This window comes from Streptomyces sp. NPDC006602 (genome assembly GCF_042870385.1).
Lineage (GTDB): Bacteria > Actinomycetota > Actinomycetes > Streptomycetales > Streptomycetaceae > Streptomyces.
In genome coordinates this window covers 226185-282396 of record NZ_JBIAHG010000005.1, presented here as the reverse complement: position 1 = coordinate 282396, position 56212 = coordinate 226185, and the positions used below count along the sequence as shown (strand labels likewise).

Annotated in this window: 54 protein-coding genes, 3 tRNA genes and 1 pseudogene (2 of these 58 only partly in view); 34 read left to right on the top strand and 24 right to left on the bottom strand. The window is 69.7% G+C overall.

Annotated features, from left to right (window positions below; translation table 11 throughout):
- The 7 genes from gnd to ACFYO2_RS16360 form a co-directional block, all read left to right on the top strand.
- Positions 1–282: the 3' end of a phosphogluconate dehydrogenase (NAD(+)-dependent, decarboxylating) gene (gnd, locus tag ACFYO2_RS16390; protein ID WP_388349089.1), read on the top strand. The gene continues 594 nt to the left of window position 1, outside the view; the window shows 282 of its 876 coding nt (coding positions 595–876); its start codon lies beyond the left edge, outside the window; it ends in the stop codon at positions 280–282.
- A gap of 64 nt (positions 283–346) precedes the next feature.
- Positions 347–1468, top strand: coding sequence for a DNA replication/repair protein RecF (gene recF, locus ACFYO2_RS16385; protein ID WP_388349087.1), 1122 nt, complete (start codon positions 347–349; stop codon positions 1466–1468).
- Positions 1465–2001 carry a DUF721 domain-containing protein gene (locus ACFYO2_RS16380; RefSeq protein WP_388349085.1) on the top strand — a complete coding sequence of 179 codons (537 nt, stop codon included), beginning with the start codon at positions 1465–1467 and terminating at the stop codon, positions 1999–2001. Before recF ends, ACFYO2_RS16380 begins: the two co-directional genes overlap by 4 nt.
- A gap of 410 nt (positions 2002–2411) precedes the next feature.
- Positions 2412–4487: a DNA topoisomerase (ATP-hydrolyzing) subunit B gene (gene gyrB / locus ACFYO2_RS16375; protein WP_388349083.1), complete on the top strand. Its 2076-nt coding sequence runs from the start codon at positions 2412–2414 to the stop codon at positions 4485–4487.
- Between the two features lie 42 nt (positions 4488–4529).
- Positions 4530–7124 (top strand): DNA gyrase subunit A, encoded by a 2595-nt coding sequence (gene gyrA / locus ACFYO2_RS16370; RefSeq protein WP_388349081.1) that lies wholly within the window; start codon positions 4530–4532, stop codon positions 7122–7124.
- A gap of 18 nt (positions 7125–7142) precedes the next feature.
- Positions 7143–7973, top strand: coding sequence for a DUF3566 domain-containing protein (locus ACFYO2_RS16365; RefSeq protein WP_388349079.1), 831 nt, complete (start codon positions 7143–7145; stop codon positions 7971–7973).
- Between the two features lie 107 nt (positions 7974–8080).
- Positions 8081–8157, top strand: a tRNA-Ile gene (locus ACFYO2_RS16360).
- A gap of 55 nt (positions 8158–8212) precedes the next feature.
- On the opposite strand, the pseudogene ACFYO2_RS16355 reads toward ACFYO2_RS16360, so the two are convergent.
- Positions 8213–8449 (bottom strand): annotated as a pseudogene (locus ACFYO2_RS16355) (hypothetical protein); the annotation flags it as partial.
- Positions 8450–8539: 90 nt separating this feature from the next.
- On the opposite strand from ACFYO2_RS16355, the gene ACFYO2_RS16350 reads away from it, so the two are divergent.
- Positions 8540–9340 carry a maleylpyruvate isomerase N-terminal domain-containing protein gene (locus tag ACFYO2_RS16350; protein ID WP_388349077.1) on the top strand — a complete coding sequence of 267 codons (801 nt, stop codon included), beginning with the start codon at positions 8540–8542 and terminating at the stop codon, positions 9338–9340.
- Positions 9341–9743: 403 nt separating this feature from the next.
- Here the strand turns inward: ACFYO2_RS16350 and ACFYO2_RS16345 are convergent, their stop codons facing one another.
- Positions 9744–10109 (bottom strand): DUF6344 domain-containing protein, encoded by a 366-nt coding sequence (locus ACFYO2_RS16345; RefSeq protein WP_388349075.1) that lies wholly within the window; start codon positions 10107–10109, stop codon positions 9744–9746.
- Between the two features lie 338 nt (positions 10110–10447).
- Here ACFYO2_RS16345 and ACFYO2_RS16340 point away from each other — a divergent pair, with 338 nt between their 5' ends.
- On the top strand, positions 10448–10576 hold the full coding sequence (locus ACFYO2_RS16340; RefSeq protein ID WP_003999697.1) for a DLW-39 family protein: 129 nt from the start codon (positions 10448–10450) through the stop codon (positions 10574–10576).
- Between the two features lie 141 nt (positions 10577–10717).
- On the top strand, positions 10718–12112 hold the full coding sequence (locus ACFYO2_RS16335; RefSeq protein ID WP_388349072.1) for a hypothetical protein: 1395 nt from the start codon (positions 10718–10720) through the stop codon (positions 12110–12112).
- Between the two features lie 125 nt (positions 12113–12237).
- On the opposite strand, the gene ACFYO2_RS16330 is transcribed toward ACFYO2_RS16335, so the two are convergent.
- Together ACFYO2_RS16330 and ACFYO2_RS16325 are read right to left on the bottom strand one after the other, a co-directional pair.
- A complete protein-coding gene (locus ACFYO2_RS16330) occupies positions 12238–14388 on the bottom strand; it encodes a protein kinase (protein ID WP_388349070.1) in 2151 nt (716 codons plus the stop codon).
- 210 nt (positions 14389–14598) lie between these two features.
- Positions 14599–15147 carry a helix-turn-helix domain-containing protein gene (locus ACFYO2_RS16325; protein ID WP_388349068.1) on the bottom strand — a complete coding sequence of 183 codons (549 nt, stop codon included), beginning with the start codon at positions 15145–15147 and terminating at the stop codon, positions 14599–14601.
- A 182-nt stretch (positions 15148–15329) separates the two neighbouring features.
- Between ACFYO2_RS16325 and ACFYO2_RS16320 the strand changes: the two genes are divergently transcribed.
- A tRNA-Ala gene (locus ACFYO2_RS16320) sits at positions 15330–15402 on the top strand.
- A 227-nt stretch (positions 15403–15629) separates the two neighbouring features.
- On the opposite strand, the gene ACFYO2_RS16315 is transcribed toward ACFYO2_RS16320, so the two are convergent.
- Positions 15630–16343: a DUF5324 family protein gene (locus ACFYO2_RS16315; protein WP_388349066.1), complete on the bottom strand. Its 714-nt coding sequence runs from the start codon at positions 16341–16343 to the stop codon at positions 15630–15632.
- Between the two features lie 362 nt (positions 16344–16705).
- Between ACFYO2_RS16315 and ACFYO2_RS16310 the strand changes: the two genes are divergently transcribed.
- On the top strand, positions 16706–17239 hold the full coding sequence (locus ACFYO2_RS16310) for a peptidylprolyl isomerase (RefSeq protein ID WP_388349064.1): 534 nt from the start codon (positions 16706–16708) through the stop codon (positions 17237–17239).
- 132 nt (positions 17240–17371) lie between these two features.
- Positions 17372–18259, top strand: a complete 888-nt coding sequence (locus ACFYO2_RS16305) for a rhomboid family intramembrane serine protease (protein WP_388349063.1) — start codon at positions 17372–17374, stop codon at positions 18257–18259.
- A 242-nt stretch (positions 18260–18501) separates the two neighbouring features.
- Here ACFYO2_RS16305 and crgA read toward each other — a convergent pair whose 3' ends face one another.
- The gene (gene crgA / locus ACFYO2_RS16300) at positions 18502–18756 is read right to left on the bottom strand and encodes a cell division protein CrgA (RefSeq protein WP_388349061.1); all 255 of its coding nucleotides are present in this window, start codon (positions 18754–18756) and stop codon (positions 18502–18504) included.
- A gap of 142 nt (positions 18757–18898) precedes the next feature.
- Here crgA and ACFYO2_RS16295 point away from each other — a divergent pair, with 142 nt between their 5' ends.
- Genes ACFYO2_RS16295 through ACFYO2_RS16270 form a run of 6 tightly spaced genes read left to right on the top strand, consistent with a single transcriptional unit; the run spans position 18899 to position 23116 of the window.
- On the top strand, positions 18899–19678 hold the full coding sequence (locus ACFYO2_RS16295; protein ID WP_388349059.1) for a DUF881 domain-containing protein: 780 nt from the start codon (positions 18899–18901) through the stop codon (positions 19676–19678).
- A 30-nt stretch (positions 19679–19708) separates the two neighbouring features.
- Positions 19709–20395, top strand: coding sequence for a class E sortase (locus ACFYO2_RS16290; RefSeq protein WP_388349057.1), 687 nt, complete (start codon positions 19709–19711; stop codon positions 20393–20395).
- A 52-nt stretch (positions 20396–20447) separates the two neighbouring features.
- Positions 20448–20609 carry a hypothetical protein gene (locus ACFYO2_RS16285; protein ID WP_388349055.1) on the top strand — a complete coding sequence of 54 codons (162 nt, stop codon included), beginning with the start codon at positions 20448–20450 and terminating at the stop codon, positions 20607–20609.
- The gene (locus tag ACFYO2_RS16280) at positions 20606–21244 is read left to right on the top strand and encodes an aminodeoxychorismate/anthranilate synthase component II (protein WP_388349053.1); all 639 of its coding nucleotides are present in this window, start codon (positions 20606–20608) and stop codon (positions 21242–21244) included. The genes ACFYO2_RS16285 and ACFYO2_RS16280 overlap by 4 nt, the downstream gene beginning before the upstream one ends.
- Positions 21241–22353 (top strand): class E sortase, encoded by a 1113-nt coding sequence (locus tag ACFYO2_RS16275; protein WP_388349051.1) that lies wholly within the window; start codon positions 21241–21243, stop codon positions 22351–22353. The genes ACFYO2_RS16280 and ACFYO2_RS16275 overlap by 4 nt, the downstream gene beginning before the upstream one ends.
- A gap of 13 nt (positions 22354–22366) precedes the next feature.
- On the top strand, positions 22367–23116 hold the full coding sequence (locus ACFYO2_RS16270) for a class E sortase (RefSeq protein ID WP_388349049.1): 750 nt from the start codon (positions 22367–22369) through the stop codon (positions 23114–23116).
- A 93-nt stretch (positions 23117–23209) separates the two neighbouring features.
- On the opposite strand, the gene ACFYO2_RS16265 is transcribed toward ACFYO2_RS16270, so the two are convergent.
- The 7 genes from ACFYO2_RS16265 to ACFYO2_RS16235 form a co-directional block, all read right to left on the bottom strand.
- Complete coding sequence (locus tag ACFYO2_RS16265) at positions 23210–24196, bottom strand: restriction endonuclease (protein WP_388349047.1); 987 nt, start codon at positions 24194–24196, stop codon at positions 23210–23212.
- Positions 24197–24615: 419 nt separating this feature from the next.
- Positions 24616–26637 (bottom strand): Stk1 family PASTA domain-containing Ser/Thr kinase, encoded by a 2022-nt coding sequence (pknB, locus tag ACFYO2_RS16260; RefSeq protein WP_388349045.1) that lies wholly within the window; start codon positions 26635–26637, stop codon positions 24616–24618.
- 170 nt (positions 26638–26807) lie between these two features.
- Positions 26808–28277 (bottom strand): penicillin-binding transpeptidase domain-containing protein, encoded by a 1470-nt coding sequence (locus ACFYO2_RS16255; protein ID WP_388349043.1) that lies wholly within the window; start codon positions 28275–28277, stop codon positions 26808–26810.
- Positions 28274–29713: an FtsW/RodA/SpoVE family cell cycle protein gene (locus ACFYO2_RS16250; protein WP_388349041.1), complete on the bottom strand. Its 1440-nt coding sequence runs from the start codon at positions 29711–29713 to the stop codon at positions 28274–28276. Before ACFYO2_RS16250 ends, ACFYO2_RS16255 begins: the two co-directional genes overlap by 4 nt.
- Positions 29714–29740: 27 nt before the next feature.
- Positions 29741–31273 (bottom strand): Stp1/IreP family PP2C-type Ser/Thr phosphatase, encoded by a 1533-nt coding sequence (locus tag ACFYO2_RS16245; RefSeq protein ID WP_388349039.1) that lies wholly within the window; start codon positions 31271–31273, stop codon positions 29741–29743.
- Between the two features lie 128 nt (positions 31274–31401).
- Entirely contained in the window at positions 31402–31917 is a 516-nt protein-coding gene (locus tag ACFYO2_RS16240; RefSeq protein ID WP_388349037.1) for an FHA domain-containing protein, read from the bottom strand.
- A gap of 10 nt (positions 31918–31927) precedes the next feature.
- Positions 31928–32800 (bottom strand): FhaA domain-containing protein, encoded by an 873-nt coding sequence (locus ACFYO2_RS16235; protein WP_388349035.1) that lies wholly within the window; start codon positions 32798–32800, stop codon positions 31928–31930.
- 500 nt (positions 32801–33300) lie between these two features.
- Here ACFYO2_RS16235 and ACFYO2_RS16230 point away from each other — a divergent pair.
- A tRNA-Leu gene (locus ACFYO2_RS16230) sits at positions 33301–33384 on the top strand.
- Between the two features lie 167 nt (positions 33385–33551).
- Here the strand turns inward: ACFYO2_RS16230 and ACFYO2_RS16225 are convergent.
- From ACFYO2_RS16225 to ACFYO2_RS16215, 3 genes are all read right to left on the bottom strand, one after another.
- Entirely contained in the window at positions 33552–33746 is a 195-nt protein-coding gene (locus tag ACFYO2_RS16225; protein WP_388349033.1) for a hypothetical protein, read from the bottom strand.
- A 53-nt stretch (positions 33747–33799) separates the two neighbouring features.
- The gene (locus ACFYO2_RS16220) at positions 33800–34162 is read right to left on the bottom strand and encodes a TetR/AcrR family transcriptional regulator (RefSeq protein ID WP_388349032.1); all 363 of its coding nucleotides are present in this window, start codon (positions 34160–34162) and stop codon (positions 33800–33802) included.
- A 161-nt stretch (positions 34163–34323) separates the two neighbouring features.
- On the bottom strand, positions 34324–34977 hold the full coding sequence (locus ACFYO2_RS16215; protein ID WP_388349030.1) for an FMN-dependent NADH-azoreductase: 654 nt from the start codon (positions 34975–34977) through the stop codon (positions 34324–34326).
- A 131-nt stretch (positions 34978–35108) separates the two neighbouring features.
- On the opposite strand from ACFYO2_RS16215, the gene ACFYO2_RS16210 reads away from it, so the two are divergent.
- From ACFYO2_RS16210 to ACFYO2_RS16195, 4 genes are all read left to right on the top strand, one after another.
- A complete protein-coding gene (locus ACFYO2_RS16210; protein ID WP_388349028.1) occupies positions 35109–35471 on the top strand; it encodes a winged helix-turn-helix transcriptional regulator in 363 nt (120 codons plus the stop codon).
- 194 nt (positions 35472–35665) lie between these two features.
- Positions 35666–37126: a DUF2252 domain-containing protein gene (locus ACFYO2_RS16205; RefSeq protein WP_388349026.1), complete on the top strand. Its 1461-nt coding sequence runs from the start codon at positions 35666–35668 to the stop codon at positions 37124–37126.
- Between the two features lie 102 nt (positions 37127–37228).
- The gene (locus tag ACFYO2_RS16200; protein WP_388349024.1) at positions 37229–38071 is read left to right on the top strand and encodes a hypothetical protein; all 843 of its coding nucleotides are present in this window, start codon (positions 37229–37231) and stop codon (positions 38069–38071) included.
- An 83-nt stretch (positions 38072–38154) separates the two neighbouring features.
- A complete protein-coding gene (locus tag ACFYO2_RS16195; protein WP_388349606.1) occupies positions 38155–38484 on the top strand; it encodes a rhodanese-like domain-containing protein in 330 nt (109 codons plus the stop codon).
- Between the two features lie 80 nt (positions 38485–38564).
- On the opposite strand, the gene ACFYO2_RS16190 is transcribed toward ACFYO2_RS16195, so the two are convergent.
- The 6 genes from ACFYO2_RS16190 to paaA form a co-directional block, all read right to left on the bottom strand.
- On the bottom strand, positions 38565–39698 hold the full coding sequence (locus tag ACFYO2_RS16190; protein WP_388349022.1) for an acyl-CoA dehydrogenase family protein: 1134 nt from the start codon (positions 39696–39698) through the stop codon (positions 38565–38567).
- Positions 39699–39868: 170 nt separating this feature from the next.
- A complete protein-coding gene (locus ACFYO2_RS16185; RefSeq protein ID WP_388349020.1) occupies positions 39869–40930 on the bottom strand; it encodes a 2Fe-2S iron-sulfur cluster-binding protein in 1062 nt (353 codons plus the stop codon).
- Complete coding sequence (paaD, locus tag ACFYO2_RS16180) at positions 40930–41466, bottom strand: 1,2-phenylacetyl-CoA epoxidase subunit PaaD (protein ID WP_388349018.1); 537 nt, start codon at positions 41464–41466, stop codon at positions 40930–40932. Before paaD ends, ACFYO2_RS16185 begins: the two co-directional genes overlap by 1 nt.
- Positions 41460–42221, bottom strand: a complete 762-nt coding sequence (gene paaC / locus ACFYO2_RS16175) for a 1,2-phenylacetyl-CoA epoxidase subunit PaaC (protein WP_388349016.1) — start codon at positions 42219–42221, stop codon at positions 41460–41462. Before paaC ends, paaD begins: the two co-directional genes overlap by 7 nt.
- Complete coding sequence (gene paaB, locus ACFYO2_RS16170) at positions 42218–42505, bottom strand: 1,2-phenylacetyl-CoA epoxidase subunit PaaB (protein WP_020119451.1); 288 nt, start codon at positions 42503–42505, stop codon at positions 42218–42220. Before paaB ends, paaC begins: the two co-directional genes overlap by 4 nt.
- On the bottom strand, positions 42502–43524 hold the full coding sequence (paaA, locus tag ACFYO2_RS16165; RefSeq protein ID WP_388349013.1) for a 1,2-phenylacetyl-CoA epoxidase subunit PaaA: 1023 nt from the start codon (positions 43522–43524) through the stop codon (positions 42502–42504). The genes paaB and paaA overlap by 4 nt, the downstream gene beginning before the upstream one ends.
- 336 nt (positions 43525–43860) lie before the next feature.
- Here paaA and ACFYO2_RS16160 point away from each other — a divergent pair, with 336 nt between their 5' ends.
- From ACFYO2_RS16160 to ACFYO2_RS16150, 3 genes are read left to right on the top strand one after another with little or no spacing between them, the layout of a single operon-like run.
- A complete protein-coding gene (locus ACFYO2_RS16160) occupies positions 43861–44628 on the top strand; it encodes a DUF5819 family protein (protein WP_388349012.1) in 768 nt (255 codons plus the stop codon).
- A complete protein-coding gene (locus tag ACFYO2_RS16155; protein ID WP_388349010.1) occupies positions 44625–45947 on the top strand; it encodes an HTTM domain-containing protein in 1323 nt (440 codons plus the stop codon). Before ACFYO2_RS16160 ends, ACFYO2_RS16155 begins: the two co-directional genes overlap by 4 nt.
- Complete coding sequence (locus ACFYO2_RS16150) at positions 45944–46699, top strand: TrmH family RNA methyltransferase (RefSeq protein ID WP_388349008.1); 756 nt, start codon at positions 45944–45946, stop codon at positions 46697–46699. Before ACFYO2_RS16155 ends, ACFYO2_RS16150 begins: the two co-directional genes overlap by 4 nt.
- A 3-nt stretch (positions 46700–46702) precedes the next feature.
- Here the strand turns inward: ACFYO2_RS16150 and paaN are convergent, their stop codons facing one another.
- Positions 46703–48409: a phenylacetic acid degradation protein PaaN gene (gene paaN / locus ACFYO2_RS16145; protein WP_388349006.1), complete on the bottom strand. Its 1707-nt coding sequence runs from the start codon at positions 48407–48409 to the stop codon at positions 46703–46705.
- 159 nt (positions 48410–48568) lie between these two features.
- Between paaN and ACFYO2_RS16140 the strand changes: the two genes are divergently transcribed.
- Both ACFYO2_RS16140 and ACFYO2_RS16135 read left to right on the top strand, forming a co-directional pair.
- Positions 48569–50086, top strand: coding sequence for a 3-hydroxyacyl-CoA dehydrogenase (locus tag ACFYO2_RS16140; protein ID WP_388349004.1), 1518 nt, complete (start codon positions 48569–48571; stop codon positions 50084–50086).
- Positions 50083–50673, top strand: a complete 591-nt coding sequence (locus tag ACFYO2_RS16135; protein WP_388349002.1) for a TetR/AcrR family transcriptional regulator — start codon at positions 50083–50085, stop codon at positions 50671–50673. The genes ACFYO2_RS16140 and ACFYO2_RS16135 overlap by 4 nt, the downstream gene beginning before the upstream one ends.
- Before the next feature lie 3 nt (positions 50674–50676).
- Here ACFYO2_RS16135 and ACFYO2_RS16130 read toward each other — a convergent pair whose 3' ends face one another.
- Positions 50677–51162 (bottom strand): Lrp/AsnC family transcriptional regulator, encoded by a 486-nt coding sequence (locus ACFYO2_RS16130; RefSeq protein ID WP_388349604.1) that lies wholly within the window; start codon positions 51160–51162, stop codon positions 50677–50679.
- Positions 51163–51351: 189 nt separating this feature from the next.
- Here ACFYO2_RS16130 and pdhA point away from each other — a divergent pair, with 189 nt between their 5' ends.
- The 5 genes from pdhA to ACFYO2_RS16105 all read left to right on the top strand — a co-directional run.
- Entirely contained in the window at positions 51352–52488 is a 1137-nt protein-coding gene (gene pdhA / locus ACFYO2_RS16125) for a pyruvate dehydrogenase (acetyl-transferring) E1 component subunit alpha (RefSeq protein WP_388349000.1), read from the top strand.
- Entirely contained in the window at positions 52485–53489 is a 1005-nt protein-coding gene (locus ACFYO2_RS16120; RefSeq protein WP_388348999.1) for an alpha-ketoacid dehydrogenase subunit beta, read from the top strand. The genes pdhA and ACFYO2_RS16120 overlap by 4 nt, the downstream gene beginning before the upstream one ends.
- On the top strand, positions 53489–54856 hold the full coding sequence (locus tag ACFYO2_RS16115) for a dihydrolipoamide acetyltransferase family protein (protein WP_388348997.1): 1368 nt from the start codon (positions 53489–53491) through the stop codon (positions 54854–54856). The genes ACFYO2_RS16120 and ACFYO2_RS16115 overlap by 1 nt, the downstream gene beginning before the upstream one ends.
- Before the next feature lie 100 nt (positions 54857–54956).
- Positions 54957–55874, top strand: coding sequence for an NTP transferase domain-containing protein (locus ACFYO2_RS16110; protein ID WP_388348995.1), 918 nt, complete (start codon positions 54957–54959; stop codon positions 55872–55874).
- On the top strand, positions 55871–56212 hold the 5' portion of the coding sequence (locus tag ACFYO2_RS16105) for a molybdopterin molybdotransferase MoeA (RefSeq protein WP_388348993.1). Its footprint extends 1035 nt past the window's final position; only the first 342 of its 1377 coding nucleotides appear in the window; the start codon lies at positions 55871–55873; its stop codon lies off the right edge, out of view. The genes ACFYO2_RS16110 and ACFYO2_RS16105 overlap by 4 nt, the downstream gene beginning before the upstream one ends.

The following is a 56212-nucleotide window of genomic DNA, read 5'->3' as shown; positions in this document are numbered from 1 at the left end:
CGCTCCTGGCAGGAGGGCACGGTCATCCGCTCCTGGCTGCTCGACCTCGCGGTGAACGCCCTCGACGAGGACGAGCACCTGGACAGGCTGAAGGGTTTTGCACAGGACTCCGGCGAGGGACGCTGGACTGTGGAAGCCGCCATCGACAACGCCGTGCCGCTGCCCGCGATCACGGCCTCCCTCTTCGCGCGGTTCGCCTCGCGCCAGGAGGACTCGCCGCAGATGAAGATGGTCGCCGCGCTGCGGAACCAGTTCGGCGGCCACGCGGTCGAGAAGAAGTAATCCACAGGGCCGCACAGCGGTCCACGAGCTGCAGTCCACGAGCTGGGGGAGGTCGCGCACGACCATGCACGTCACGCATCTGTCGCTGGCCGACTTCCGCTCGTACGCCCGGGTCGAAGTTCCGCTCGACCCGGGCGTCACCGCCTTCGTCGGCCCGAACGGGCAGGGCAAGACGAATCTGGTCGAGGCGATCGGCTACCTCGCCACCCTCGGCAGTCACCGTGTCTCCTCGGACGCCCCGCTGGTCCGCATGGGCGCCGACCGAGCGGTCATCCGGGCCCAGGTCAGACAGGGCGAGCGGCAGCAGCTGGTCGAGCTGGAGCTGAACCCCGGTCGGGCCAACCGGGCCCGCGTCAACAGATCCTCGCAGGTCAGACCACGTGACGTGCTGGGGATCGTACGGACTGTGCTGTTCGCGCCCGAGGACCTCGCGCTGGTCAAGGGCGATCCCGGCGAGCGGCGCCGCTTCCTCGACGAGCTGATCACGGCACGCTCTCCGCGTATGGCCGGTGTTCGTTCCGACTACGAGCGGGTCCTCAGGCAGCGCAACACGCTGCTGAAGTCGGCCGCGCTCGCCCGTCGGCACGGCGGCCGTTCCATGGACCTGTCCACCCTCGACGTCTGGGACCAGCATCTCGCGCGCGTGGGTGCCGAAGTGCTCGCCCAGCGACTCGACCTGATCGCGGCGCTCCAGCCGCTGGCCGACAAGGCATACGAGCAACTGGCGCCCGGCGGCGGCCCGGTCGCCCTGGAGTACAAGCCGTCCGCGCCGGGTGAGGCGCACACGCGCGAGGCCCTCTACGAGCAGCTCATGGCGGCGCTGGCCGAAACCCGCAAGCAGGAGATCGAGCGGGGCGTCACGCTCGTCGGACCGCACCGGGACGAACTGCTGCTCAAGCTCGGACAGATGCCCGCCAAGGGCTATGCGTCGCACGGCGAGTCGTGGTCGTACGCGCTGGCCCTGCGTCTGGCGTCGTACGACCTCCTGAGAGCGGAGGGCAACGAGCCCGTGCTCGTCCTGGACGACGTCTTCGCCGAGTTGGACACCCGTCGCCGCGAGCGGCTGGCCGAGTTGGTCGCGCCCGGCGAGCAGGTCCTGGTGACGGCCGCGGTCGACGACGACGTACCGCATGTACTGGCGGGGACGCGGTACACCGTGTCGGACGGGACGGTGGAACGCGCATGAGTACCGAAGACGGACCGGCCCTCGAGAAGAAGCCCGAGCCCTCCGGCGTCGACCTCGCGCGCGTGGCGCTCAGGGCCGCGAAGGAGCAGGCACGCGCGCGTGGGGACGCGGTGCAGCAGAAGAAGCAGGCGCGTCGCGGCGGTCTGCGCTCCGGCGCGCGCGCCGACGGACGCGACCCCATGGCGCTGGGCGCCGCGATCAACCGGCTGATCACAGAGCGCGGTTGGGAGGCGCCGGCCGCGGTGGGCGGGGTGATGGGCCGCTGGCCGCAGATCGTCGGCGAGGACCTGGCCAAGCACTGTGAGCCGGAGAAGTACGACGAGGACGAGCGAGTCCTGGTCGTGCGCTGCGACTCCACGGCCTGGGCGACGAACCTTCGGCTGCTCGCCCCGCAGCTGATCGCACGCCTGAACGAGGACCTGGGCCACGGCACGGTGATACTGATCAAGGTGCAGGGTCCCGGTGGTCCTCCCCGCCGCTACGGGCCGCTGCGCGCCCCCGGCAGCACGGGCCCCGGCGACACCTACGGGTGACGGACGCGCCCGGGAGTGACCGGCTGCGCCCACGCATGAGCAGCCGTCGCGGGGAGTGACTGAGATCACAACCGCAGGTCTCGGGTGATCCCGTCGTGGCACTGCGCGCGGTTGCGAATCCTGACCTGACTCCCAAGTAGCCAAGGGTTGACAGCTCGAAGCGCTGAGTGCCTCCGTGAGCCTCTTTGAGCCCCGTTCCGTATATGGGGACCCGGAAGACGCCGGTTGAGGGCGGCACATGCGGACTCAGGTACCGGCAAACCCCCATCACTGTCGGCGCTACCGGTAGACTGGAAGCTAATCCCGCCCCAATCGTGGGGACCGTCCGGGAAAAGCTGAGCAACGCTGATCAAGGCTTACCAACGCAACATGCCGCAGCCGCTCCGGCAACCCGCCGACGAGCCCGGCTCGTGCTGTGCCAGAAAGGGCGCTTCGTGGCCGATTCCGGCAACCCCAACGAGAACATTCTGTCCAGCGAGGCCCCGGCCACAGGTGCCGAGGCCTCAACAGTGGCCACGGCGTACGACGCCAGCGCCATCACCGTCCTCGAGGGCCTGGACGCGGTCCGCAAGCGACCCGGTATGTACATCGGCTCGACCGGCGAGCGCGGACTTCACCACCTCGTGTACGAGGTCGTCGACAACTCGGTCGACGAGGCGCTGGCCGGCCACGCGGACACCATCGATGTGACGATCCTCGCCGACGGCGGCGTCCGGGTCGTCGACAACGGCCGCGGCATCCCGGTGGGCATCGTCGCCTCCGAGGGCAAGCCGGCCCTCGAGGTCGTGCTGACCGTGCTGCACGCGGGCGGCAAGTTCGGCGGCGGCGGCTACGCGGTCTCCGGCGGTCTGCACGGCGTGGGCGTCTCCGTGGTGAACGCCCTGTCGTCGAAGGTCGCCGTCGAGGTCAAGACCGACGGGTACCGCCACACGCAGGACTACAAGATGGGCGTCCCCACGGCGCCGTTGGTCAAGCACGAGGCCACGGAGGAGACCGGGACGTCGGTCACCTTCTGGGCCGACAGCGACATCTTCGAGACCACGGAGTACTCCTTCGAGACGCTCTCGCGGCGTTTCCAGGAGATGGCGTTCCTCAACAAGGGCTTGACGATCAAGCTCACCGATGAGCGCGAGTCGGCCAAGGCCACCTCCGGGGCGGACGAGGCCGGCGCGGACGAGACCGCCGAGGTCAAGACCGTCACGTACCACTACGAGGGCGGCATCGTCGACTTCGTGAAGTACCTCAACTCCCGCAAGGGAGATGCGGTCCACCCGACGGTGATCGACCTCGAGGCCGAGGACAAGGACAAGAGCCTCTCCCTCGAAGTCGCCATGCAGTGGAACAGTGGTTACAGCGAGGGCGTGTACTCCTTCGCGAACATCATCCACACGCATGAGGGCGGTACGCACGAAGAGGGCTTCCGCTCGGCGCTCACCAACCTGATCAACAAGTACGCGCGCGACAAGAAGCTGCTGCGCGAGAAGGACGACAACCTCACGGGTGACGACATCCGCGAGGGTCTGACGGCGATCATCTCTGTGAAGCTCAGCGAGCCGCAGTTCGAGGGCCAGACCAAGACCAAGCTGGGCAACACGGAGGCCAAGACCTTCGTCCAGAAGGCGGTCTACGAGCACCTGAACGACTGGCTGGACCGCAACCCGGTCGAGGCGGCGGACATCGTCCGCAAGGGCATCCAGGCGGCCACCGCGCGCGTGGCGGCCCGCAAGGCGCGCGACCTGACCCGCCGCAAGGGCCTCCTGGAGACCGCATCCCTGCCGGGCAAGCTCTCCGACTGCCAGTCGAACGACCCCATCAAGTGCGAGATCTTCATCGTCGAGGGTGACTCCGCCGGCGGCTCGGCCAAGTCCGGCCGTAATCCGGAGTACCAGGCGATCCTCCCGATCCGCGGCAAGATCCTCAACGTGGAGAAGGCCAGGATCGACAAGATCCTGCAGAACCAGGAGATCCAGGCGCTGATCTCGGCCTTCGGTACCGGAGTCCACGAGGACTTCGACATCGAGAAGCTGCGCTATCACAAGATCATCCTGATGGCGGACGCCGACGTCGACGGTCAGCACATCAGCACCCTGCTGCTCACCTTCCTGTTCCGCTTCATGCGGCCGCTGGTCGAGGCCGGGCATGTGTACCTCTCCCGTCCTCCGCTGTACAAGATCAAGTGGGGCCGGGACGACATCGAGTACGCGTATTCGGACCGCGAGCGCGACGCACTGATCGAGATGGGTCGCCAGCGCGGCAAGCGCATCCGCGAGGACTCGATCCAGCGCTTCAAGGGTCTCGGCGAGATGAACGCCGAGGAACTGCGCATCACGACCATGGACCAGGAGCACCGGGTCCTCGGCCAGGTCACCCTCGACGACGCAGCCCAGGCCGACGACCTGTTCTCGGTCCTCATGGGCGAGGACGTCGAGGCGCGCCGCCAGTTCATCCAGCGCAACGCCAAGGACGTCCGTTTCCTCGACATCTGAGTCGGTCTCAGCTGACCGCATCAGAAAGGATCTTCACCAGCAATGGCCGACGACATCACCCCCCTCACGCCCGAAGCGGGCGGCGAGATCGCCCAGCGTGTCGAGCCCGTCGGGCTCGAGACGGAGATGCAGCGCTCGTACCTCGACTACGCGATGTCCGTCATCGTCTCGCGTGCGCTGCCCGACGTCCGGGACGGTCTCAAGCCCGTCCACCGCCGCGTTCTGTACGCCATGTACGACGGCGGCTACCGCCCCGAGCGAGGCTTCTACAAGTGCGCGCGTGTCGTCGGCGACGTCATGGGCAACTACCACCCGCACGGTGACTCCTCGATCTACGATGCGTTGGTCCGCCTCGCGCAGTCGTGGTCGATGCGGATGCCGCTTGTGGACTCCAACGGCAACTTCGGCTCTCCGGGCAACGACCCCGCGGCGGCCATGCGCTACACCGAGTGCAAGATGGCGCCGCTGTCGATGGAGATGGTCCGTGACATCGACGAGGAGACCGTCGACTTCACGGACAACTACGACGGCCGCTCCCAGGAGCCGACCGTCCTGCCGGCCCGCTTCCCGAACCTGCTGATCAACGGGTCGGCCGGTATCGCGGTCGGCATGGCGACCAACATCCCGCCGCACAACCTGCGTGAGGTCGCGGCCGGCGCCCAGTGGTACCTGGAGAACTCGGAAGCCTCGCACGAGGAGCTCCTTGATGCGCTCATGGAGCGCATCAAGGGCCCCGACTTCCCGACCGGCGCCCTCGTGGTGGGCCGCAAGGGCATCGAGGAGGCGTACCGCACGGGCCGCGGCTCGATCACCATGCGCGCGGTCGTCGAGGTCGAGGAGATCCAGAACCGCCAGTGCCTGGTGGTCACGGAGCTGCCGTACCAGGTGAACCCGGACAACCTCGCGCAGAAGATCGCCGACCTGGTGAAGGACGGCAAGATCGGCGGCATCGCGGACGTCCGGGACGAGACGTCGTCGCGTACCGGTCAGCGCCTGGTCGTCGTCCTGAAGAGGGACGCGGTCGCCAAGGTCGTACTGAACAACCTGTACAAGCACACCGACCTGCAGACGAACTTCGGCGCCAACATGCTGGCGCTGGTGGACGGGGTCCCGCGCACGCTGTCCCTCGACGCGTTCATCCGCCACTGGGTGACGCACCAGATCGAGGTCATCGTCCGGCGTACGAAGTTCCGGCTGCGCAAGGCCGAGGAGCGGGCACACATCCTGCGCGGCCTGCTGAAGGCCCTGGACGCCATCGACGAGGTCATCGCGCTGATCCGGCGCAGCGACACCGTCGACATCGCGCGCACGGGCCTGATGCAGCTCCTGGAGATCGACGAGATCCAGGCGAACGCGATCCTGGAGATGCAGCTGCGGCGACTGGCCGCCCTGGAGCGCCAGAAGATCGTCCAGGAGCACGACGAACTCCAGGCGAAGATCAGGCTCTACAACGAGATCCTCGCCTCCCCGGTCCGCCAGCGCGGCATCGTCAGCGAGGAACTCGCCGCGATCGTCGAGAAGTACGGCGACGACCGCAAGACCATGCTGGTGCCCTACGACGGCGACATGTCCATGGAGGACCTGATCGCCGAGGAGGACATCGTCGTCACGGTCACGCGCGGCGGCTACGTCAAGCGCACCAAGACCGACGACTACCGCGCCCAGAAGCGCGGCGGCAAGGGCGTGCGCGGCGCGAAGCTCAAGGAAGACGACATCGTCGACCACTTCTTCGTGTCCACCACGCACCACTGGCTGCTGTTCTTCACCAACAAGGGCCGTGTCTACCGGGCGAAGGCGTACGAGCTTCCCGACGCCGGACGTGACGCGCGTGGACAGCACGTGGCCAACCTGCTGGCCTTCCAGCCGGACGAGGCCATCGCCGAGATCCTCGCGATCCGCACCTACGAGGTGGCGCCGTACCTGGTGCTGGCCACCAAGGGCGGTCTGGTCAAGAAGACACCTCTGAAGGATTACGATTCGCCGCGTGCTGGTGGTGTCATCGCGATCAACCTCCGTGAGACGGACGACGGTTCGGACGACGAACTGATCGGAGCCGAACTCGTTTCGGCCGAGGATGATCTGCTTCTGATCAGCAAGAAGGCCCAGTCGATCAGGTTCACCGCCACGGACGAAGCTCTGCGTCCCATGGGCCGTGCCACCTCGGGCGTCAAGGGCATGAGCTTCCGCGAGGGCGACCAGCTCCTCTCGATGAATGTTGTTCGACCCGGTACGTTCGTGTTCACTGCTACAGACGGTGGGTACGCGAAGCGGACCGCTGTCGACGAGTACCGCGTTCAGGGTCGCGGCGGCCTCGGCATCAAGGCCGCCAAGATCGTCGAGGATCGTGGGTCGCTCGTCGGCGCGCTGGTGGTCGAGGAGACCGACGAGATCCTCGCCATCACGCTGTCGGGCGGTGTGATTCGTACGCGGGTCAGCGGAGTCAGGGAGACGGGCCGTGACACCATGGGCGTCCAACTGATCAACCTGGGCAAGCGCGATGCCGTGGTCGGCATCGCACGTAACGCCGAGGCGGGACGCGAGGCGGAGGAGGTCGACGGCGACGTGGCCGTCGACGAGACCGCCGAAGGCGCCGCGACCACCGGCACGGACGAGGGCGAGGCGCCCTCGGCCGAGTAGCACGAGGAGTGAGTCATCGTGAGCGGAGCCACGGGCGCCGGTTCGGTCGGTACCTCGACCGGTACCTCTTCCGGTAAGGAAACGGACGGCGGCGGCCGTGGCTCCGCCGCGAAGGCGACAGACTCGAACACGCCGGGCGCGGGCACGACAGACCCGCATACGACCAACCTGCAGGCGATCAAGTCCCCCGAGACCGAGTCGTCCTCGCCCGACACGCATGGATCCCAGGGGGGAACTGTGACGGACACCCGAGGTCCGCAGGCCCAGCGGCCCGCCACCGGCGCGGGCCGGGCCACGGCCGCACCGGGCGCGCAGCCTCAGCCGCCGGTCCAGCCGGAGGCGACCTCCCCGCTGCCCGGGGAGCGGCAGCCCCAGCAGCCGGCCGGGCCCTACCACCCGCCGCAGGCCTACCCCTCGCAGGCCGCCGCGCCGGCGGGGGCCGTACGCCGCCCACGCACCGGCGCGCGCACCACGCCCCGCACCCGCAAGGCCCGTCTGCGGGTGGCCAAGGCCGACCCGTGGTCCGTGATGAAGGTCAGCTTTCTGCTCTCCATCGCGCTGGGCATCTGCACGATCGTCGCCGCCGCCATGCTGTGGATGGTCATGGACGCGATGGGTGTTTTCTCGACGGTCGGCGGCACGATCTCGGAGGCAACCGGCTCGAACGAGTCGAACGGCTTCGACCTCCAGTCGTTCCTGTCCCTCCCGAACGTCCTGACGTTCACGACGATCATCGCTGTCATCGACGTCGTCCTCGCGACCGCCCTCGCGACCCTCGGAGCGTTCATCTACAACCTCTCCGCGGGCTTCGTCGGCGGCGTCGAGCTGACGCTGGCCGAGGACGAGTGACCATGCCGTTCCGCGCCTGCTGACGGTCACCGGTTACCGATTTTGGGACTGCCCACGTCGTGCGCTAATCTTCAGGAGTCAGCGCGCGGGACACCGCAGAGCGCGGCGGGGCTATAGCTCAGTTGGTTAGAGCGCATCCCTGATAAGGATGAGGCCACAGGTTCAAATCCTGTTAGCCCCACCAGCCAAAAGACCCCCAGGTGATCATGCCTGGGGGTCTTTGACATCTACGGCTGACATCAGCCGATGATTTGATCTTCCAGTAGCTCGGCAAGCATCTCGGTTGCCTCGCGCTGGTCGGAGCCGACGACGTGCGTGTAGACGTCCATGGTCATGCTGATCTGGCTGTGCCGGAGGATCGTCTGAGCGACCTAATCGGTCTTGAGGTCTTTGAGGATCAGCCCCACGCCCTTCTCCCGCTGCACCTGCTTGGTCGGGGTGAACTGCCGGTTCTCGAAGTCGATGTCTTGCCAGCGCGTGTGGGCGCCCGGCCCGTGCCGCGCGCTCGCCGCGTCGGCTGTGAAAATCGCTGTCTGATTGTCGGAACGCGGTGATAGGGAGTCCATGTGACAACGACACTGGCGTTCCCCGTTCTGTTGCGACTGATCGACGAACGGTCGACCGCCTTCCGCGCCGCGGTAGCCTCCGCGCCCAGCCTCGACGTGCAGGTGCCGACCTGCCCGGAGTGGACGCTGTTCGATCTGGTGCAGCACCTGGGCGAGGGGCGCCGCTCCTGGGCCGCCACCGTAGCCGCAGGGCCTGCCGCTCCGGCCAAGTCCGTCCCAGAGGGCGCCCCGGCTGCGCCTCGGGAGCGCGAGGCCGTGCCGGCCTGGTTGGCCGCGTCGACGCAGGAGCTGCTGGACGCACTGCGGGAGGCCGGCCCGGATCGCGGTTGCTGGACGTGGTGGGGTGCGTCGCAGTCGCCGCAGACCTGTGGCGCCGTCGCCCGGCACCAGCTCCAGCAGATCGCGGTGCACACCTACGACGTCCAGGTCACTGTGGGTGCCCCGCAGCCGCTGCCGGATGAGGTGGCACTCGACGGTGTCGAGGAGTTCCTGTTCACCTGCGTCGCAACGACGAGTGCCTGGCCGCACAAGCCCACTGCCTTAGAATTCCACGCCACCGAGGGCCACTCCTGGCGCCTGACGGTCGACGGCGACGGCGCACGCTCCATCCGTATCCCCGCGCCCGGCACGACGCCTGTCGCTGCTGCCGACGAAGGCCCGAACCAGGCTGGCGTCTCCGTCCGCGGCACGGCCAGTGAACTGGTCCTCTTCGTGTACGACCGTATCCCGGCGGACTCACTGCAGATCGACGGAGACGCAGGGTTGCTTGACCTGCTCCGCGCGTGGGAACCGGAGGAGTAGGACGGGTGTTGTAGAGCGGCGAAGTAACCCTTGTCAAGACCGCATGCGACGGCTGACACCACCGGCTGACACCAACAAGCACGAACAGCAGCGGTCAGCGCCGGACCTCGGTGGACGATCGACCGCGGCGCAGGGGCCGTTGGCCGATGTTGGCAGACCCCCGTGATCGCCTGATAAGGATGAGGCCACAGGTTCAAATCCTGTTGGCCCCACCATCGAGAAGACCCCCAACCGGTCATGGTTGGGGGTCTTCTCGATGGTGGAGTGGGCTCTTTCGCGGAGCGTGCCGTGTGGTGTCACGCAGTCGAGCCCCGACCGGGTGTGGTCGGGGCTCGATGTGCTGTCCGGGCGTACGCAAGTTCGCCGTTGCGTCAGTGTGCCGTGCTGCCGTGCTGCCGTGAGGTCAGCGCCGGAGGGGTGCCCAGGGGGCGCAGTCTGCGTCCGCGTCCGCGTCTGTGCTTGCCTCGGTGCTCGACTCCGCACTCGCGTCTGCGTCCGTGTCCGCGGGCGGGCGGTGGCGGCAGCTGGGGGTCTTGCCGTGGGCCTCGGCGCGGATGCGCTGCTTCATCGTGGGTGGCAGGGCCCTGGTGTAGGACCAGGACCAGAGGGGCGTCGCCGGGGCCGTCGAGCGTGCGGTGCTGTTGCGGGGCGCCTCGGTCTGCGGTACGGCCGCGGCGGCGGTCGTCGTGATCAGGCCGAGCGTCGTGCACAGCGCCAGGAAGGCGGCGACGATGGTGGTCCACAGCTTCATGACCTTGTTCTGGGCCATTGCCCCTCACTTTCGGGTTGGGCGATTTGCGTACTTTCCTCATCATGTGTATGAGGGCCGCGAAGTGGTGGACCAACGCCCGTGGCGCGTCGATGTTCCGATGAACACCACTCGGATGGGCGCAAGAGGGGAGAAAATGAGGTGATGCCGGAGAAATTGGGTCGAAGTTATCGTTCGTCGGAGTGTGATCACACTTTGATCGGAGCGTCTCCGTCCGCTTCTAATGCTGTGTTCCGGACGGGAGTTGAGGGCCCGACGTAGGTCACCGATCGGTCTCGGCCGGTGTGTATAGTCGGGCGCCAGAAGTCCCCTACGTCAAGGAAAGACGAGGTCGCGCGGTGAAGAAGCTTCTCCTGGTCGCACTGGCCGCCATCGGCGGGCTCCTCGTGTACCGCCAGATCCAGGCGGATCGCGCCGAGCAGGATCTGTGGACGGAGGCGACTGACTCCGTGCCCACGGGTTCCTGAGTACCGAGATCGATTCCGAGCAGACCCCGGCCGCCTCGCGGTCGGGGTTTTGTGTTGCTAGTCGGGTGTTTCGGACGCTCGTGGGGATTGCGCGGATGGCGTCCGGCGCCGCGGGGCAGGATGGGCCACGGTCCCGGTCCGGTGTACGACGAGGGGTGGCGCGTGATGGGGCGGCGTACGGCGTGGTGGCGGGCGGCGGCACGGCGTGGTCGTGGGCCCGTCGTACGGGTGGCCGTCGTAAGCGTGGTGCTGGGGGTGGTGGCGGTACTGGGCGGCTCGCCCGCGTGGGCGGCCGGAGCATCGGGCTCGTACGCCTTCGACGAGGACGCCCGCACGGTCCCGGGCGCGACGAGCACCGCGGACGCCGAACGCCTGACACCCGGCACCACGTACCGCAGTTCCCTCCCTGCCACCGGCGCGCTCTACTACCGCCTCGAACTCGACGCCACGTCGAACGCGTACGTCTCCGTCACGGCCGTCCCTCCCCCGGGTGCGGCGGTCTCCGCCGGTGACGGAGTCAAGGTGTCGCTCCAGGACGCCGACAGCCACACCTGCTCCGTCGACACGGCAAGCATCGGGGCCGCCCGGAGCGCCCACCCCATCACGGCGATGGGGGAGCGCGACGCCTCGCGCAGCGGATCCCTGTGCAAGGGGGCCGGCACGTTTTACGTGCGCGTCGAGCGCGTCCAGAGGGGGACGGGTGCCTCCCCCTCGTTGCTGGACCACTGGGATCTGGAGCTCGGCCCCGTGTCGGAGCCGGGGCTCGCGCAGGCCGGTGCGACGAGCGCGCCCGAGGTCTGGGACTCCGCCTCGGCCGCGCCCCCCAGTGGCGAACCGGAGCGCCGCGAGGGCGGTGCCGGCTTCGGCGCGGCGACCTCCGTGGAGCAGGGAGTCTGGCTCGACGAGGTCCGGCCCGGGCAGACCCTCTTCTACGAGGTGCCCGTGGACTGGGGCCAGCAGCTCTACGCAACCGCCGAACTGGGCAGCGTGAGCAGCGACGCCGGGTTCGTGCCCAGTGCCCTGACCCTGTCCCTCTACAACCCCGTGCGCGGCCTCGTCGACAGCGACGGGGTCGGCTACGACGGCAGCCAGCGCTCGGCGACGCTCCGACCGCTGCCACCAGTCGCGTACGCCAACCGTTACGCCGTCCTCGACCACGTCAGCGGCATGCGATTCGCCGGTATCTACTACCTCGTCGTGCATCTCGCGACGCAGACGGCCGATGACTTCGGCGACGGGCCCTTCGATCTGACCCTGCGCGTGCGGGTCGCGCACGCCGTCGAGGCCGGTCCCGCGTACGCGGGGCAGTCCGAGCCGCGGGACGTCTTTCAGGTCACGGCACAGGGGCGGCGGGAGACGGCGGCGTCGGAGGGCTCAAAGGGCGGGGAGACGGCTGCTGCGGGCGAGAATGCCCTGATGAAGGCCCTTGCCGTGGGGGGTATCGGCGGCGGGACCGTGGTGCTGGTGGTGCTTGGGGTGTGGATGGGGCTAGGACGTCGACGGGGGACGGGGCGGGGGAGGGCCGGGGCCTGGTAGGGCGCGGCTCGGAGGTGGGGGTTGTGGCGGAACGTGCCGGGGTGGGGCGAGTGCTGCCGGGCGAGGGCACGCAGTGCCGACATGTGAGGGCTGAGGGCTGAGGGCTCGGTGCGGTGCCGAGGTGCTCAGATGTGGCTCAAGGCCCAGAAACCCACGGCGTAGCAGGCCAGCGCGAGCAGTAGGAGCGGGATCGCCACCTTGGCGGGTGGGCCGGCGCGGCGTGCGGAACGGGGTGCTCGGTGGCGCGGCTGCGAAATCGACTGCGCGGGAGGCGGAACCTGCGGGGCCTGAGCGGTGTACGAAGCAGTAGAGGGTTCAGCGCGCTGGCGCAGGGCGGCTGTTGTGGGGGTGCGAGGGGAGTAGTGGGGGGTGGCGGTGTGAGGTTGGGGGGAGGAGAGGACGTGCGTGGGGTCGTGGGGGGAGACGTTGAGAGGCTGGGCCGGGGAAGCCGGGTGGGGCTGAGCTTGGGTCTGTGCCTGCGGCTGTGGTTGTCCCTGGTGCGGCTGTGGGGTGAGTGTCTGAGGGGAGGACGGGCTGGCGGTGGTCTGCGGGGGCGGCAGGTGGAAGCTGCCGGTGTCCGACATGGTGGGAGGCTGCGGGGGGGCGGGCGGCCGCGGGTACGTGGTGGGCCGGGCAGGAGCGAAAGCGGGCCGCGAAGGCGTCCCGCCGACCGGGGGCGATGTCGGTCCTGCCCCTTGTCGGTGATCGGGGGATACGGCCTCTGCACCCAGGCCGACCGGATTGGCGGTGCTCGGCTCGGGTGGGAGCACGGTGCCCGTCCCAGGGGTGGGGGGTACGTGGCCCGAGTCGGCGTGGGCGTCCGTGGAGCCCATGCCGGGGGCGGGCCCGAGAGATTCCGTGCCGGGGCGGGCCGCCCTGGGGGCGTTGCTTTGCCGCGCGACCGGTGCGGTGCCGCGCGATCCGGACCCGGAGGGCCCGTTTTCCGGCCGGGAAGCCGCGTGCCCCTCCTCTGGTCCGAGACGGAAGGGGATGCCTGGGGCTTCCGGGCGGGAGGGCGGGCCTTCTCCGGGGCGGGAAGGCGCACTTTCCCCCGCTATGGACGAGACCCCACCGCCTGGCGACCCGGCGGCCGCTCCCTCTGCCGACGCGGGTGCTTCCTCCTCCGACCGGTGGCCCTCCTCCGATCGGGCAGCTTCATCCGCCGGCCGGGGTATTTCCAGCGGCCTGGCGGACGCGGACCGGGGCCCCTCTGCCGGCCAGGGGCCCTCTGCCGACCCGGCAGCCCCCACGACCGACCGAGGGCCCTCCGCCGACTGGGCCACCTCTGCCTCTGCGGGCCGGAAGGCTCCCACTGCCGATCGGGAAGCCCTCGACCGGGAAGCGCCCTCTGCCGGCCACCGCGAAGTCGCTCCCGTCTCCACTCCGGGTGCCCGCTTGAGTGGGCCGGTCGGGGCGAAACCTGGGGGAAGCGGGCCGAGTTGGTCGAAGATTTCGATGGTTTCGTCGTCGGGGCCGGGTTCCGGAAGGAGTTCGGCGGCCGAGGCGAGTGCCTTGCGCGCGCCCGTGGCCGTGCGGAACCGGGCGTGCGGATCGGGTTGGAGAAGAGAGGCCACGACCTGCCACAGCGGGTCGGGAATGCCCTGGGGGGCGCTCGGGGTGCCGTGTGCGGTGAAGTACTGGATGAGGGCCTTGGAGTCCGGCTTGGCGCCCTCCAGGAGGTACAGGGCGGTCAGCCCCACGCCGAACAGGTCCGCGGGGAAGTCCGGTTCCGCGCCCATCATCTGTTCGGGCGCGAGATAACCGGGCGTCCCCACCACGAGGTTGGTCTCCGTCAGGCGCGGTTCGCCCAGCCGCATGGCGATGCCGAAGTCGGACAGGCGAAGACGGGGCCGACCTGTGCCGGTGGCTTCAAGGAGAACGTTGGCGGGCTTGATGTCGCGGTGGACGACACCTTCCGCGTGCACCGCGGCGAGGCCGGCCAGGAGCTGGTCGAGCAGGGTACAGACGAAGGCGGGTGGCAGAGGGCCGTAGTCGCCGATCAGGTGAACCAGCGAACCGCCGGCGACCAGGTCCATGGTGAACAGGACCTTGTCGTCGTCGGCGGCCCAGCTGGCGGGTGCAAGCACATGGGGGTGGTCGATCCGCAGCGCCTGCTCACGGACGAAGCGCAACAGCGCATGCGCGTCGCTCTGCTGCAGAACCTTGGCGGCGACGTACCGGCGGCGGCGGTGGTCCCAGGCGCGCCAGACGGCGCCCACTCCTCCGCGGCCGATCGGGTCGGCCAGTTCGTACCGGCCGGCGAAGACCTCACCCATGGCTGTGCGTCGCCCCTCCCCCTTCGGTTACACCTCCCGCTTCTCCCTGCTTCCCCCGTGATGAGCGATACGACCCCTCTCGCGTCTCGCGATCTCGTCGGTTCGGGACACAGCCCCGCGTGTCCTTCCTGGCGAGAGACGCGACCCCTCGCGATCGTCCCCGGCCGTCGGCCCGGCTGCCGAACCCCCTTCGGTGGCCGGGCCGCGGGTTCAGCTCTGGTGGGACTGGTAGTGCGTGACCGCGTCGGAGGTGCGGCCGGCGCCGTACACCCGGAGGAACTCTGCCAGTTCCGGGTGGGTCGGGGCGAGGGTGTCGGCCGCTTCGATGATGTCTCCCGCGGCTGCCACCGAGCGCAGCAGCGACTGGATCTCGCGGACCACTCGCTTGACCGTGGGCGCTCCCGAACTGCTGGTCGTCTGTGTGGTGTTGCTGAGCACCGAGCCCCCCTGCGATTTCTTGATCTCGTCCATGCGGTCGGTCGCCTCGGCCGCGCTGACGCTGCCGTCCGCGACCTGTTTCGCCAGATCCTGGAGCAGTTGCACCCGCTGGACCACGGCAGGATTGCCGATCTTCGCCCGCTGGCCGCTCATCAGCTGCGACAGCATCGGTGCGGACAGTCCCAGTACCCCCGCGAGACGAGCCTGGTTGAGACCAAGATCATCTATAAGCTTACGGAAGAGCGCCCCCAGCGGCTCCCCGTACCAGTTCCGCTGCAGTTCCCGCGCTCTTGCGGTGGCTTCCTGCTGTGCGGCGTCCATTGCGTCTCCCCATCGCTTCCCCAAAAACGGTGGTTCGCTGTAGCGAACCACGCGGAGCATCTTACGGAGAGTGGTCGTCCACGGGGACCCCCAATCTTTTTGCGAGATCCCGGGGATGACCCGGTACTCTGGTCTGCGGCGCCACCCGGTACGCGGTTCTTCCGGGCGGTCGACCACTTTCCGGGGCCTTAGCTCAGTTGGTAGAGCGCTGTCTTTGCATGGCAGATGTCAGGGGTTCGACTCCCCTAGGCTCCACGCGACAAGCGCCCCCTGACCTGCGGAAACGCAGCTTCAGGGGGCGTTTTTGCGAGCGTACGAAATCCGGGGCGCCAGGTAACTCCCCCAGCGCCCAGGGGAGTTGGACGCGCCCGGAGCTGTGCACAAGCGGGCTGCGTTTCACGTGAAACCGCGACCCGGGGTGCGCTCAAACGGCTGTGGGGCGGAGGACCCATCGGTCCTCCGCCCCACAGCCAGAGCCTTGCTCACCCGCGTTCGTCGCGGTGCGCAGCCTCCTCCTCGGCCTGCTTGGCCTGTACCTCCGGGTCGAGTACGGCCTGGCCGGTGCCGTCGACCGAGCTCAGGCGGCTCGACTCCGGTACCTCGGTCGCGGCGGGCGGCTCGACCAGCCAGTCGGGGTTGGCCTGCTTGTCCCACCACTTCCAGGCGGCGAAGGCACCGCCCGCGACCAGGCCCGCCACCGCCAGCGCCTTGGCGAGCCGGCCGGCCCTCGCCCGCCGCTCGTGCTTGCGAACCAGTTTCTGGATGTCCTTGGGTGAGACCTGACCGCGCAGCGCGGCCACCGCGGCCGCGGTGCGGGCGGCGGCCTCGTCGCGGACGGGACCGGTCACGGCCACTGCCTGCTCGATCCGCGGTCGGGAATAGTCGGCGGCCTGCTTGGCTGCCTTACGGGTACGGGTTGCGGCCTCGTGTGCGGCCTTGTCGACCTTCGGCGGGACATGTGCGAGAGCCTGCGAACGGGCCGACTCCAGGCGCGGCGCGAGATGGGCGTCGTACTGGACACGAGCCTGTTCGGCGGCCTGCGACACCTTCGGCGCGAGCCGTACGCGTGCCTCGGTTGCGTAGTGTGCGGCCCTGTCCTTGGCCGTGTCGGCGTAGGGCGCCACCACTTCCGCGGCGTGCAGCACGCTGTCCTTCGCCGAGCCGGTCGCGGCGCGCACGCTGTCGATGCGGGTCACGGGATCCTCCTCCTCGGTGGCGTACGGTATTTCGACTTTCCACCCTTTTACGGATCATGCCTGTTCGGGAGCGACGGGGCATGTGAGGGCGGGCATCCGGGTCACAGACACAGACTCCGGACGATCTCCGATCAAGAACTGCTCAAGATCCGATCACGTGTAATAGCGGATGAATACAGGGCAACAGGAGCTTGTCGTCGACAATGCCACGGATCGCCGCCGGGCGCCCCCGTCCCGGGGCGACTCGACCGGATTTCTGCATGCGAAAACGTCGAACGCCGTCACCCTGGCGGGTGCCGGGCGACGCATGGCAGGAACCGTGCAAGGATCGGAAGGGCACAGAAGACAACGGAAGGCAGATCGTGGCCGAGCAGCTTTACGCCACCCTGAAGACGAACCACGGCGACATCGAAGTCCGGCTCCTGCCGAACCACGCCCCCAAGACGGTCCGCAACTTCGTCGAACTCGCCCAGGGCGAGCGCGAGTGGACCCACCCCGCCACCGGCGAGAAGTCCACCAAGAGGCTCTACGACGGTACGGTCTTCCACCGTGTGATCAGCGGCTTCATGATCCAGGGCGGCGACCCGCTCGGCACCGGCATCGGTGGCCCGGGCTACGAGTTCGAGGACGAGTTCCACCCGGACCTCTCCTTCAACAAGCCCTACCTGCTGGCCATGGCCAACGCCGGCCCGGGCACCAACGGCTCGCAGTTCTTCGTCACCGTCTCCCCGACGGCATGGCTGAACCGCAAGCACACCATCTTCGGCGAGATCACTGACCCGGCCAGCCAGAAGGTCGTGGACGCCATCGCCACCGTCCCGACGACCCGCCCGAACGACCGCCCGGTCAACGACGTCGTCATCGAGTCGGTCGTCGTCGAGACCCGCGAGGGCTGACGCCACCGAAGGCCCCCGGAAGGCCCCGCGACCGGTTGACCTCTCGGGCCTGCGCGAAGGGAACCAAACGCCCCGTTCATCCGTAAGGATGGACGGGGCGGTGCATGTGCGTACGACGACTTAGGGGATGTCATGGACCAGGCGGCAAGCAGTTCTCAGGACGCCAGGAGCGCGCCCGGCTGCTACCGGCATCCGGACCGCGAGACCGGCGTCCGCTGCACCCGCTGCGAGAAGCCGATCTGCCCCGAGTGCATGATCAGCGCCTCCGTCGGCTTCCAGTGCCCCGACTGCGTCCGCAGCGGCTCCGGCACCGGCCACGCCCCCACCGCGGCCCAGCCCCGCACCATCGCCGGGGGCACCATCGCGGCCGACCCCCGACTGGTCACCAAGATCCTGGTCGGCATCAACCTCGCGGTGTTCATCGCCGTCCGGGCGTCGGACTCACTGGTGAACGAACTGGCCCTCATCGGCGCCTGGCCTCCGGCCCCGTTCACGCCCACCATGGGCGTCGCGGACGGCCAGTGGTACCGCCTGGTCACCTCGATGTTCACGCACCAGGAGATCTGGCACATCGGCTTCAACATGCTCAGCCTGTGGTGGCTCGGCGGCCCTCTCGAAGCCGCCCTCGGCCGCGCCCGCTACCTCGCCGTCTACTTCGCCTCGGGCCTCGCAGGCAGCGCCCTCGCCTACCTGCTCGCCTCCCCGACCACGGCCACCGTCGGTGCCTCCGGCGCCATCTTCGGGCTCTTCGGCGCCACCGCCGTCCTCATGCGCCGCCTCAACTACGACCTGCGGCCGATCATCGCCCTGCTGGTGATCAACCTCATCTTCACCTTCAACCCGGGCTTCAACATCTCCTGGCAGGCCCACATCGGCGGCCTCGTCGCCGGCATCATCACCGGCTACGCCATGGTCCACGCCCCGCGCGAGCGCCGCGCGCTGGTCCAGTACGGCACCTGTGCGCTGGTCCTGGCCGTGGTCGTGATCATGACCCTGTTGAGGACCGCACAGCTCGCCTGAGCTGGGGTTGTCCACAGTGTGTGGCGAATCTTGTGCATACCGTGCGGGAACAGGTGTGCCCCCTGTCGCTGACCCGCGTTTCCGCAGGTCGGACAGGGGGCGAACGTGCTTGCGGTTGCCGGTGTGTCAGTCACACCGGCGTCAACACCCGATGGGTTATCCACAGATCGTCTTTCTTTTCCCCATGTGGAAAACCGCTGTGGATAACTCAGGGGATAGCCCTGGGCAGAGCCCGGTCGCCGCTACTTCCACTGCGTGGAGACACCGAATCCCGCCGCGATGAAGCCGAAGCCCACCACGATGTTCCAGTTGTTCAGGGAGTCGATCGGCAGTGAACCGTCAGTCACGTAGAAGACGACGATCCAGGCGAGTCCGATGAGGAACATGGCCAGCATCACGGGTGCGACCCAGGAGCGGCTGTTCAGCTTGATGGCGGTCGCCTGCTTCGCCGGGGGCGGCGTGTAGTCGGCCTTCTTGCGGATACGTGACTTCGGCACGAGGGTCTCTCCTGTCGATGCGCTGCGTGGCCGCGCAGGGAACTGGGGCGGGCTCCGGGGCAGCGTACAAGGGGACACTGAGTGCTCCCCCGGGCGTCCGTTAGCGTAGTGCTTCCGCGGCGCCGAAGGAGATAAGGGTACGTTGAGCAATTCTGCCGACTCCCCCGGGACGGGATCCAGCCCTGCCGGCCCGCGACGTTTCCGGCCCGTGCGGGTGCTCACGGCGGGCGTCTTCGCTCTCGCGGGGCTCATTTTCTTCACGAGTTTCAACACGGCCAAGGGCACCAACATCCGGACGGACACGTCCTTGCTGAAGCTGTCGGACCTCATCCACGAGCGCAGCCGGAAGAACGGCGAGCTGGACGAGTCCAACGGTGCCCTGCGGCGTGACATCGAGTCGCTCGCCGAACGCGACGACGGCAGCACCAGGGCCGAGGACGACAAACTCGCGGCCCTGGAGGAGAACGCGGGCACGCAGAAGCTCAAGGGCAAGGCGATCTCTGTCACGCTCAACGACGCTCCGCCGGACGCGACCGCCAAGCTTCCCGGCTATCCCGAGCCGCAGCCCGACTACCTGGTCATCCACCAGCAGGATCTCCAGGCCGTGGTGAACGCCTTGTGGAAGGGTGGCGCCAAGGGCATCAAGGTCATGGACCAGCGGCTGATCTCGACCAGTGCCGTGCGCTGCGTGGGCAACACGCTGATCCTGCAGGGCCGCGTCTACTCACCGCCGTACAAGATCACGGCGGTCGGTGACCCGGACGCGTTGCAGAAGGCGCTGGCGGAGAGTCCGGCGATCCAGAACTACATGGTGTACGTCAACGTCTACGGCCTCGGCTGGAAAGTCGAGGAGGACGGGGCGGTGACTCTGCCGGGCTACTCGGGCACAGTGGATCTGCAGTACGCGAAGCCCGTGGAGTGAGTCCCGGAGTAGGTCCCTCAGGAGCTGCCGGTGCGCGTCGTCGTCAGGACCGTCAGTGAGATGTGCATCACCGTCGGCGCCCTGATCGTGCTGTTCGTCGTCTATGTGCTGTTCTGGACCGGAGTGAAGGCCGATCATGTGATGGACGACCAGATCGACCGGTTACAGGAGCAGTGGTCGCAGGAGCCCGTGCGGCCCACGTCGACGGCCGGTGCCGCCGAGAGTCCGGCCGAGCCGGTGCCGTACCGGGCGGGGAAGCCCTTCGCGATCATGTACATCCCGCGCCTTGGTTTCACGTGGAACAAGCCGGTCCTGGAGAACACCGCCACCGACACCCTGAAGAAAGGCCTCGGCCACTACGCGCGCACCGCGCAGCTCGGGCAGAAGGGCAACTTCGCGGTCGCCGGCCATCGGCGCACGTACGGGGATCCCTTCAAGGACTTTCCGAAGCTGCGGCGGGGCGATGCGGTGGTGCTGACGGACGGGACGACGTGGTTCACGTATCGGATCGACAAAGGCCCCTACAAAACCGTGCCCTCGGACATCGAGGTGATCGACCCTGTGCCACGTAAGTCGGGGTATACGCGCCCGGGCCGCTACCTCACGCTGACCACCTGCGATCCGGAGTGGGGTCACAGCCACCGGCTGATCGTCTGGGCGCATCTGGACTCCACACAGCCCGTGGAGGAAGGGAAACCAGCGGCCCTGCGCCGTTAGTCTGGTGCGGTACGGCGTGAGTCCGGTGCCGTGGTGCGATGGAAGGGACGGCATGTACAGCTTTATCTGGCGGCATCTGCCGGGGAACGCCTGGGTGAAGGCGCTCATCTCACTCGTGCTGGTCGTTGCTGTGGTGTACGTCCTGTTCCAGTACGTCTTCCCGTGGGCCGAACCACTGCTGCCCTTCAACGATGTGACGGTGGACAACCAGTGAGTGCGCGGATTCTCGTCGTCGACAACTACGACAGCTTCGTCTTCAACCTGGTCCAGTACCTCTACCAGCTGGGTGCCGAATGCGAGGTGCTGCGCAACGACGAGGTGTCGACGGCGCACGCCCAGGACGGCTTCGACGGCGTGCTGCTGTCGCCGGGCCCGGGGACGCCCGAGGAGGCGGGGGTCTGCATCGAGATGGTGCGCCACTGCGCCGCGACCGGTGTGCCCGTCTTCGGCGTGTGCCTGGGCATGCAGTCGATGCAGGTGGCGTACGGCGGTGTCGTGGACCGCGCGCCCGAGCTGCTGCACGGCAAGACCTCGCTGGTCGAGCACCAGGGCGCGGGAGTCTTCGCCGGGCTGCCGACGCCCTTCACGGCGACCCGGTACCACTCGCTGGCCGCCGAGCCGGCGACGGTGCCGGCCGAGCTGGAGGTCACGGCCCGTACCCACGACGGCATCATCATGGGCCTGCGGCACCGGGAACTGCCCGTCGAGGGCGTCCAGTTCCATCCGGAGTCGGTGCTGACGGAGCACGGGCACCGGATGCTGGCCAACTGGCTCGTGGCGTGCGGGGACCAGGGCGCGGTGGCGAGGTCGGCGGGGCTCGCCCCGGTGGTGGGCAGGGCCACGGCGTGACCGCGCTGCGCCCCGAGCGCGAGGACTCGTACGGCGGGGCGCCGTACGAGTCGTACGACTCGGTGCCGTACGAACCGCCTGCCCGGCGCGAGATCCCCTACGAAACGCCGATCGGTCTTGAGGCGCCGTACGAAGCGCAGGTCGCCCCCGAGGTCTCGTACGAGCCTCCCATCGACGACGAGACGGTGGCGCTACGGATACCCGAGCCGCCGACTCGCCCGGGCGGCGGCGAGTCCATATCCGCCTCTGACGCCTCCTCTGCCTCGTCAGCCACAGGAACCCCCATGGGCGGTCGTGCGGCCCGCAGAAAGGCCGCCAAGCGCCGTGGCGGGCGTCATGGGGCCGGCGCGGAGCCTGCACCGGAGTCTTCATCCGGTACCGATGACGGCAGGCCGCTCTCCAGGGTGGAGGCGCGGCGGCAGGAGCGGGCGCGCAAGCCCGGCGCCGCGGTCGTCGCGAGCCGGGCGATCGGTGAGGTGTTCATCACCACCGGCGTGCTGATGCTGCTGTTCGTCACCTACCAGTTGTGGTGGACGAACGTCCGGGCGCATGCGCAGGCGGACAAGGAGGCGAGCAGCCTCCAGAACGACTGGGCGAGCGGCAAGCGGAATCCGGGCACGTTCTCGCCCGGGCAGGGCTTCGCCCTCCTGCACATCCCCAAGCTGGACGTGGTGGTGCCGATCGCGGAGGGCGTCAGCAACAAGAAGGTGCTGGATCGGGGCATGGTCGGCCACTACGGCGATGATCCGCTGAAGACGGCGATGCCCGATGCGAAGACCGGCAACTTCGGGCTCGCGGGCCATCGCAACACGCACGGCGAGCCGTTCCGGTACATCAACAGGCTGCAACCGGGTGACGCGATCGTCGTCGAGACGCAGGACGAGTACTTCGTCTACAAGATGGCGTCGATGCTGCCGGTGACTTCGCCGAGCAACACGAGCGTGCTGAATCCCGTGCCGCCGGGGTCGGGATTCACCAAGACGGGTCGCTACATCACCCTCACCACGTGCACTCCGGAGTTCACCAGCAAGTACCGGTTGATCGTCTGGGGCAAGATGGTCGAGGAACGGCCGCGCAGCAAGGGCAAGCCGGATGCGCTCGTCGAGTAGGGGCAGATGACAAGTGGCAGCGACCACCGACGGCACCGCAGAGCAGACCGACGTGTCCGGGCCCGCGCCCGCACCGCGCCGCCGCGGCATGGGCCGGATCGCCATGGCGGTCAGTGTCTTCGGCGAACTCCTGATCACGGGGGGCCTGATCCTCGGCCTCTTCGTCGTCTACTCGCTCTGGTGGACGAACGTTCTAGCCGACCGCAAGGCGGACCAGCAGGGCGACAGGGTCCGTGACAACTGGACCGCCAAGGACACCCGTCCCGGCGCGCTGGACACCGGGGACGGCATCGGCTTCCTGCACGTGCCCGCGATGAGCGGCGGCGAGGTCCTGGTCGAGAAGGGCACGTCGTCGGAGATCCTCAACGACGGTGTCGCCGGCTACTACACCGATCCGGCCAAGGCGACACTCCCCACCTCCGGCAAGGAGGGCAACTTCACCCTGGCAGCCCACCGCGACGGCCACGGCGCGAAGTTCCACAACATCGACAAGATCAAAAAGGGCGACCCCATCGTCTTCGAGACGAAGGACAAGTGGTACGTCTACAAGGTCTACGCCATCCTCCCCGAGACCTCGAAGTACAACGTCAAGGTCCTCTCCCAGATCCCCAAGGAGTCCGGCAAGAAGAAGGCCGGCCACTACATCACCCTGACGACCTGCACGCCGGTGTACACGTCCCGGTACCGGTACGTCGTCTGGGGGGAGCTGGTGCGGGTGGACGCGGTGGACAGTGCGCGGACGCCGCCCAAGGAACTGAGCTGACTGAGCTCCTGTAAGGACCTCAGTCCTCTAGCATGGCGGAGGCCCGAAGCCGCAACTTTCTCTTGCGGCTTCGGGCCTCTTGCGTTTACGCCGTTACTGCCCCAGGACCTTTAGTGGTTCCCCGGCGTTCCACTCTTCCAGCAGGCCGCGGTGTACGGCGGTGATGCCGCTCTCGGCAGCGATGCTCAGGGCGTCGGAGGTGAAGGGGCAGGTCGCCACGGAGAGGGCCACTTCCGCGCCGTACAGAACCGTGGCTGACCCGATGAACTTCTGGACCTCCGGGCTGGTAATGGAGAGGTAGGGCGCGAACCTCTTGCACTGGGCGACGAGACGCCGTCCGTCGGCGGTGAGGGCAATGATGTCGACGCCGCGGTCTCCGCGTCCGCCCTGTACGACGACGTGGGTGCAACCGTCGCGCCGGAGCAGTTGGGCGATGTGTTCCTCAAACACGCGGCCGTTCATAGCATCCATGGCGGCCATGACTCCGGCAAAGGGCCCTCCGTTCTCGCGTGACTCGATCCTTTGCAGCCGGGCGTGGTGCTGCCGGAGCCGTTGCTCGATGCGCTGGACTTCGGTTCGCAGGGTGATCAGCTCCCTGCGGTGGTCGCTCGACGTCTCGATCAGGGCGTTGAACATGGGGACGACCGTCTTGCCGAGGATGTGGGTGATGCGCTGGTCGATGCGGTCGTCGAGAGGGAGCTCGTTTGTCAGATCCGGGTTTTCCACAGGTTGTGTGCGCGCCACGTGCTCCATGTCCAGGAGGTACACACGCACCTGACGTGCGACTTCACTGTCGCGGAGGAGCATGGCGATGTTGAGGACGGCTCGGCGCGGATACAGAGCGAGCGATCGGGAGCGCGACTGAATCCCACTGACCTCCTTGAAGGAGGTCAGTTCTGAACCTGTCAAAACGCGATAGCCGCTGGCGACAAGTTCCTCTCGGTGGTCGAGCACCAGGGACTCGATTGCCTTGAGGCCTACTTCGAAGAACGCCGCCACCATCGCCGTAGTCACATGCATTCCGTCCGGCAGCAGCGACAGCGCCTTGACTCTGTCGAGTACGTCCGTGCGGTCCAGCACGCTGCCGCGCAGGCTCTTCGATTCCAGCAGTGCCGATTCGTTGATTCACGTTCTGCCCTTCCACTCATGGTGTGACCGCATGTCCAGGGCAGAGTTCCGGTTCCCCACCCCATCCGATCAACGAGTAGTCACACATGAAGGCACGATCGATGCACGCACAGGTTTGCGGCAGAATGTCGGCGGCCAAGGAGTCCGACAGGAAGAAGCGGTGCGAGTACTTCGGCGACTGGTCGAGGACCAGGGCTGGCCCAGGGCGCGGCGGCGAGCCGGCCGAGAGGCGGCGGTCCTGGCGGCATCGCACGCTTCCAGCCCCGCTGCTCCAGGTAACTGCACGAGCCTGGCAGGCGAAGAGAAGAGCGAAGCCCCGGCACCCCCCTTGGTGAGGGTGCCGGGGCTTCGTTCGTACCGGGCGGAGGGGGTCAGTCCTCGGTTCGGGCCGCTGTTCCGGTGGCACCGCCGAAGATGCCGCCGTCATTGCCGCCGTTGTCGTTGCCGCCGTTGTTGTTGCCGAAGCTCACGGTCCTGAGGGTGATCGTCGTGCTCGCCGGATCGTCGACCTCGTCACCCGGACTCGGGTTCTGGGCGGTGACGATCGCGGTGGGGCTCTGGTCGCTGCCGCCCTCGAACTGAATGTTGTTGAAGCCGGCCGCCTGAAGGGTCTGCCTGGCCTGTTGCACCGTCTGCGTGACGACGTTCGGGACCTCCGTCTTGTCCGCCGCCTTGCCGATCTGGATGTTCACCGAGGAGTTCTTGTCGGCCGGGGTGCCGGCCGTGGGCGTGGTCTGGATGACCTTGCCGATCTGGTTGACGTCGTTGGTCTCGACCTCGGTGCAGTTGCCGACCAGGTTGCTGGCCGTCATCTGGGCCTTGGCCTCGTCACAGGACTTGCCGAGGACGTCCGGGACGGTGGCCTTCTCCTCGGCCTTGGCGACGATGAGGGTGATGGTGGAGCCCTTCTCCACTTCCTCGCCCTTGATCGGGTCCTGGTCGAGGACGGTGCCCGGATCGTCCGAGGACTCCCGGGTCTCCGTCTTGATCGTGAACTCGTAGTCGTCGCCGGTGAGCTTTTCCTTGGCCTCGTCGAGGGTCAGGTCGATCACGCTCGGCACAGTCACCTTCGGGGCGCCGGTCGACACCACCAGATTGACGGTGGACTCCTTGTCGACCTTGGTCTGGGGGGCGGGGTCCTGGTCGCAGATCTTGCCCTTGGTCTGCTCCTCGCAGGCCTTCTGCGTGACCGTCCCCACCTTGAGGTCGCTGTTGGTCAGCAGCTTCGTGGCATCGGCCTGGTTCTCGCCGACCAGAGTGGGCACCTTCACCGTCTCGTTGCCCGTACCGCCGCCGCTGAAGATCCACCTGCCGATGAGGACCGCGCCGACGAGCACCAGAAGGCCCGCGACGACCAGCAGGATCGTCGAGGTGTTGGACTTCTTCTGGCGGCGCCGGTCGGGGCGGTCGTCGTAGCCGAAGCCGCCGTCGTCCGGGTTCATGGGCGGCAGCATGGCGGTGGCGCCCGCGTCGGCGCGCAGGGCCGTCGTGGGCTGGTCGTCGGGGTAGCCGCCGTAGCCCACGGAGCCCATCGCGGAGGTGGCCGCGACCGGCTGGCCGTCGAGGCAGGCCTCGATGTCGACGCGCATCTCGTCGGCGGACTGGTAGCGGTAGTTCGGGTCCTTGACCAGGGCCTTCAGGACGATGGCGTCCATCTCGGGCGTGAGCTCGGGGTCGAAGACGGACGGGGGCTGGGGCTCTTCCCGTACGTGCTGGTACGCGACCGCGACCGGTGAGTCGCCGACGAAGGGCGGGCGGACCGTCAGGAGCTCGTAGAGCAGACAGCCCGTGGAGTACAGGTCGGACCGCGCGTCGACCTGCTCGCCCTTGGCCTGCTCCGGGGAGAGGTACTGGGCGGTGCCGATGACCGCGGACGTCTGCGTCATCGTCATGCCGGAGTCGCCCATGGCGCGGGCGATGCCGAAGTCCATCACCTTGACCTGGCCGTTGCGCGTCAGCATGACGTTGGCGGGCTTGATGTCGCGGTGGACGATGCCGGCCCGGTGCGAGTACTCCAGGGCCTGCAGGATGCCGATGGTCATCTCCAGCGTGCGCTCCGGCAGCAGCCTGCGGCCGCTGTGGAGAAGCTCACGGAGGGTGGAGCCGTCGACGTACTCCATGACGATGTACGGGATCGAGACCCCGTCGATGTAGTCCTCGCCCGTGTCGTAGACCGCGACGATCGCGGGATGGTTGAGCGAGGCGGCCGACTGGGCCTCCCGGCGGAACCGGGCCTGGAAGGACGGATCGCGTGCGAGATCAACGCGCAGCGTCTTCACCGCCACGGTGCGGCCGAGCCGGGTGTCATGTGCGAGGTAGACCTCCGCCATGCCACCACGGCCGAGCACCTGGCCCAGCTCGTACCGGCCGCCGAGGCGACGCGGCTCTTCCATAGCTTCCTACCAGCCCTCTCCGTCGGTCCCGACCGGCACATCAGTGCGGTCGGGTGGCTGCCGTCCGGGCCTACCGTACCCGGACGGCCATGCGTGACCTGGCCAAGCCCGTCACCCGATACAGGACCGGTATCGCAACGTGCACCGATGTGAAGGGGACGTGAGCTGGGTCACTGCTTGCTGTTGATGACCGCCTCCATCACGCTCTTCGCGATGGGCGCCGCGAGGCCACCGCCGGAGATGTCGTCACGGACGGCGCTGTCGTCCTCGACCACCACGGCCACGGCGACCGGCGAGCTGCCGTCGGCGAGCTTGGCGTACGAGAGGAACCAGGCGTACGGCTTCTCGCTGTTGTCGACGCCGTGCTGGGCGGTACCGGTCTTGCCGCCCACCGTGACGCCGCCGCCGATCTGCGCGTTCTTGCCGGTGCCGTCCTTGACGACCGTCTCCATCATCGACTGGAGGATCTGGGCGTTCTTGGCCGACAGCGGCCGGCTCATCGCTTCCGGTTCGGTCTTCTCGATGGGCTCGAGGTTCGGGGCCTCGAGCTCGTCGACCATGTACGGCTTCATCAGCTCGCCGCCGTTGGCCACCGCTGAGGCGACCATGGCCATCTGCAGCGGGGTCGCGGCGGTGTTGAACTGACCGATGGAGGACAGCGCGGTCTGAGACTCGTTCATGTCGTCGGAGAAGACCGACGCGTTGGCGCGGACCGGAGTGAACTGCTCGGAGTTGAAGCCGAACTTCTCGGCCTCGGCGAGCATCTTGTCGTTGCCGAGGTCGGCGCCGATCTTGCCGAAGACGCTGTTGCAGGAGTACTGGAGGGCGACCCGCAATGTGGCGTTCTTGCAGGGGATGTTGCCCTCGTTCTTCAGCGGCGTCGTCGTGCCGGGCATGATCCACGGCAGCGGCGAGTCGGTCCTCTCGTCCGCGGAGTCGTAGAGGCCGTTCTCCAGGGCGGCGGCGGCGGTGACGACCTTGTACGTCGAGCCGGGCGGGTAGGTCTCGCGCAGCGCCCGGTTGAGCATGGGGTCGTTCGGGTCGTTCTTCTTCTGGAGCTTGTTCCAGGCGTCCCCGTCGTTGGAGCCGGCGATCGTCGAGGGGTCGTACGACGGGTAGGAGGCCAGGGCCAGGATCGCGCCGGTGGACGGGTCGATGGCGGCGACGGCGCCCTTGCCGCGGCCCTTCAGACCGTCGTAGGCGGCCTTCTGGGCGGCGGAGTTGAGGGTCGTGACGACGTTGCCGCCCTGCTTCTTCTTGCCCGTGATCATGTCGAGGGTGTTGCGGAAGAAGAGCTGGTCGTCGGTGCCGCTGAGGATGCCGTCCTCGAGGTTCTCGAGCTGGCTGGTGCCGTAGGCCTGCGAGGCGTAGCCCGTGATGGGCGCCCACATGGCGCCGTCCTTGTAGGTGCGTACGTACTCGAAGTCGCCGCTGGAGACTTCCTTGGAGCCGGTGATCTCCTTGCCGTCGACGATGATGTCGCCGCGCGGGGTGGCGTACCGCTCGATGGCGACGCGGCGGTTGGCGGTGTCGGTGCGCAGCTCGTCGGCCTGGACGTACTGGAGCCAGTTGTCGCGGATGAGCAGGGTGAGGACGAGGAGTCCGCAGAAGATCGCGATCCGGCGCAGGGGCTTGTTCATGACGGGCGGACCACCTGGGTCATCTCGGCGTCGGGGCTGGGGGCGGGGGCGGGCGCCGGACGGCGTGCGGTGTCGCTGATGCGCAACAGGATGCCGATGAGGGCCCAGTTGGCGATGATGGCGGATCCGCCCGAGGCGAGGAACGGCATCGTCATACCGGTCAGCGGGATCAGGCCCATGACGCCGCCCGCGACGACGAAGACCTGGAGGGCGAAGGCGCCGGACAGGCCGACGGCGAGCAGCTTGCCGAAGGGGTCGCGGGCGGCGAGAGCGGTGCGCACGCCGCGCTCCACGATCAGGGCGTAGAGGACGAGGATCGCCATGATGCCGGCGAGGCCCAGTTCCTCGCCGAAGGTGGCGAGGATGAAGTCGGAGTTGGCCGCGAACCGGATGAGGTCGGAGTGGCCCTGGCCGAGGCCGGTGCCGAGGGTGCCGCCGGAGCCGAAGGCCCACAGGGCCTGCATGGCCTGCTCGGAGTGGCCGGCGGAGCCGGCGCGGGAGAGCGTGTACTCCTTCATCGGGTCGAGCCAGGCCTGGACGCGCTGCTGGACGTGTGGTTCGAAGCTGGCCACGCCGACGGCGCCGGCGCCGGACATCAGCAGACCGAAGACGATCCAGCTGGTCCGCTCGGTGGCGACGTACAGCATGATGACGAACATTCCGAAGAACAGCAGCGAGGTGCCCAGGTCGGTCTCGAAGACCAGGATCAGGATCGAGATGAACCAGACGACCAGGATCGGGCCGAGGTCGCGGCCGCGCGGCAGGTACAGGCCCATGAAGCGGCGGCTGGCCAGGGCGAGCGCGTCCCGCTTCACCATCAGGTAGCCGGCGAAGAAGATCGCCAGGACGATCTTCGCGAACTCACCGGGCTGGATGGAGAATCCGGCGACCGAGATCCAGATCTTGGCGCCGTAGATGGAGGTGCCGAGGCCCGGCACGAGTGGCAGGAGCAGCAGGATGAGCGCGCCGACCATGGAGATGTACGTGTAGCGCTGCAGGACGCGGTGGTCCTTGAGGAAGATCAGCACGACGACGAACAGGGCGATGCCCATGGCCGTGTACAGCAGCTGCCGGGAGGCCGCGTTGCCGGCCTGGTTGATCGACTGGAGCAGTTCGGACTGGTCCAGTCGCCAGATGACGACGAGCCCGAGCCCGTTGAGCAGCGTGGCGAGCGGCAGCAGCAGGGGATCGGCGTACGGCGCGAACTTGCGTACGACGATATGGCCGATGCCGGCGAGGAGGCCGAGGCCCAGGCCGTAGCTCAGCAGGCCGGCCGGCACCTCGTCGTTGATGGCCAGGCCCACGTTGGCGTAGGCGAACACCGGGATCACCACGGCGAACACGAGCAGCGCCAGCTCGGTGTTGCGGCGGCTCGGAGTGCCGATGGCGCCGATGGTGGACGTGTGGTGCGTCGGTGAGTTGGTAGTACTGCTCATCGTGTGACAGGGCCTCTCACGGCTCGGCTACTGCTTGTCGCACTGCGAGACGACCTTCTGCTCCTGGTCGGAGAGGCTGGGGCCGGGGGTGGGCGTGGGCGCAGTCGTGGACGGGGAGGGCGAGGTCGACGTCGATGGGTTCGGCGTCGGCGTGGCCTTGGACGTCAGTGAGGCGGGTGTGGTTCCCGTTGTGCCGCCGGCCTCGCCCTCACCGGTCTTGGCGTTGTTCTCACTCTCGGCTTCCTGGCGTGCGGCTTCCTTCTTGCACGCGGAGGCCTGGACCGCCAGTGCGTCGATCTTCGTCTGGGCGTCCTCGAGTCCGCCCTCGGTGATTGTCGCCTTGACCTGCTTCTGCATGTACGTGGGCAGGTACTTGAGTTCGATCTCGGGGTGGTCCTTGTGCACCTTGGACAGCGAGACCCAGGCGAGGTCCTGGCTGATGCCCCGGTACAGGGCGACGTGTTCGCCGTTGGCGCCGACGTAGTACTGCGTCTGCGTCCAGCGGTAGCCGCCGTACAGGCCGCCGCCGACGACGGCCAGCGCGAGCGCCAGGTAGAAGGATCTCTTGAGCCACTTGCGGCCCTTGCGGGGCTTGACGAAGTCGTCGTCGCCGTAGTCGCCGAAGCCGGCGGTGGAGATGTAGCCGGTGGTGTCGCCGGAGCCGGGCGGGCCGAACTCGCCGCCACCGCCCTGGCCGGGCACCTGGCGGCCGAGCCCGGAGGCGCGTCCCGCGGGGGTCTGCATGATGTTGTTGTCGTGCAGCTGGAGCTGGTTCTCGGCGACCGCCCCGACCACGACGGGGGTGTCGGAGAGCTGCCCGGCGAGGGTGTCCCCGGTGTCGAGGTCGAGGACGTCGGCCACGATGACCGTGATGTTGTCGGGGCCGCCGCCGCGCAGCGCGAGCTGGATCAGCTCCTGCACGGTCTCCTGGGGGCCCTGGTAGCTGGCGAGGGTGTCCTCGAGGGTCTGGTGGGACACGACCCCGGACAGGCCGTCGGAGCAGATCAGATAGCGGTCGCCGGCGCGGACCTCACGGATGGAGAGGTCGGGCTCGACGTGCTCGCCGCTGCCGAGCGCGCGCATCAGCAGGGAGCGCTGCGGGTGGGTGGTGGCCTCTTCCTCGGTGATACGGCCCTCGTCGACCAGGCGTTGCACCCAGGTGTGGTCCTGCGTGATCTGCGTGAGGACGCCGTCGCGCAGCAGATAGGCGCGCGAGTCGCCGACGTGTACGAGGCCGAGGCGCTGGCCGGTCCACAGGAGGGCGGTGAGCGTGGTGCCCATGCCCTCCAGCTGCGGGTCCTCCTCGACCATCGCGCGCAGCTGGTCGTTGGCGCGCTGCACGGCGGTGCCGAGGGAGGTGAGGATGTCGGAGCCGGGCACGTCGTCGTCGAGCGCGACGATGGTGGAGATGGCCTCGGAGGAGGCGACCTCGCCGGCCGCCGCGCCGCCCATGCCGTCGGCGATCGCGAGCAGGCGCGGACCGGCGTATCCGGAGTCCTCGTTGCCCTCCCGGATCATGCCTTTGTGCGATCCGGCGGCGAAGCGCAGTGACAGACTCATGCGCACCTCGCCCGTCGGCTCCGGGTACATCCGCACGGTGCCCACCCTCCGGTCGGGAGCGCGCCGGGGCCCGGGGTGCCGGGCGCCGCTGCGTGCTCGCTCCGCTCGCGCTCATTCATGACGTGGCACTACTTCCGCAGCTCGATGACGGTCTTGCCGATGCGGAGGGGCGCGCCCGGCGCAATCGGCGTGGGGGTCGTCAGCCGCGTTCGGTCGAGATACGTGCCGTTGGTGGAGCCCAGGTCCTCGACGATCCACTGGCCGTCGCGGTCCGGGTAGATCCTGGCATGACGGCTGGAGGCGTAGTCGTCGTCCAGCACGATGGTGCTGTCGTGCGCCCGGCCCAGGGTGATGGTCTGGCCCTGGAGGGCGACGGTGGTGCCGGTGAGTGTGCCTTCGGTCACCACCAGCTTGGTGGGGGCGTTACGCCGCTGGCGGCCGCCGCCGGCGGCCTGCTGGCGCTGCTGCGGGGGCGCGGCCTGCCGGGCGACCTGCTGTTGCCGCCCGCTCTCCCGGCGCGAACCGCGCTGGGTGACACGCGTACCGAACAGGTCGCTGCGGATGACCTGCACGGCCACGATCACGAACAGCCACAGTACGGCCAGGAAACCCAGCCGCATGACCGTGAGGGTCAGCTCTGACATTGCCCCCGCTTCACCCTTCGGCTTGCCGGTAAATGATGGTGGTACTGCCCACGACGATCCGCGAGCCGTCGCGGAGCGTAGCGCGGGTGGTGTGCTGCCCGTCCACCACGATGCCGTTGGTGGACCCGAGATCCTGGATCGTCGAGGGCGTTCCGGTCCGGATCTCACAGTGCCGGCGGGAGACGCCGGGGTCGTCGATCCGCACGTCGGCCTCGGTGCTGCGGCCGAGCACGAGCGTCGCGCGGGAGATCTGATGGCGGGTGCCGTTGATCTCGATCCAGTGGCGCATGCGACCGGCCGCGGGAGCGGGAGCGGGTGCGACCGGGGGGCGCTGTCCGCCCACGGGCTGCGGATAGCCGTAACCGCCGGGGCGGCCGCCGGGTGGCGGCGCGGCCGGCATCGGCGGAGCGCCCGCGGGCGCGGCCGGGGGCGGGTAGCCGTAGCCGCCGGGGGCCGGCCGGCCGGGGGCCGGGGCCGCCGGGGCGCCGCCGGGAGCCTGCTGGCTGGTGGAGGAGGCGAGCGTACGGCTGCGCACCCGGTACAGGCCGGTGTCGAGGTCGTCCGCCTTCTCCAGGTGGACCTTGATGGAGCCCATGAAGGTGTAGCGCTGCTGCTTGGCGTAGTCGCGCACCATGCCGGCGAGCTCGTCGCCGAGCTGGCCGGAGTAGGGGCTGAGCCGCTCGAAGTCCGGCGTGCTCAGCTCCACGATGAAGTCGTTGGGTACGACCGTCCGGTCGCGGTTCCAGATGGTCGCGTTGTTGTCGCACTCGCGCTGGAGCGCTCCCGCGATCTCCACGGGCTGCACCTCGGACTTGAACACCTTGGCGAAGGTGCCGTTGACCAGACCTTCGAGACGCTGCTCGAACTTCTTCAGGACTCCCATGGGGCACCTCCTCCGTCGCTGCTGCCGTCCTGTGTCCCGCTCGGCGGGCACTGCCTTGCCCGGTACTGCTGCTGGTACTGCTGGTACTGCTTACTGATCGTATCCACGCGCCGTCGAATCGGCTGGTTCCCCCTGTCGGCCCGGTCGACGGGTGTCGACGCCTCCGAAGTTCCCTCCGGAGCTCCCCTTCGAACTCTTCTCGGACGTCGTCCTGACAAGGATCGTAGAGGCGGCCGCAGACAAGTGTCCCGCACCGGGCTGTGGACCTGGACCGGCTCCTGCGGAGACGGCCGGGACCGGTACGAGGTTGATACGTGAACCGGTCGGCGTTGATACGTGGCCGGCGGAATCGGGGACGGGGTGGCGGACGGACCCAGAGTGTGCTGGTCGGCGGCTGCCCGGCCGTAAGGGATGTGAATCCACCCCGTCCCGCGTGCTAATGTTCTGCGTGTCGGAAGGCGCCAACCCCCTAGGGGGAACAGCCCGAGGACACACCCAATGCGCGGGTGGCGGAATAGGCAGACGCGCTGGATTCAGGTTCCAGTGCCCGAAAGGGCGTGGGGGTTCAACTCCCCCCTCGCGCACAGCGAAGAACCGATGAACGGGTCTTCACCAGTGACGAAAGTCACGGTGAGGGCCCGTTTCTCGTTGTGGTGGGCAGAGGTGTTCGGCGGTGAGCTATCTCACGGTCGACGGTGCCTCTACGAAGAATTCGAGGGTGCCTCCACGAAGAAGGTGACGGGCCGCCGGATCAGCCGAGCGTGCGCAGCTGCCGCAGCGCGGCTTCCGCCTCGGGGCGGGTCCTTCCGACGGCCAGCAGGACCGCCGTGACGGCGGCGGGGGCGGACCCCTCCCACGTCTCGTCGTTCACGGACTCCAGCATCGACACGACGACCGACTCCAGTACGTGGGCCAGCACGGGCGCGGGCAGATGGTCGGCGAACACCCCGTCCCGCTGTCCCTGCGCCAGCAGTCCACCGGCCAGCTCCCGTACGGGGGTCAGCGCGCCGCGGATGTCGCCGTCCAGTCGCGGCGGCCGAGCGCGATGATGACGCGGAAGCGGTCGCCGATGCCCCAGACGGCCGTGATGTAGCGGGCCAGGGCGAGGTCGGCGGGGTTGCGCTCCTCGACGAACACCTGCCGGAGCGACTCCACGGCGTCGTCGGCCAGGGCGTTGACGAGGTCCTCCCGCCCGGCGAAATGACCGTAGAGGGTGCGGCGGGCGATTCCTGCCGCGCGGGCGATGTCGTCGACGGTGGTTTCCGGATCCGCGCTCAGCGTCTCGCGTGCCGCGTCCAGGATGCGCCGCCGGTTCCCCTGCGCGTGCCGCCGACGGGGTGCCGCCTTCGCGCTCTCGGTCATCGCCTGCTCCTCGTGTTGCTCCGGCGAAGACTCGCATATGGGCGGGACCTGCGGCGGAGAGGGGCTGAGGGCGGGCGGCCTGCGGTGAAGGTGCTTCGTCGGGTGGTGGAGGTGCTTCATCTGGCGGGGGCGGGTGCCCGCCCCCTACCAGGTCGGCAGGCTCAGGCCGCGACGCGTTCGGCCACTTCCTTGGCCTTGGCGGCCGCGTCCTGGAGGGCGCGCTCGCGGGAGGCCTCGAAGAGCGGGATCAGCTCGGACATCGCCGGGTTCTGCGGGGCCATCGTGAGCTCCGGGACGATGAAGTGGAGGTCCGCGGCGAGGGTGTCGGTGAAGATCGCCTTCAGGTAGGTCTGCACGTACTCGTAGCCCTCGCGCGGGGTGCCCGGCGCGTACGAGCCGCCGCGGCTGGCGACGACGGTGACCGGTGTTCCCTTGACCTTCGAGTCCTCGGTCATGGCGGTGCGGCCGATGAGGACCACGTTGTCCAGCCAGGCCTTGAGGGTCGACGGGATCGAGAAGTTGTACATCGGGGCGCCGATCAGCACGGCGTCCGCCTGCTCCAGCTCCTCGATCAGCTGCACGCGCGCGGAGAAGGCGGCCGCCTGCTGCGGGGTGTGCGTGGCCGGGTCCGCAAAGCCGGCGGTGTGGGCATCGGCGGTGATGTGCGCAACGGGGTCCGCGGCGAGGTCGCGGTAGATCACCGTGCCCTCGGGGTGCTGCTCCTCCCAGGCCTTGCGGAAGGCGTCCGTCACGGAGCGCGAGGTGGAGGCGTCGGTGGGGAAGACGGAGGAGTCGATGTGCAGAAGCGTCGCCATGAGGTCTCCAGGGGATGGTGAGCCGGCGCACGGGACGTCCGTCCACGTGCTAGCAATTCGTACTCGACTATGAATAGCACAGCAACTTACTTTTTTTCAGTAACATGAGGAAGGGCAGTACCCTGAGAGGCATGAGGGTCGAGCAGAGTCACGACGTGTCGGCGTGCAAACAGGTCGACGACGGCATCACGCGCGTCTTCCAACTGCTCGGAAAGCGCTGGACCGGCCCGATCGTGTCTGTCCTGACCGGCGGACCCGCGTACTTCGTCGACCTGCGCCGGGCCATCCCCGGCATCAGCGAACGCATGCTTTCCGACCGGCTCACCGAACTCGGCGCGGCCCGGCTCGTCGTGCGCGAGGTCGACGAGGGGCCGCCGCTGCGGGTGTCGTACCGGCTGACCGAGGCGGGGTCCGCGCTGGCTCCGGCACTGGGGCTGCTCAGGGAGTGGGCGGAGGAGCATCTGCCGGAGGCGGAGCGACCGACGGGGTGCTGACGGTGTGCCGCCGGGGTGCCGGCGGTGCGCTGTGGGTGTGCTGTGGGTGTGCCGCCGGGGTTGTGCGGGTGTGGTGAGGACTGTCGGCGTTGTCCACAGGTGTGGAGTTGTCCACAGGGTCTGACGCGTTTCGGCCACCGGCTGTACGGTCGGCACGAGTTGATGTTCGTGCGTGGGCGGGGGAGGCGGTCGCTGTGACCGAGATCGGTGCGGAGACGGTTGTCGGGGACGCGGCCCCGGTTCAGCAGGCGGTGGCGGGTGCCGGTGGGGCCCGCCGGGTACCCCGCGTCCACGGCTTCGCGGACCGGCCTGCCGAGGGCACGCCCAAGGAAGAGGGCAAGGCGCTGCGGCGAAGCGTCCCGCGCGGCGCGCACGCCGCTCTCGACCTGGACGGGGGACGGCCCGACGCGGTGAGCGCGGTCGAGGAGTCCGGCCGGGGCCGCATCCCCGAGCTCACGCCCATACGGGTCGGCAGGATGGCGGCCACGCCCTTCGCCTTCCTGCGCGGTTCGGCCGGCCTCATGGCGTACGACCTGGCGCGCACCCCCATGACAAGGATCGGCGCCCAGATCTGCGGTGACGCCCACGCCGCCAACTTCGGCCTGTACGGCGACGCGCGCGGCGGCCTGGTCATCGATCTGAACGACTTCGACGAGACGGTGAACGGCCCCTGGGAGTGGGACCTCAAGCGGCTCGCCGCCTCCCTCGTGCTCGCCGCCCGTGAGGCGGGCGCCGACGAGGACACCTGCCGCAAGGCGGCGCACGACGCGGCGGGTGCCTACCGCCGCACGATGCGGCTGTTGGCCAGGCTTCCGGTCCTGGACGCGTGGAACGCCATCGCGGACGAGGAGTTGGTCTCCCACACCGACGCCCACGACCTGGTCGGCACCCTGGAGCGGGTCTCGGAGAAGGCCCGGGCCAACACCAGCGGGCGCTTCGCCGCAAAGTCGACGGAGCCGACCGAGGACGGCGGGCGTCGCTTCGTCGACGCCCCGCCGGTGCTGCGGCGCGTCCCGGACAGGGAGGCCGCGGCGGTGGCGGCCTCCCTGGAGCAGTACCTGGCCTCGCTCTCCGAGGACCGCCTCCCCCTGCTGGCCCGCCACGCGGTGCACGACGTCGCCTTCCGCGTCGTCGGCACGGGCAGCGTCGGCACTAGGTCGTATGTCGTCCTGCTCCTCGACCACCGGGGCGAACCACTCGTCCTCCAGGTCAAGGAGGCCCGCCCCTCGGCGCTCGTGCCGCATCTGGAGAGCGCCGGGTTCGAGGCGCCGAAGGTCGACCACGAGGGCAGGCGGGTGGTCATGGGGCAGAAGCGCATGCAGGTGGTCAGCGACATCCTGCTGGGCTGGACCTCGGTCGACGGACTGCCGTTCCAGGTACGGCAGTTCCGCAACCGCAAGGGCAGCGTCGACCCCGCCGCCCTCGCCGCCGACCAGTTGGACGACTACGGCCGGATGACCGGCGCCCTGCTGGCCCGCGCCCACGCCCACAGCGCCGACCCGCGCCTGATCGCCGGCTACTGCGGCAAGAACGAGGAACTGGACGAGGCGATCACCGCGTTCGCCGTCGCCTACGCCGACCGCACGGAGGCGGACCACGCGCAGCTGGTGGCGGCGGTGCGCTCGGGTCGGATCGCGGCGGAGGTGGGAGTGTGAGGAGGGGCCTGACCAGGACGTCCTGAGGTCCTGAGCACGGTGTGCCCTGGGTCCGGGAGACGGTGTGTCGGGGGCTCCTTCGGTGTGGCCTACGCTGGTCGGGTGACGACCCCGGAAGCTGAACAGGGTGGTGTCCCCGGTGAGGACCGGCCGACGCCGGACGCCGGTGTGCCCCGGCCCGAGGAGCGGCTGGAACGGGCCGTACGGGCCGCCGAGCAGGCGCTGATCGAGTACGAGATCGCGGTCGAGACCTTCCGTATCGAGGTCGAGAACTTCTCCCGGCTGCACCACCAGAAGCTCGGCCCGATGTACACCCGCCTCGACGAGCTGGACGCCCAGATCGCCGAGGCACGGGCCGCCCGCACCGGCGACCCCGAGGACCTGCGCAAGGCGGACGAGGCGCGGGCCCGGGTCATGCCGATGCCCGGTGTCGACGAGCTCTTCCACGGCTGGATGGACGGCGAGGGGCTGTTCCCGGAGGCCGAGGCGATGCTCACCGATCAGCCGGTACGGCCCCCGCAGCGGGTGCGGCCCAGCGAGGAGGCCCGCAAGCGCTACCGCGAGCTGGCCCGCAAGGCCCACCCCGACCTTGCCCAGGACGACACCGAGCGGGCGCGGCGCGAGGAGTTCATCACCCGGGTCAACGCCGCCTACGCCCGTGGCGACGAGGCGCTGCTGCTCGAGCTGGCCGAGGAGTGGGCCGCCGGGCCGAAGCTCCCGGAGCAGGGGCCGACGCCCACCGAGGAGCTCTACGCCCGCCTGGAATGGCTGGCCCGGCGCAAGGAACTGCTCACTGTGGTCGCGCGGGAACTGGAGGAGAGCGCGATCGGCTCCATGCTCCGGATGGCCCCGGAAGACCCGGACCGCCTCCTGGAGGAGGTCGCCGAGAAGCTCTTGGCCGATGTCGCCGCGCGCGAGGCGGAGCTGGCGGAGCTGATCGGCTAGCGGGCGGCAGACCGGCCGGTGGGCGGCCGGACCGGTGCGCGCCCGCGTCGGGTAGCGTCTGAGGCATGCATTTCGGAGCTGGTGTGCCCACGGTCGAGGTCACGGACCTCAAGGACGGCGACTTCCTGCTGGACGTCCGCGAGGACGACGAGTGGCAGGCGGGTCACGCCGAAGGGGCGCTGCACATCCCCATCAGTGAGTTCGTCGCCCGGTACGGCGAGCTGACCGAGGCCGCCCCGCAGGACGGCAGGGTCAACGTGATCTGCCGCTCCGGCGGGCGCTCGGCGCAGGTCGCGATGTACCTCGCCCAGCAGGGCATCGACGCCGTAAACGTGGACGGCGGTATGCAGGTGTGGGCAGCGGCGGGCCGCCCCGTCGTGACCGACGAGGGGCAGCCGGGCTTCGTCCTGTGAGCGGAGCCCTTCCCGAGGGGCGGTCCTGAGGTGGCGCGGTCCTGAGGCGGGCGGTCCTGCGGAGGCGCGGCCCTTAAGGTTCAGGCCAGCGGATGGGCCGCCAGCAGGTCGCCCAGGGTCTCCTCGTGTGCCGCCGCGGGGCCGAGCGACAGTTCCAGGTGCTTGGCCCAGGCGTGGTACCGGTGCAGGGGGTAGTCGACGTCGGCGCCGAACCCGCCGTGCAGATGCTGCGCCGTCTGTACGACCCGCCGTACGCCCTCCGACGCCCAGATCTTGGCGACGGCCACGTCACCGGATGCGGGCAGCGCCCCCGGCGCCCCCGAGGCGATCCGCCACGCGGCCTGCCACAACGTGACCTCCATGGCCCGCAGATCGATGTAGCGGTCGGCGGCCTGCACGGCTACGGCCTGGAACGTGGCCACCGGAAACCCGAACTGCTCCCGCTTACCGGTGTATTCACCGGTCATCCGCAGCACCCGCTCCCCCAGACCGAGCGCCAGCGCACACGTCCCGGTGGCCAGCAGGTCCCGCAGCCACCCCCACGCGCCGTCGGCGTCGATGACGTCCCGGTCCCCGATTCGTACGGCGTCCAGGCGGAGTTCTCCCAGCCGCTCACCGGTCGTGGAGACCTGCTCGTCGAGCCCGACCCCCGGGTGGACCCGGGGAACCACAGCGAGGAGAGTCCGGTCGGCAGCCGTGTGCGCGGGCACGAGGACGAAGTCTGCGTCGTACGCCCACGGCACCGCCGTCTGCACCCCGTCCAGCACCCACGCCTCCCCCTCCTGCCGTGCGGTCACCGCGAGTTCGGCCGGGTCGTGGCCGGTGCGGCCGCTCGCGGCGATGGTCAGGACGACCTCCCCGCGCCCCGCCCGCACCGCCAAGCCGGTCCTCAGCTCCGCGCCGCCGAAGGCCTGTACGGCGGCCAGCGCGGCGCTGCTCTCCAGCAGCGGCACCCGCGCCAGCACCTTCGCCGCCTCGCGCAGCACCAGGCACAGGGCGACGGCGTCCAGGCCCGCTCCACCGTGCTCCGGGTCCAGCAGCAGGCTCAACAGGTCCGCGTCGGCGAGCCTCGCCCACAGCGCACGGTCGAAGTCGTCCGCGACGGCGCCCGCGGTGAGGGCGGGGCTGGGCACCGCGTCCGGGGCGACCCCGGCGAACACCCCTCGCGCGGCCTCGGCCGCCGCCTGCTGCTCCTCGGTGAAGGTGAAGTCCACGGTCCTGTCCTCCCGCCGGGCCCGCCGATCTGACGGGCCGTCAAGATAGAACAGGTTCTAGAAGAAGGGAACGGGCGGCCGGCGTCCATCTGTGGAACGGCCGTCGGCGTTCCCCCGCGGAGCGGCCGTCGGCGTTCACCCGCGGAGCGGTTCGGACGCTGCTCGGCTCCTCACCTGTCGAAGTCCAGCTCCACTCTCTCCGTCACCGGATGCGACTGGCAGGCCAGCACGTACCCGGCCTCCGTCTCCTCAGGCTCCAGCGCGAAGTTGCGGTCCATGCGCACCTCGCCGGAGACCAGGAAGGCCCGGCAGGTGCCGCACACCCCGCCCTTGCAGGCGTAGGGCGCGTCGGACCGGTTGCGCAGCACCGCCTCCAGGAGTGACTCGCCCCGCTGCACCGGCCAGCTCCCGCCGCGGCCGTCGAGCCGGGCGGTCACCGTGCTGTGCGCGGGAGCGGGCGCGGTGGTCACGGGGGCGGCGGCGTCCACATGGAAGATCTCCTCGTGGATACGCGTGCGGGGAACCCCGAGGTCCCGCAGTGCCCTCTCGGCCCCCTGCACCAGCCCGAACGGCCCGCACAGGAACCATCCCGCCACGTCCCCCACGGGCAGCAGCGCCGGAAGCAGCACGCCGAGCCGCTCCCTGTCGAGCCGCCCGGACGGCAGCCCGGCCTGTTGCTCCTCCCGGGACAGCACCGTCACCAGGTGCAGCCGCTCGGGGTAGCGGTCCTTGAGGTCGGCGACCTCCTCCAGAAACATCGTGGAGGCGGACGTTCGGTCGCTTCGTATCAGACAGAACCGGGCCTCCGGTTCGCGCGCCAGCAGCGTCGCCACGATCGACAGCACCGGGGTGATGCCGCTGCCGCCGACGATCGCCGCGTACAGACCGGGCGCCGGGTCGAGGGTGAAGCGCCCCGCCGGGGTCATCACCTCCAGCTCGTCGCCGATGTCGATCTCTTTCAGCGCGTAGGTCGAGAAGGCCCCGCCGTCGACCAGCCGCACTCCGACGCGCAGGGTGTGGGGGCCTGCGTCGCCCGGTGCCGGTGCCGGGGAGCAGATCGAGTAGGTGCGGCGGATCTCCGTACCGTCCTCCGTGCGCCGCAGGGCGAGATGCTGGCCGGGGGCGTGCCGGTACTCCTCGCGCAGTTCCTCGGGCACGGTGAAGGTCAGGGCCACGGAGTCGTCGGTGAGCCGGTCGACCGCGGCCACGGGGAGCGCGTGGAAGCGGGCCATCACAACTCCTTGAAGTGGTCGAAGGGTTCACGGCACGACAGACACCGCCGCAGCGCCTTGCAGGCGGTGGAGGAGAAACGGCTGAGCAGCTCGGTGTCGGCGGACCCGCAGTGCGGGCAGCGGACGGGATCGGCTGCTTCCCTGTCCTCCGTGAGGAGACGGGGCGGCCCCAGCTCCAGGGCGATCGGCCCGGACGTCCGCCCCGTCCGCGGCGGCGCGATACCGAACTCCCGGAGCTTGCGTCGCCCTTCGTCCGTGATGTCGTCCGTCGACCAGGCGGGCGCCAGCACCGTACGCACGGTGACGTCCCGTACGCCGTGTTCGTGCAGTACCCGCTCTATGTCCTGGGACATCGCCTCGACGGCCGGGCAGCCGGTGTACGTCGGGGTCAGCTCGACCTCGACCGAGTCGGGGCTGTGGACGTGCACCGCGCGCAGGACGCCGAGCTCCTGGAGGGTGAGCACGGGCAGTTCGGGGTCGGGCACCGCACCGGCCACTTCCAGGAGCTCCGCCTCCAGCGGGGTGGTCGTCACCATGACGCCTCCGGGTGGCTGCGGTGCAGGTGCTGCATCTCGGCGAGCATCCGCCCGAAGGACTCGGTGTGCAGGCCCTGCCTGCCCGCCCCGGCCGTCCACGCCCCGGACCGCGGTCCCTCGGGGACGGTGAGGGTGGCGCGGCTCAGTACGTCCCCGACGGCCTCGAGCCAGGTCGACTCCATGCCCTGCCAGTCGGCGTCCAGCCCGGCCACGGGCTGGAACATCTCCCCGGTGAACCGCCACAGCGTCTCGCACGCGCGCCGCATCCGCTCATGGCTGACGTCCGTGCCGTCGCCGAGCCGCAAGGTCCACTGTTCGGCATGGTCGCGGTGGTAGGCGACCTCCTTGACGGCCTTCGCGGCGAGCGGGGCGAACGGGCCGTTGCCCGCGGCCAGTTCGGCGTAGAGCAGCTGCTGGTACGTGGAGAAGTACAGCTGGCGGGCGATGGTGTGGGCGAAGTCGCCGTTCGGCTGTTCCACCAGCTGGAGGTTGGTGAAGGCGCGCTCCTCGCGCAGATACGCCAGTTCGTCCTCGTCGCCGGCCAGCGACAGCAGTACCCGGGCCTGGCCGAGCAGGTCCAGCGCGATGTTGGCGAGGGCGACCTCCTCTTCGAGGACGGGGGCGTGGCCGGCCCACTCCCCGAGGCGGTGCGAGAGCACGAGTGCGTCGTCGCCGAGCGCGAGGGCGGCCGTCGTGGGAACGGGGGACGTGGTCGTCGTAGGGGTGGTCTCGGTTGTGATTTCAGGTGCGGTCACAGGTGCTTCACCCCCTCCGGGATCTCGTAGAACGTCGGGTGCCGGTACGGCTTGTCGGCGGACGGCTCGAAGAACGGGTCCTTCTCGTCGGGCGAGGACGCGGTGATCGCGGACGACGGGACGACCCAGATCGAGACGCCCTCGCCGCGCCGGGTGTACAGATCGCGGGCATTGCGCAGGGCGAGCTCCGCGTCCGGCGCGTGCAGGCTGCCGGCGTGGGTGTGGGAGAGGCCGCGGCGGGAGCGCACGAAGACCTCCCACAGAGGCCAGTCGGTGTTCGTCATGCCTGCTCCACTCCCCTTCCGGCACTGTGTTTGGCCGCGTACGCCGAGGCCGCGTCCCGGACCCAGGCGCCCTCCTCGTGGGCCTGCCTGCGCTGTGTTATCCGCTGTTCGTTGCACGGGCCGTTGCCCTTGAGGACCTCCCAGAACTCCGTCCAGTCGATCGGGCCGAAGTCGTGGTGCCCCCGCTCCTCGTTCCACTTCAGGTCCGGGTCGGGGAGTGTGAGGCCCAGGGACTCGGCCTGGGGGACGCAGATGTCGACGAAGCGCTGGCGCAGTTCGTCGTTCGAATGGCGCTTGATCTTCCACGCCATCGACTGCGCGGAGTGCGCGGACTCGTCGTCGGGCGGGCCGAACATCATCAGGGACGGCCACCACCAGCGGTCCACCGCGTCCTGGGCCATCGCGTGCTGCTCGGGGGTGCCGCGGCTGAGGGCCAGCAGCAGCTCGTAGCCCTGGCGCTGGTGGAAGGACTCCTCCTTGCAGATGCGGACCATCGCGCGCGCGTACGGGCCGTACGAGCAGCGGCACAGGGGCACCTGGTTGGTGATCGCGGCGCCGTCCACCAGCCAGCCGATCGCGCCGACGTCCGCCCAGGTCAGCGTCGGGTAGTTGAAGATCGAGGAGTACTTCTGGCGGCCCGAGTGGAGCTTGTCGAGCAGTTCGGCGCGGCCGGTGCCGAGGGTCTCGGCCGCGCTGTAGAGGTAGAGCCCGTGCCCGGCCTCGTCCTGGACCTTGGCCATCAGGATGGCCTTGCGGCGCAGTGAGGGCGCGCGCGTGATCCAGTTCGCTTCCGGCTGCATGCCGATGATCTCGGAGTGGGCGTGCTGCGCGATCTGCCGGACGAGGGTCGCGCGGTAGGCGTCGGGCATCCAGTCACGTGGCTCGACGCGCTCGTCGGCGGACACGGCGGCATCGAAGGCCCTCTCGTACGCCGCGGTGTCGCCCGCGTCGGCCTGTGTGCCGTCCTGGCCGTCGTACGCCGGTGTGCGCGCCGTCTGACGCGTGGCTGCTGTCGCCATGAGGTCCCCCTCGACCTGGGCTCTGTCGGCGCCTGCTCCCGACCGATCGTTCGGTTCGTGCGATTCCATGGTGAGACGGGCGACGTAAGGTGTCAACCGCTGTGGATAACCTGCGGGCGTCTGCGGGCACCGCCTGTGGACAACCGGAGATGCTTCGCGGAAGAGCCGGGGGGGGGTCTGTGCCCGGCGCGCGGGCCTGAGTACCGTTCCGTGCGAGCGTCGCAGGAGTGGTGGCGCGTGGCGGTACGGCGTGGGCGGTACAGAGTCCTTCGCCAGGTGCCTCGCGGCAGGCGGCAGGGCGACCGGAAGTCGGACCGGAATCGGAAACGGGGCGGAATGGACGTGCACGACGGAGGCTCGAACGCCCTCCACGAGGCGGGCGAGCCGGGCGCCGCGCCCGCCGGTCCACAGGGCTCCCCGCCCGAGCCGGCACCTCCCCAGGCACCCCGCGAAGCCCGTACCGGCGTCGCCGCCCTCTCCCTCCGCTACCAGATCGCCGTCGCGGTGACCCTCGCGGTCGTCGCCGTCGCCGTGTGTGTGCACATCGGCATGGTGTTCCTGCACGTCGCGCCGTCGAACACGGTGACCAAGCAGCACGGCAGGGCGATCGACGACTGGATCTACCCGGAGTTCGAGCAGAACTGGAAGCTGTTCGCGCCGAACCCGTTGCAGCAGAACATCGCCGTCCAGGTCCGGGCTCAGATCGACACGGCGGACGGCGGGGCGCGCACGACCGGCTGGTACAACCTCTCCGCCGAGGACGGCCGGGCCATCGACGGCAATCTGCTGCCGAGCCACACCCAGCAGAACGAGCTGCGCCGGGCCTGGGACTTCTTCGTCGCCACCCACGACAGCGACAACCGCCCGGTGGGCCTGCGCGGCTCCCTGGCCGAGACGTATATGCGCCGCATCGTGCTGATGCGCCTGGACCGCGAGGAGGCGGCCGGGAAGGGCGGTGCGATCGATCTCGTGCAGATCCGCTCCCGCACCACCAATGTGCGCCCGCCCCGGTGGAGCGAGGAGAAGGTGTCGGACCAGCCGGTGTACCGGGTGCTGCCCTGGTGGTCGATTGCGGCGGACGGCACCGAGGGGGACGTGAAGTGAACCGTTTCGCGCTCTGCGTCTCCTCCGGCATCGCCCGTGCCACCGAGTCGGCCCTCGGCCCGTACCAGACCGCCGTGATACGCATCGGTTTCAGTGCGACCTGGCTGCTGTTCCTGCTGCGCGAGTTTTCCCACCGCGAGGAGATGTACGGCCCCGACGGCCCCTGGAGCTGGGACCTCGCCCAGCAACTGCTCTCGAACAACGGCGCCTTCACGGCCCTGATGTGGTCCGACAGCCGGCTCTGGTTCGAGGCCGTCTACGCGCTGGCCGTCCTGACCAGCGTCCTGCTGCTGCTGGGCTGGCGCACCCGCACCATGTCCGTGCTGTTCATGGTCGGTGTGCTCTCGCTGCAGAACCGCAGCATCTTCATGGGGGACGGCGGCGACAACGTCCTGCACCTGATGTGCATCTACCTGGTGTTCACGCGCTGCGGCCAGGTGTGGTCGCTGGACGCGCGCCGGGCCAGGCTCGGACACGAGGCACGCGCGCGTGGGGAGAACGTTCCGGACCGTGTGGGCCCGGCCCTGTGGGGCGTACTCGGCCTGGCCCTGGCCTCCGTGACTCTGTCGGGCCGACTGTTCGACAGCGAGGAGTTCGTGCCGCTGCTGCTGTGGGCACTCTGGCTCGCGCAGGCCGTCCGGTGGCTCATAGGACGCCGAGCGAAGAGCGGCGAGCCACGGATCCTGCTGGACGTCGTCGCCAACATCGTCCACAACGGCGCCCTGATCGTGATCATGGCCGAGGCGTGTCTGATCTACGCCACGGCGGGCTGGTACAAGATCCAGGGCTCGCGCTGGCAGGACGGCACCGCCGTCTACTACCCCCTGCACCTCGACTACTTCTCCCCGTGGCCCGCGCTCGCCGACGCGCTGGTGGCCAGCGGCACGATGGTGATGCTGGTGACGTACGGCACCGTCATCGCCCAGGTCGCCTTCCCCTTCACGCTCTTCAACCGGCGCGTCAAGAACGTCCTGCTGGCGGTCATGATGATCGAGCACGCCGCGATCGCCGTGATCCTCGGGTTGCCCTTCTTCTCGCTGGCAATGATCGCCGCCGACGCGGTCTTCCTGCCGACGTCGTTCCTGCGCCGACTCGGCGGCTGGGCGGCACGCGCGCGTGGCCGGCTGGTCGCGGGCACGGCCCGTACGGCGCTGCCGAAGCCGCGCGCCCCAGAGAGCACGCAGAGCACGGAGAGCACGGTGAGCACGGAGAGCGCGAAGGACGCCGGTGACACGAACGCAGCCGCGGAGGCGAAGGACGCCGGTGACACGAAGGACGCCGGAAACGCGGGAGACGCACCCGTAGGCTTCAGGGCGTGAGCGCCCCCGATCCCCTTGACGTCTGGCACAGGCTCGCCGAGACCTCCGTGCTGCTGGACGGCTTCCACGCCCTCAAGCACGCGCTGCGCTTCGGCGCCGAGGTCCCCGTGGCGGTCACCGCCGACCGGGCCATCGCGCTCGCCCTCGCCGGGGAACTGGCGCCGGATGTCCGGGACACACTGGACGCGCTCCTGACTCAGGTGCCGGAACCGGCCTACCGGAGTCTGGTCCCACGTCCGCACCCCACCGAGGTCGCCGCGTTGGCCGTACGTCCGTCCCGCGCGGCCAACCTGGAGAGGCTGGCGCACACCCCGCGCACCGCGCCCGTCGTGGTCCTCGACAACCCGCGCAACCTGGGCAACGCGGGGGCCGTGATCCGGCTGGCCGCCGGGTTCGGCGCGACCGGCGTGGTCACCACGGGCACGCTCGACCCCTGGCACCCCACGGTGGTGCGCGGCGGCGCCGGGCTGCACTTCGCCACCGCCGTGGAACGGCTGACGGTGGCAGAGCTGCCCGCGGGGCCGGTGTTCGCTCTCGACCCGGAGGGTGAGGACATCCGTGGCACCAAGCTCCCCGACGACGCGATCCTCGCCTTCGGCTCGGAACGCAGCGGACTGTCGGCCGAACTGCGCGCGCGTGCCGACCACTTGGTGGCGCTGCCGATGCGCCCCCAGGTCTCCAGCTACAACCTCGCCACCAGTGTGGCCATGACGCTGTACCACTGGAGCGCCACCGGGGGCGCGGTCAATTGACTCCTAGGCCTCGCGGCGCACCTCGACCACCCGGAAGCGGTTGGCCACGAACGCCCCGTCGGTGAGTGCCGCGTTGGCCGCCGGGTTGCCGCCCGAGCCGTGGAAGTCGGAGAAGGCGGCGGTCTGGTTGACGTACACCCCGCCCGTGAGGTTCAGCGACAGCTGGGCCGCCTCCTCGAAGCAGACCTCCCGGACGGCCTGCTCGACCTCCTCGTCGGTGGTGTACGCGCCGACCGTCATCGCGCCCTTCTCACGGATCGTGCGCCGCAGCAGTTCCGTCGCGTCGGCGGCCGAGTCGACGGCGACGGCGAAGGACACGGGCCCGAAGCACTCGCTCATGTAGGCGGCCTCGTCGTTCGCCCCCTCCCAATATTTCCGCGCGCCGTCCAGCTTCACGATGACGGGAGTGCGGACGACCGCTTGCGGGAACTCCGGGTTGCTCACCTCCCGCGAGGCGAGGGCGACTTCGCCGAGACCGGCCGCGGCCTCCAGTCGGGCCTTCACGTCCGGGTTGACGATCGCGCCGAGCAGGGCGTTCGCGCGCGCGTCGTCGCCGAGCAGGCCGTCGACCGAGCGGGCGAGGTCGGCGACCACCTCGTCGTAGGTCCGGGGGCCATCCTCGGTGCGGATGCCGTCGCGCGGGACGAGCAGGTTCTGGGGGGTGGTGCACATCTGGCCGCTGTACAGGGACAGCGAGAAGGCCAGGTTGGACAGCATCCCCTTGTAGTCGTCCGTGGAGTGGACCAGCACCGTGTTGACGCCGGCCTTCTCCGTGTAGACCTGCGCCTGGCGGGCGTTGGCCTCCAGCCAGTCGCCGAACGCCGTCGAGCCGGTGTAGTCGATGATCCGGATCTCGGGTCGGGTGGCCAGGGTCTTGGCGATGCCCTCGCCCGGTCGCTCGGCGGCCAGCGCCACCAGGTTCGGGTCGAAGCCCGCCTCGGCGAGCACCTGGCGCGCGGCCTGCACGGTGAGTGCGAGCGGCAGTACCGCGCGCGGGTGAGGCTTCACCAGGACCGCGTTGCCGGTGGCCAGGGAGGCGAACAGGCCCGGATAGCCGTTCCACGTCGGGAAGGTGTTGCAGCCGATGACCAGCGCGATCCCGCGCGGGACCGGCGTGTACTGCTTGGTGAGCGCCAGCGGGTCGCGCTTGCCCTGCGGCTTGGTCCACTCCGCCGTGTCAGGGGTGCGGACCTGCTCCACGTACGCGTACGCCACCGCCTCAAGGCCGCGGTCCTGCGCGTGCGGGCCGCCCGCCTGGAACGCCATCATGAAGGCCTGGCCGGAGGTGTGCATGACCGCGTGCGCGAACTCGTGCGTCCGGTCGCTGATCCGCTTGAGGATCTCCAGACACACCACCGCGCGCATCTCGGCGCCCGCGTCCCGCCATGCCTTCTGTCCGGCCTTCATGGCGGGCAGCAGCTCGTCGATGTCCGCGTGCGGGTAGCCCACGCCCAGCTCGATGCCGTACGGCGAGACCTCGCCGCCCACCCAGTCGTCCGTGCCGGGCTGGCCTAGGTCGAGGCGGGTTCCCAGGAGGGCGTCGAAGGCGGCCTTGCCCGCCGCCATGTCCAGGCTGCCGCTCTCGCCGTAGGCCTTGGGGTGCTCGGGGTGCGGGGACCAGTACGCGCGGGTGCGGATCGTTTCCAGCGCCTGGTCGAGGGTGGGCCGGTGCTTGGCGATCAGATCGTGCGCGGTGAGTTCGGCGGCCATGCGGGACCAACTCCTCGTCTCAAGAACTCTTCGTCGAGCTCATGACCTGGCAGAAACATGGGCAGGAACAGCCACTCAGAGTTAGAGTAACCGAACGATCGGTCGGGACAAGGGGGTCCGCCGCATCTGTGGAAAACCCCGTGCGGGAGGATCGCGCACATGACAGCACTCGACCTCAGCAGCCCCGTGGCCGTCGTCGGCACCGGCACCATGGGCCAGGGCATCGCCCAGGTCGCGCTGGTCGCCGGCCATTCCGTACGGCTGTACGACGCCGCACCCGGCCGGGCCCAGGAATCGGCCGACGCGATCGGCGCCCGCCTCGACCGGCTCGTCGAGAAGGACCGGCTCGGCGGCGCCGACCGGGACGCGGCACGCGCCCGCCTGCTGCCCGCAGAGAACCTCGCCGACCTCGCGGACTGCGCCCTGGTCGTCGAGGCCGTCCTGGAGCGGCTGGACGTCAAGCAGGAGCTGTTCCGCGAGCTGGAGGACATCGTCGGCGAGGACTGTCTGCTTGCCACCAACACCTCGTCCCTGTCGGTCACGGCCATCGGTGGAGCCCTGCGCAACCCCGGCCGCCTGGTGGGCCTGCACTTCTTCAACCCCGCACCGCTGCTGCCCCTCGTGGAGGTCGTCTCCGGGTTCGCCACCGACGTCTCGTCGGCCACGCGCGCGTACGAGATGGCCCGCGCCTGGGGCAAGACCCCGGTCGCCTGCGCCGACACCCCGGGCTTCATCGTCAACCGCATCGCGCGGCCCTTCTACGCCGAGGCATTCGCGGTCCACGAGGCCCAGGGCGCCGAACCCGCCACCATCGACGCGGTCCTGCGCGAGTGCGGCGGCTTCAAGATGGGCGCCTTCGAACTCACCGACCTCATCGGCCAGGACGTCAACGAGTCGGTCACGCACTCGGTGTGGCAGGCCTTCTTCCAGGACGTGCGCTTCACGCCGTCGCTCGCCCAGCGCCGCCTGGTCGAGTCGGGCCGACTCGGCCGCAAGACCGGTCGCGGCTGGTACGACCACGCAGAGGACGCCGACCGTCCCGAGCCGCACACCGCGGAACCGGCCCAGCCGCCCGCGTACGTCGTCGCCGAGGGCGACCTGGGCCCCGCCTCGGAACTGCTCAATCTGATCCGCGAGGCGGGCATCCCGGTCCGTGAGGACGACGAGGACCACGGCACCCGCCTGGTGCTGCCGAGCGGCGGCCAGCTCGCCCTCGCCGACGGACAGACCTCGGTAGAGTTCCGGGACGTCGTCTACTTCGACCTCGCGCTCGACTACCGCCGGGCCACCCGCATCGCCCTGTCCGCCTCCCAGGACACCTCCCAGCAGACCCTCGGCGAGGCCACGGGTCTCTTCCAGGCGCTCGGCAAGCAGGTCAGCGTGATCGGCGACGTCCCCGGCATGATCGTCGCGCGGACGGTCGCGCGCATCGTCGACCTGGCGCACGATGCCGTCGCCAAGGGCGTGGCCACCGAGGAGGACATCGACACCGCGATGCGCCTCGGGGTCAACTACCCGCTGGGCCCCTTCGAGTGGAGCCGCCGGCTCGGCCGCAACTGGGCCTACGCCCTCCTGGACGACCTGCACATGCGCGACCCCTCGGGGCGCTACGCGCCGTCCCTCGCGCTGTACCGCCACGCGTACGCCACCGACAAGCGGGAGGGCAGCACCTCATGACCACCGCCAAGCGCGATACGTACACGCCGGAGACGCTGCTGTCCGTCGCCGTCCAGGTCTTCAACGAACGCGGCTACGACGGCACCTCCATGGAGCACCTCTCCAAGGCGGCCGGCATTTCGAAGTCGTCGATCTACCACCACGTCACCGGCAAGGAGGAGCTGCTGCGTCGCGCCGTGAGCCGCGCGCTGGACGGTCTCTTCGGGATCCTCGACGAGGAGCACGCGCGCGCGGGGCGCTCGGTCGAGCGCCTGGAGTACGTCGTACGGCGCATGGTCGAGGTGCTCATAGCGGAGCTGCCCTACGTGACGCTGTTGCTGCGCGTGCGCGGCAACACCGGCACCGAGCGGTGGGCCCTGGAGCGGCGCCGCGACTTCGACCACCGGGTCGCCGAGCTGCTCAAGGCGGCGGCGGCCGACGGGGACGTGCGCGGCGACGTGGAGGTGCGGCTCGCGACGCGGCTCGTCTTCGGGATGATCAACTCCATTGTGGAGTGGTACCGGCCGGACGGACGGGGCATGAACGAGCGCGAAGTCGCCGAGGCGGTCGCACAGTTGGTCTTCTCGGGGCTCCGCAAGGCCGCCTGAGGTTCAGCCCTGCGGCTCCAGGTCCTCCTCCTCGAAGACCAGCAGCGTGCGTGTACTGAGCACCTCCGGGATGGCCTGGAGCCGGGTCAGCACCAGCTCGCGCAGGGCTCTGTTGTCGGACGTGTGCACCAGGAGCAGTACGTCGAAGTCGCCGCCCACCAGGGCGATGTGGGAGGCGCCGGGCAGTTGTCTGAGCTGCTCGCGCACCGTGCGCCAGGAGTTCTGGACGATCTTCAGGGTGATGTACGCCGAGGTGCCCTGACCTGCGCGTTCATGGTTGACGCGGGCACCGAAGCCGCGGATGACACCGTCCTCGATGAGGCGGTTGATGCGCGCGTAGGCGTTGGCGCGGGAGACATGCACCCGTTCGGCGACCGACCTTATCGACGCGCGGCCGTCCCCCTGGAGCATCTGGAGGATGTCCAGATCGATGGCGTCGAGCGGACGTGCGGGCGGTAGGGGGCCGCTGCCTTCAGGGCTCTCGGCCATTTGTTCAGATGCCATGTGCCCCCGCCTCTCTACCATGGACGTACTGCGTTCATTTGAGGTTGTGCAGAACCGTTTGTCCACAGCCTGAGGGGCCGTGTAGCCAAAATGTGCCGACGACCGAACAATCGGTAGGTGAGGCGCATCACACCCGTGGCGCGCCTGAAGCCGCTCCCACGAGGAGGTGCCGTCATGACGGTCATGGAGCAGCGGGGCGCTTACAAGCCGACCCCGCCGCCCGCCTGGCAGCCCCGCACCGACCCCGCACCGCTGCTGCCCGACGCGCGTCCCTACCGCGTCCTCGGCACCGAGGCGGCCGCGCAGGCCGATCCCGGGCTGCTGCGCCGGCTGTACGCCGAGCTGGTGCGCGGCCGCCGGTACAACGCGCAGGCCACCGCACTCACCAAGCAGGGGCGTCTGGCGGTCTACCCGTCCAGCACCGGGCAGGAGGCCTGTCAGGTCGCCGCGGCGCTGGTCCTGGAGGACCGCGACTGGCTCTTCCCCAGCTACCGCGACACCCTCGCGGCCGTCGTCCGTGGCCTCGACCCCGTGCAGGCCCTCACCCTGCTGCGCGGCGACTGGCACACCGGCTACGACCCGCGCGAGCACCGCGTGGCCCCCCTGTGCACCCCCCTCGCCACCCAGCTCCCGCACGCCGTCGGCCTCGCGCACGCCGCCCGCCTCAAGGGCGACGACGTGGTCGCGCTGGCCATGGTCGGCGACGGCGGCACCAGCGAGGGCGACTTCCACGAGGCGCTGAACTTCGCAGCCGTCTGGCAGGCCCCGGTCGTCTTCCTCGTCCAGAACAACGGCTTCGCGATCTCCGTCCCGATCGCCAAGCAGACCGCGGCCCCGTCGCTGGCCCACAAGGCCGTCGGCTACGGCATGCCCGGCCGGCTGGTCGACGGCAACGACGCCGCCGCCGTGCACGGGGTCCTCTCCGACGCCGTGCGGCACGCGCGCGCGGGCGGCGGCCCCACCCTGGTCGAGGCCATCACGTACCGCGTCGACGCGCACACCAACGCCGACGACGCGACCCGCTACCGCGGCGACGCCGAGGTCGAGACGTGGCGCGGACACGACCCGATCGCCCTCCTGGAGCAGGAGCTGACCGAGCGCGGCCTCCTCGACGAGCACGGCATCCAGGCCGCGCGCGACGCCGCCGAGACCACGGCCGCCGACCTGCGTGAGCGCATGAACCAGGACCCGCCGCTCGACCCGATGGACCTGTTCGCCCACGTGTACGCCGAGCCCACCCCGCAACTGCGCGAGCAACAGGCCCAGTTGCGGGCCGAGCTGGCGGCGGAGCAGGAAGGGTCGCACCGATGACCACCGTCGCCCTCAAACCGGCCACCATGGCGCAGGCCCTCACGCGCGCGATGCGCGACGCCATGGCCGCCGACCCGACCGTGCACGTCATGGGCGAGGACGTCGGCACCCTCGGTGGTGTCTTCCGGGTCACCGACGGGCTCGCCAAGGAGTTCGGTGAGGACCGCTGCACGGACACCCCGCTCGCCGAGGCCGGCATCCTCGGCACGGCCGTCGGCATGGCGATGTACGGGCTGCGCCCGGTCGTGGAGATGCAGTTCGACGCGTTCGCCTACCCGGCGTTCGAGCAACTGATCAGCCACGTCTCGCGGATGCGCAACCGCACCCGCGGCGCACTGCCGCTCCCGCTCACCATCCGCGTCCCCTACGGCGGCGGCATCGGCGGCGTCGAGCACCACAGCGACTCGTCCGAGGCGTACTACATGGCGACTCCGGGGCTCCATGTCGTCACGCCCGCCACGGTCGCCGACGCCTACGGCCTGCTGCGCGCCGCCATCGCCTCCGACGACCCGGTCGTCTTCCTCGAACCCAAGCGCCTGTACTGGTCCAAGGCCTCCTGGAACCCGGAGGACCCGCAGACCGTTGAACCGATAGGCCGCGCGGTGGTGCGGCGCTCGGGCCGGAGCGCCACACTCATCACGTACGGGCCGTCCGTGCCCGTCTGCCTCGAAGCCGCTGAGGCGGCGCGGGACGAGGGCTGGGACCTCGAAGTCGTCGACCTGCGCTCCCTGGTGCCGTTCGACGACGAGACGGTCTGCGCCTCGGTACGGCGGACCGGGCGAGCGGTCGTCGTACACGAGTCGGGCGGGTTCGGCGGCCCGGGCGGGGAGATCGCGGCCCGTGTCACGGAGCGCTGCTTCCATCACCTGGAGGCGCCGGTGCTGCGCGTGGCCGGGTTCGACATCCCCTACCCGCCGCCGATGCTGGAGCGTCACCACCTGCCCGGCGTGGACCGGATCCTGGACGCCGTGGGGCGTCTGCAATGGGAGGCCGAGGGCTGATGGCACACGCTTCTGACATGCACAGTCTTGAGTTCAGGCTTCCCGACCTCGGGGAGGGGCTCACCGAAGCGGGAATCGTCCGTTGGCTTGTCGAGGTCGGAGACCTCGTCGCCGTCGACCAGCCGGTCGTCGAGGTCGAGACGGCCAAGGCGATGGTCGAGGTGCCCTGCCCCTACGGCGGTGTGGTCACCGCGCGTTTCGGCGAGGAGGGCACGGAAGTGCCCGTCGGGGCGCCGCTGATCACGGTCGCCGTGGGTGCGTCGGCCTCCGGCGGCGAGACCGAGAGCTCGGGGAACGTGCTGGTGGGGTACGGCACTTCGGAAGCGCCCGCGCGCAGGCGCAGGGTGCGGCCGGGCCGGTCGACTCCGGCGGCCGGTGTGGCGAACGGGCAGGTCAGTGCCCCCGAGGCGGCGGACGGTCCGGTTCCGGTGATCTCGCCGCTGGTGCGCCGCCTCGCCCGCGAGAACGGCCTCGACCTCAGCGAGCTGAACGGCTCCGGGCCCGACGGGCTGATCATGCGGGCCGACGTGGAGTACGCGCTGCGGGCCGCGGCGGCGCAGGGGCGTACGACGGTCCCGGCCGGGCACACGCCAGTGCCGGCCGCCGAGGCACACGCCCCCGAAGCACGCGCACCCGAGGCGCCGACTGCGACCCCGGCCACCTCCGCGCCAGCCACCGGGGGCACCCGCATCCCCCTCAAGGGCATCCGAGGCGCCGCAGCCGACAAGCTCTCCCGCAGCCGGCGGGAGATCCCGGACGCCACCTGCTGGGTCGACGCGGACGCCACGGAGCTCATGCGGGCCCGCACCGCGATGAACGCCGCCGACGGACCGAAGATCTCACTCCTCGCCCTCCTGGCCCGCATCTGCACCGCCGCCCTGGCCCGTTACCCCGAGCTGAACTCCACCGTCGACATGGAGGCCAGGGAGATCGTCCGGCTGGACGCCGTGCACCTCGGGTTCGCCGCGCAGACCGAGCGGGGGCTCGTCGTGCCCGTCGTACGGGACGCGCAGGCGCGGGACGCCGAGGCGCTGACCGCGGAGTTCGCCAGGCTGACCGAGTCGGCCCGCGCGGGGACCCTCACCCCCCGGGAACTCACCGGCGGCACCTTCACCTTGAACAACTACGGAGTGTTCGGCGTCGACGGCTCCACGCCGATCATCAACCACCCCGAGGCGGCCATGCTCGGCGTCGGCCGCATAGTTCCCAAGCCATGGGTGCACGAGGGCGAGCTGGCGGTGCGCCAGGTCGTCCAGCTCTCGCTCACCTTCGACCACCGGGTGTGCGACGGCGGCACGGCGGGCGGCTTCCTGCGGTACGTGGCGGACTGCGTGGAACAGCCGGCGGTCCTGTTGCGCTCACTCTGACCGCACCGTCTGATCCCGCGGTGATGCGAGCGCCACCTCGCGGTGATCGCGCGGCTTCCCCCGCGTTCCCTGTGATCGCGGCGGCACGCATACTCGGGGGGTGACCGCCAACGAGCCGCCCCCCGCTGTCGCCGCGTACGACGCCGTCGTACTCGCCGGCGGTGCCGCCCGGCGGCTCGGCGGTGCCGACAAGCCCGGGGTGCGGGTGGGCGGGCGGGCGCTGCTCGACCGAGTGCTCGCCGCCTGCGCCGACGCGCGTACCACCGTCGTCGTCGCCGATCCCCGGCCGACCGAGCGGCCCGTGACCTGGGCGCGCGAGGACCCGCCCGGCGGCGGGCCGGTGGCCGCACTGGACGCCGGGCTGCGACACACCACGGCCGAGGAGGCCGTCGTACTCTCCGCCGACCTGCCGTTCCTCGGCGAGGCGACGGTACGGCGGCTGCTGACCGCCCTCCGGACGACCGGCGCCGAGGGCGTGCTGCTCACCGATGCCGACGGCCGTGACCAGCCGCTGGTGGCCGCGTACCGCGCACCCGCACTGCGCCGGGAGCTGGCCGCACTGACCACCGAGTACGGCAGCGCCACCGGGCTGCCCCTGCGCCGGCTCACCGCCGGTCTCCACCTCACCCGCGTCCCGGACCCCGTCGCGTCCTTCGACTGCGACACCTGGGACGACATCGCCGCCGCCAGGGCACGTATCAGGGAGCATGGGCACGTGTTGGATGAATGGATTTCCGCAGTCAAGGACGAGCTGGGCATCGACCTCGACGTCGACACCGGTGTGCTGCTCGACCTCGCCCGTGACGCCGCCCACGGCGTGGCGAGGCCCGCGGCACCGCTGACCACCTTCCTCGTCGGCTACGCGGCCGCGCAGGCCGGGGGAGGCCCTGACGCGGTGGCCGAGGCATCCCGCAAGGCAGCCGCCCTCGCCCTGCGCTGGGCGGACGAGGACGCCGCCGACGCCGAGCCGGACAAGGCCCCCGACGCCACGCCCGACGCCCGCCCGGACGCCGGATGACCGCCCGCGCCGCCCGGACCGCCGAGGACGCCGAGGACGCCGACGACCTCGACGTCGAGGAGGTGCTCGCCCTCGTGAAGGAAGGCAACGGCCACACCGCCGGTGATCACGTGACCGCATCCGCCCCGCAGGCCGGGGGGCACGACGCGTCCCACCAATCGGCCCCCCGCCACCGCGCCACCCCCTGGCCAGAGGCCCGCGCCATCGCCGCACGGTCCGCCACGCGCAGTGCCCACCGCGCCCCCGTCTCCGTCACCCTCGACGACGCGCTCGGCCTGACCCTGGCCGCCCCCCTCACCGCCCTCACCGACCTGCCCTCCTTCGACACCTCCGCGATG

Bases quoted from the DNA above. Each gene is read 5' to 3' on its own strand.
- ACFYO2_RS16285 (WP_388349055.1), top strand. From the start codon at position 20,448: ATGTACAGCTTTATCTGGCGGCATCTGCCGGGGAACGCCTGGGTGAAG.
- ACFYO2_RS16240 (WP_388349037.1), bottom strand. From the start codon at position 31,917: ATGTCAGAGCTGACCCTCACGGTCATGCGGCTGGGTTTCCTGGCCGTA.
- ACFYO2_RS16380 (WP_388349085.1), top strand. From the start codon at position 1,465: ATGAGTACCGAAGACGGACCGGCCCTCGAGAAGAAGCCCGAGCCCTCC.
- paaN (WP_388349006.1), bottom strand. From the start codon at position 48,409: ATGGCCGCCGAACTCACCGCGCACGATCTGATCGCCAAGCACCGGCCC.
- pdhA (WP_388349000.1), top strand. From the start codon at position 51,352: ATGACGGTCATGGAGCAGCGGGGCGCTTACAAGCCGACCCCGCCGCCC.
- ACFYO2_RS16115 (WP_388348997.1), top strand. From the start codon at position 53,489: ATGGCACACGCTTCTGACATGCACAGTCTTGAGTTCAGGCTTCCCGAC.
- ACFYO2_RS16220 (WP_388349032.1), bottom strand. From the start codon at position 34,162: ATGACCGAGAGCGCGAAGGCGGCACCCCGTCGGCGGCACGCGCAGGGG.
- ACFYO2_RS16330 (WP_388349070.1), bottom strand. From the start codon at position 14,388: ATGGGTGAGGTCTTCGCCGGCCGGTACGAACTGGCCGACCCGATCGGC.
- ACFYO2_RS16305 (WP_388349063.1), top strand. From the start codon at position 17,372: ATGGACCAGGCGGCAAGCAGTTCTCAGGACGCCAGGAGCGCGCCCGGC.
- paaD (WP_388349018.1), bottom strand. From the start codon at position 41,466: ATGGTGACGACCACCCCGCTGGAGGCGGAGCTCCTGGAAGTGGCCGGT.
- ACFYO2_RS16235 (WP_388349035.1), bottom strand. From the start codon at position 32,800: ATGGGAGTCCTGAAGAAGTTCGAGCAGCGTCTCGAAGGTCTGGTCAAC.
- ACFYO2_RS16250 (WP_388349041.1), bottom strand. From the start codon at position 29,713: ATGAGCAGTACTACCAACTCACCGACGCACCACACGTCCACCATCGGC.
- pknB (WP_388349045.1), bottom strand. From the start codon at position 26,637: ATGGAAGAGCCGCGTCGCCTCGGCGGCCGGTACGAGCTGGGCCAGGTG.
- ACFYO2_RS16345 (WP_388349075.1), bottom strand. From the start codon at position 10,109: ATGGCCCAGAACAAGGTCATGAAGCTGTGGACCACCATCGTCGCCGCC.
- paaB (WP_020119451.1), bottom strand. From the start codon at position 42,505: ATGACGAACACCGACTGGCCTCTGTGGGAGGTCTTCGTGCGCTCCCGC.
- ACFYO2_RS16140 (WP_388349004.1), top strand. From the start codon at position 48,569: ATGACAGCACTCGACCTCAGCAGCCCCGTGGCCGTCGTCGGCACCGGC.
- paaA (WP_388349013.1), bottom strand. From the start codon at position 43,524: ATGGCGACAGCAGCCACGCGTCAGACGGCGCGCACACCGGCGTACGAC.
- ACFYO2_RS16120 (WP_388348999.1), top strand. From the start codon at position 52,485: ATGACCACCGTCGCCCTCAAACCGGCCACCATGGCGCAGGCCCTCACG.
- ACFYO2_RS16245 (WP_388349039.1), bottom strand. From the start codon at position 31,273: ATGAGTCTGTCACTGCGCTTCGCCGCCGGATCGCACAAAGGCATGATC.
- ACFYO2_RS16255 (WP_388349043.1), bottom strand. From the start codon at position 28,277: ATGAACAAGCCCCTGCGCCGGATCGCGATCTTCTGCGGACTCCTCGTC.
- gyrA (WP_388349081.1), top strand. From the start codon at position 4,530: ATGGCCGACGACATCACCCCCCTCACGCCCGAAGCGGGCGGCGAGATC.
- ACFYO2_RS16160 (WP_388349012.1), top strand. From the start codon at position 43,861: ATGGACGTGCACGACGGAGGCTCGAACGCCCTCCACGAGGCGGGCGAG.
- ACFYO2_RS16210 (WP_388349028.1), top strand. From the start codon at position 35,109: ATGAGGGTCGAGCAGAGTCACGACGTGTCGGCGTGCAAACAGGTCGAC.
- recF (WP_388349087.1), top strand. From the start codon at position 347: ATGCACGTCACGCATCTGTCGCTGGCCGACTTCCGCTCGTACGCCCGG.
- ACFYO2_RS16135 (WP_388349002.1), top strand. From the start codon at position 50,083: ATGACCACCGCCAAGCGCGATACGTACACGCCGGAGACGCTGCTGTCC.
- ACFYO2_RS16185 (WP_388349020.1), bottom strand. From the start codon at position 40,930: ATGGCCCGCTTCCACGCGCTCCCCGTGGCCGCGGTCGACCGGCTCACC.
- ACFYO2_RS16325 (WP_388349068.1), bottom strand. From the start codon at position 15,147: ATGGACGCCGCACAGCAGGAAGCCACCGCAAGAGCGCGGGAACTGCAG.
- ACFYO2_RS16215 (WP_388349030.1), bottom strand. From the start codon at position 34,977: ATGGCGACGCTTCTGCACATCGACTCCTCCGTCTTCCCCACCGACGCC.
- ACFYO2_RS16130 (WP_388349604.1), bottom strand. From the start codon at position 51,162: ATGGCCGAGAGCCCTGAAGGCAGCGGCCCCCTACCGCCCGCACGTCCG.